Raw genomic sequence first — 56,807 nt, forward strand, 5'->3', positions numbered from 1 at the left:
CAGCGACACCTCGACAAAGGTGTCAACTTAAACCAACCGGCCTCCTCGATACCCGGGGCGGTTAAACACGGTGATTGCAAAGGAACTTGCGTCCTAGCCACGAGCCGACCCGCTGGCCTACATATCAGTTATCTAAATGAGCCGATTCAATCCGCACTTCCCCAACGCCGCTCAGGTCTTTGACGCTGCCGACAAGTTCAAGCAGCGCTGTTTGCTGAATCAGGAGTCCTTGTTTCTGGACGGCCAGACCCTGTGGACGCCTGAGCACTTCAAGTCGCTGATCGAGAACTATGTGGACCGCCCGGACACAGGCGACCGCGGGTTCTATGAGAAGCTGGCCGACCAATTGGCGACCTGTGCACCCCTGGATGTGGCCTTGATGGCAGAGGTGTTCTGGATCGTGCAGCTTGGCCCGACCAATCTTCGAGCACCCACGAAGATCAAGACGGTGGAGCGCATCTGGAACATGAAGCCGGCGGCCCCCTTCCCAACATCGTCGCCCTTCCTGCAGACACCCGTTTTGTCGGGACTTGGCAGCGCTGGCCCCGGCTACAACAACTATCTGCCCATGGAGATCATCTTTGCGGTGGAAGCATTCGCTGCGTTCGTGGCAAAGCCACTTCCTGAGCGAGAAGCGCTGTTGAATGAAGCACAAGGTTTCGCGAAATGGCTGGAAACCATTCCCAGCGGCAAGGGGCGACAGCTGTACCACACGCTATGCCACGTCCTGTTCCCCGACTCGTTTGAACGAATCTTCAGTCAGGGCAACAAGTTCCAGGTGGCGCGTGCGCACAAGATCTGGACACCAGCCCTGGGCGAGAGCCGCCCCGCCATGGATGCGGCGTTGCTGGAACTGCGCAAGCGGCTTGAACTGCAGCACCCGGGTGCAGTTGACTATTACGAGCTGCCGGTTGGTACGCTCCTCAAAAAAGCAGCGACTCAGCCCGCTACGGATTCTGGCGGCAACCCCGTCAAAGACGACGCGGCCAAGGGCTCTGAGGGACTGTCTGCACATGAGCCCGACCCTGAGTACGACGTTGATGCCGCAACCAACGCCAAGCCGACGCTTCGCCTGACTGACAACCTGATCCTCTTCGGCCCACCAGGAACTGGCAAGACCTTTGAGATGCAGGCACGCATGAAGGATGCGTTCGACAACGGCGAAGAGTTCGCCTTCGTGGCTTTTCACCCCAGCTATGCATACGAAGACTTCATTGGCGGGCTGCGTCCGGTGGCTGCCCAAGACGGAGCGGGCGTAGTCGTGGTGTTCCAGAAAGGCCCGTTTCTGACCCTGTGCGAAAAGGCCCATGCCAACCCGACGCAACAGTTCACACTGTTCATCGACGAAATCAACCGAGCCAATGTGGCCAAGGTCTTTGGTGAGCTGATCACTTTGATCGAACCCAGCAAGCGCGTGATAGCCGGAAGCAAAGTGAGGGACGAAGGTGCCTGGGTGACTATGCCCGGTGTGCCAGAGCGCTTTGGGGTGCCTGACAACTTGAACATCGTCGCCACGATGAACACGGCCGATCGATCCATCGCGATGATGGACATCGCCCTGCGGCGGCGATTCCGCTTTCAGGAGTGCGCACCGGCCCCCAAGTTGATCGTACCGGCCAAGGTGGGCGCGGTTGACTTGCCCGAGCTGCTCCAGTGCTTGAACGACCGATTGGAGTATTTGCTCGACCGCGACCACGCCATCGGCCACGCAGTCTTCATGGGCATCACATCTTTGACCGAGCTGCAACAGGTGCTGGCACAGCGGGTGATTCCGCTGCTTCAAGAGTACTTCTTTGAAGACATGGAGAAGGTGCGCCTGGTCTTGACTGGAAACGGCAAAGACAGCGTTTTCTTCAAGTCGCGTTCGCTGTCGCCATCCGAACTTTTCCCCGGCGCAAAACAATCTGTGGGCACTGAAGCGAGGACGACCTTCGCTGTAGGCGACCCCAGCAGCTGGAGCGAAGCGCACATCATGGGGCTGTACGGGGCTGCACCACCCGCTATGGCGACGCCATCACAGCCCGAACAAGTCGCCACCCCCCAGAACCCGGTTTGATCCCATGGGCGGCCTGCGCACCGTCACTGTGCTGGAGCATGAGGTCATCCCCGTCTTCGAGGGAGGGCATTTGCCTGGCATCTCGGAAGAGGCTCCCCGATGGTTATCCGAGGCTGAAGCACAAGCCCTTCTCCGTTTGAACGATCTTCGTCGAGGCTTCTGTCAGCGACTCTCGGGCGGAATCAAGCTCGCGCAACACTGCGGAATCGTTCGGCTGCCAACCTGCGTGGTCGAAGTGCTGCCCAAAGTGGGGATGGCAGATGCGCGAACAACCGACGAACTGGAGCGCTCGCGCGGTGCCCTGCTGGCGATGCTGCACAGCGCCCGGCAAGTTGCAATCACGAAAGTTGGCACTGCACCGCAGCAGGCCGTGCGCGCGCCGCTGCTAGACATCTTCATCGAGGCCTTCCTGCATTGCGCGCTTGATCAAGCTCGGAGAGGCTTGATCAGCAGGTATGTGGCGCATGCAAACGACCTCCCGGTCATCAAGGGGCGCTTCCAGGCGCATGGTCATGCCCGTCGCAATCTCGCGCGGCCACACATGCTGCATTGCGAGTACGATGAATTCACCGCTGACAACGCCTACAACCGCTCTGTACGTGCGACGCTGGATGCCTGCAGAACGTGGATCATCAATGGCAATACGCAGCGCCTGTGGTTCGAGGCCCATGCACGGTACGCCAGTATTTCATCGGTAAGGATGTCGGCGAAGGATGTCGAGTCCCTTCCGCGAGACCGCACTACGCACCGCTACGACCCTCTGCTCACATGGTGTGAGTTGATACTGGCGATGGCCAGCCCCGGGATGAGCGCAGGAACTACTCTGGCGCCCGGGCTGCTGTTCGACATGAACAAGCTGTTCGAAGCACACGTCGCCAAATATGAGGAAGATTCGGCTGAACCTGATTGCATCATTCACACGCAAGGACCTCCTTTGCACCTCGCAGTTCGCGGTTCCACAAATGTCTTTTTGCTGAAGCCAGACATCACTGTCTGGAGGACCGACAAAGATGGAGCAAATTTAAATATTCAGCGAGTCGTCGATGCAAAGTGGAAACTGCTCAATCCGGCCACCCCTGATTTCGGAGTGAACGAGGCGGACGTGTATCAGATTCTGGCTTATGCCACACGTTACGGGTGCAAAACGCTTGAGCTGGCCTACCCCATGCTAGACAGCATAGCTGAGAAAAATCTCCCCACTTTCGAACTGTTGACCGAAGGACAATCCACCAACGAAAAGACTGTGGTTACGGTAAAAATGATCCCACTTTGGAATATAGATCTACATAATTCAAACAATTAACCATTGGCAAAAATGACATTGCCACATTTCACCTGCATTCACTGGCGGAGACGCAGAGGCTCGCAGCGAACTATGAGCGTAGCGAAAATCTTTAGATGTCTTCCAAGAACAGGGGCTAAAAATTTATCCCTCCACCTCACACGGTTCAATGTTGCGTTGCTGATGGGCGTATCCATGTCGTATCGACCGGGATGCAGATAGCGTGATGACGCAAAGCAGGTTTTGAATGTCACCAGCACGTCTTGCGCCTGTGTGCTGAGATACATCACATGAGGTTTGCCTGTCTTCATTCTCTCTTTGGGGATCGACCAAACGGCGTTGTCGAAATCGACTTCACCCCATGTTGCGTTCACAAACTCACCCTTGCGCACCATCGTCAGCATTACGAACCGCAACGCCAAGCGCAGGGTCGCAGCGGTTGCCGTTGTGTCCAGTGCGGCAAGGAAGCGACGAATTTCTGTGGGATTCAGCGCACGGTCGCGTGCCTTGAATGTGGCAATGTCGCTCGGTCTGATGGCTTCAGCAGGATTCGTCACAGTGAGTGACTTGTCCTTGGAAACAGCGAAGCGGTACACCAGCAAGACGATTTCCCGGACTTGAACGGCTGGGGCAGCGGCACCCTTCTCGCGGATGCTCTCGCAATGCTACATCAGTTGGGCAGGATTGATTTCGTCCAGCTTGAGCTTGCCGAACGGTCCTTCCAGATACCGCTTGTAGACCGAGCGCCGCATTGCCAGCGTGGAGTCGGCCAAACGAGCACCGTTGTTGGGATCGGCCTTGTCTGCGAAGTATTTTTCTGCCCAGCGCCCGAATGTCAGGGAGTCTGCTGCTTCTTGGCGCTTTTCGACCTTGGTTCTGGAGGGTGACTCACCGCGTTCCACACACCGTCTGGCAACCGTGAGCAATGAACGGGCTTCGGCCAACGAGACCGTCATGCCGAAGTCAAGTTCAGCCGAGTCACGGGGATGCTTGGCACCCGCAGTGTCGTCGTATCGGCCAATCGTCAGTGTTTCTCGTCGGCCATTGAGGCGGTAGTCATAGCGAAACGACTTCGTGCCTGCGGTCGAGACGGTCACGTACATGCCGTCTCTGTCAGCGACTTTGAAAGTTTTTTCTTTTGGGCGCAGTTTGCGCAGTTCTGTGTCTGTGAGCATGGTGGCTTTCCTAGTAAAACTTTACCGTCAAGGCCCTTGTCGGTAAAGGAAAGCAGCGCCTCAGAGATTCACAGATTTACCGTCACAGCTACCGTCTAAAACTTTGGCTTTGGCTGCATCCCGCTGGGTGTCTTTGGACGCATAAGCTGTTGATTTTCAATGTAATTTTGTAAAATTCAAGACGCTGCCGAACGTCTTGAAATCACTGTACATTATTCCCACTCGATCGTCGCTGGCGGCTTGCTGCTCACGTCATAGGTCACGCGGTTGATGCCGCGCACCTCATTGATGATGCGGCTGGACACCTTCTTGAGCAGCGCATAAGGCAGCTCGGCCCAGTCGGCGGTCATGAAGTCGCTGGTTTGCACGGCACGCAGGGCCACCACGTAGTCGTAGGTGCGGCCGTCACCCATGACACCCACGCTCTTGACCGGCAGGAACACGGTGAAGGCTTGGCTGGTGAGGTCGTACCAGGTCTTGCCCGTAGCTTCGTCCTTGAAGTTGCGCAGTTCCTCGATGAAGATCGCGTCGGCACGGCGCAGCAGGTCGGCGTATTCTTTTTTCACCTCACCCAGGATGCGCACGCCCAGGCCAGGGCCGGGGAAGGGATGACGATACACCATCTCGGGGGGCAGACCCAGGGCCACGCCCAGTTCGCGCACTTCGTCCTTGAACAGGTCGCGCAGGGGCTCCAAGAGCTTGAGGCCCAATTGCTCGGGCAGGCCGCCCACGTTGTGGTGGCTCTTGATGGTGACGGCTTTCTTGCTCTTGGCGCCGCCCGATTCGATCACGTCAGGGTAGATGGTGCCCTGTGCCAGGAAGGTCGCCCCCTTGTGGCCGGAGCCACCGGCCTTGAGCTTGGCGGCTTCCTGCTTGAACACATCGACGAACAGGCCGCCGATGATCTTGCGCTTTTGCTCGGGCTCGCTGACACCCGCGAGCTTGCCCAGGAACAAGTCACTGGCGTCCACGCGGATGACTTTGGCGTGCAGCTTGCCTTCAAACATGTCCATGACCATGTCGCCCTCGTTCAGGCGCAGCAGGCCATGGTCCACGAACACGCAAGTGAGCTGATCGCCAATGGCACGGTGGATCAGCGCAGCCGCCACGGACGAATCCACGCCACCGGACAGACCCAGAATGACCTCCTCATCACCTACCTGCTCACGGATCTTCTGCACCGCTTCCTCGATGTGGTCGCGCATGATCCAGTCGGCGCGCGTACCGCAGATGTCGAGCACAAAACGCTCCAGCAGCGCCCTGCCCTGCAACGTGTGTGTGACCTCGGGGTGGAATTGCACCGCGTAGAAGCGCCGGGCCTCGTCGGCCATGCCGGCAATGGGGCAGCTGTCGGTGCTGGCCATGAGCTTGAAGCCCGGTGGCAGCTCGGTGACCTTGTCGCCGTGGCTCATCCAGACCTTGAGCATGCCGTGGCCTTCGGCCGTGGTGAAGTCGGCGATGTCCTTCAGCAGGGCCGTATGGCCGCGTGCGCGGACTTCGGCGTAACCGAACTCGCGGGTATGGCCGGCCTCCACCTTGCCGCCAAGTTGCTGTGCCATGGTCTGCATGCCATAGCAAATGCCCAGCACAGGCACGCCCAGCGCAAACACGGCATCGGGAGCCTTGTCGTCCACCTCGTACACACTGGCGTGGCTGCCCGAGAGGATCACGCCCTTGAGCTGGCCGTCCTTGGCATAGTCACGCACCCATTCGTCCGTCACATCGCAGGGGTGCACCTCGCAGTACACGTGGGCCTCGCGCACACGGCGCGCGATGAGCTGGGTGACTTGCGAACCAAAGTCGAGGATGAGGATTTTCTGGTGTTGCATGACAGTTAAGAATGAAATTAGCCCCTGACGCTTGCTGGACAAGCACCAGGGGCTATCAAAATAATAGCATCCGGTGATCAGTCGGCGCGGTAGTTGGGGGCTTCCTTGGTGATCTGCACGTCATGCACGTGGCTCTCACGAATGCCCGCCGTGGTGATTTCGACGAACTCGGCCTTGGTGTTCATCTCGTCAATGGTGGCGCATCCGCAGTAGCCCATGGCAGCACGCACGCCACCTGCCATTTGGTACACGATGGAAACCATGGAGCCCTTGTAGGGCACGCGGCCTTCGATACCCTCGGGTACCAGCTTGTCGGCATTGGGGTTGCCGGTGCTCGATTCCTGGAAGTAGCGGTCGGCACTGCCCTGCTGCATGGCGCCGATGGAGCCCATGCCGCGGTAGCTCTTGTAGCTGCGGCCCTGGAACAGGATGACCTCACCGGGCGCTTCTTCGGTGCCGGCAAACATGCCGCCCATCATCACGGTGCCAGCACCAGCGGCCAGGGCCTTGGCAATGTCGCCCGAGTAGCGGACGCCGCCATCGGCAATCAGGGGCACACCCGTCCCCTTGAGCGCCGTGGCCACGCTGTCGATGGCCATGATCTGGGGCACCCCCACACCCGCCACGATGCGCGTGGTGCAGATGGAACCAGGGCCGATGCCGACCTTGACCGCATCGGCACCGGCCTCGACCAGCGCCAGCGCGGCTGCGCCGGTGGCGATGTTGCCGCCGATCACATCCACCTGCGGATAGTTCTGCTTGACCCAGCGCACGCGATCGATCACGCCCTTGCTGTGACCATGCGCGGTGTCCACCACGATGGCATCGACACCCGCCTTGACGAGCGCCTCGACACGTTCTTCCGTGCCCTCGCCCACACCCACCGCGGCACCCACGCGCAGGCGGCCAGAGGCATCGCGTGCGGCATTGGGGAAACTGGTCTGCTTGGTGATGTCCTTCACCGTGATCAGGCCCTTGAGTTCGAAGGCGTCGTTGACGACCAGGATGCGCTCCAGCTTGTGCTTGTTGAGCAGCGCCTTGGCCTGCGCGGGCGTGGTGTGTTCGTTTTCGTTGACGGTGATGAGCTTTTCGCGCGGCGTCATGATCTGGTGGACCTTGACGTCATAGCGGGTCTCAAAGCGCAGGTCGCGGCCGGTGACGATACCGACCACCTTGCCGCCGTCGCACACCGGAAAGCCCGAAATGCCCAGCTGCTCGGACAGTTGCAGCACCTGCAGCACCGTGTGCTCGGGGGTGATGACCACCGGGTCGCGCAGCACGCCCGACTCGTAGCGCTTGACCTTGGCCACGTGGGCGGCCTGTTCCTGCGCCGTGAGGTTCTTGTGGATGATGCCGATGCCGCCCTCCTGGGCGATGGCGATGGCCAGCCGTGCCTCGGTGACGGTGTCCATGGCGGCGGACACGAGCGGCAGGTTCAACTGGATGTTGCGGGAGAGTTTCGTCGCGAGGGACGTGTCCTTGGGCAGGACCTGGGAGTACGCCGGCACCAGCAACACATCGTCGAAGGTGAGCGCTTTTCCAAGTAGGCGCATGAGAAAGCTCCAAAAGAAGAATTGTACCCGTCTGAAACCGCCTCCCATCGGGGCCCAGTGGGCGATACACTCGGATGCATGAAACTGCACCCCCCTCTCCTGCTGGCAGCGCTCTGCCTTGCATCGGCCAGCGCCATGGCCCAGTGGCAATGGATTGACAAGGACGGACGCAAGATTTTCAGCGACCGGCCGCCGCCCACCGATGTGCCGGACAGCAAAGTCCTGAAGCAACCCCGCATGGGCGCAGCCGTTGCCGCACCGGTGGTTGCCGCCAGCGAACCGGCATCGGCTCCAGCAGCGGCAGCCAGCGCGGCCGCCGCGGGCAAGGACAAGGAACTGGAAAAGCGCAAAGCCCAGGCCGAAGCCGAGGAAGCCGCCAAGAAAAAGGCCGAAGACGACAAGCGCGCCAAGGTACGTGCCGAAAACTGCGAGCGCGCCAAGGCCGCCAAGGCCACCATCGACTCAGGCAAGCCCTTGCGTCAGGCCAATGCGCAGGGCGAACTCATTTTCATGGACGAGGCCGCGCGCAACGCCGAACTCAAGCGTGCCCAGGCCATCATCGACAGCGACTGCAAGCGCTGAGCATCAATAGCCCTGTTTGCCCCCGGGGCGGCGCCGCGCAAACAGGCCTGCGGCGCGTGCGCCCTGGCTGGCAAAGCGCTGGCGCCTGGCCCGCTTGGGGTCCACCGTCAGGGGCCGGTACAGCTCCAGCCGGTCGCCGTCCTGCAACACGGTGGCATGCGTCACCAATTGGCCCCAGATTCCCATCGCCACAGGCTCCGCGGCCAACGCACCATGGGCGCGGCAATGCGTCAGTGCATCGGCCACGGTGGCGCCCATTGGCAGCGCCAACTCCCACAGCTTCACCTGCCCTGGCTTGCTGGCATGGGCCACCGTGATATGCAGGCGTGGCAACGCCTGCGCTTCAGCCATACACCTGCTCGGCGCGCTTGACAAAGGCATCGACCATGCTGGCCGCAATGCGGTCGAACACCGGTCCCACCACCTTGGACAGGGTGCCGCTATCGAAGCCGTAGTTGAGCAGCAGTTCCACCCGCGCGGCCCGCTGGCTGCCGTCGCCCACGGTGTGGAAGTGCCAGTCGCCATCCAGGCGCGAAAACGGCCCCTTGACCAACTGCATCTGCACACGACGACCGGGCTCGTGGAGGTTGCGCGTGACAAAGCTGTGCCGAATACCGCTGAGCGCAATACCCACCTCGGCCAGCATGCCGCTGTCGTCCTGTTCCAGCACGCGGGTATGGTCGCACCAGGGCAGAAACTGGGGGTACTGCTGCACGGATGTAACCAGGTCGAACATCTCTTGCGGGCTGTACCAGATCAGGACGGATTTTTGAACGGTTTTCATGGGGCACTGCGGGCTGCGCCCCGGCGGGCGGGCCAGCGAAACTAGAATGCTGTCTGCGCGATGACCGCAATTGTAGGGAGGCGCTCGATCTCCCGGCGATCACCGCCATGAAAGCGCAATGGCCAAGAAACCCGAAACCCAGTCCCGCATTGCCGACAACAAGAAAGCGGCCTTCAATTATTTCTTCGAGGAACGCCACGAGGCAGGTGTGGTCCTGCAGGGTTGGGAAGTCAAGGCCCTGCGCGAAGGCAAGGTGCAGATCACTGATGGCTATGTGGTCATCAAGGATGGCGAGCTGTTCCTGATCGGCTGCCAGATCAACCCTCTGAGAACCGCGTCCACCCACGTGAACCCGGAAGCCGCACGCACACGCAAGCTGCTGCTCAAGAAGGACGAGATCCGGCGCCTGATCGGCAAGGTCGAACAAAAGGGCTACACCCTGGTGCCACTGAACCTGCACTGGAAAAACGGCTTCGTGAAGTGCGAAATCGCCCTGGCCAAGGGCAAGGCCGAGCACGACAAGCGCGACACCATCAAGGACCGCGAAGGCAAGCGCGAGGTCGAGCGGGCCATGAAGAGCCGCAACCGCTGACGGCCCAGTTTTTTGCCGGACCATGGAATAAACCGGGCCGGCCCGGTGTTCATCCGCATGCATGGCCGCCATCCCGCGCGGCCGGCACCCTACCGGAGATACACGATGAAAAAACTCGGTTTCATGATGGCTGCCCTGGTGCTGGCCGGATGCCAGTCCATGCCCCCGGCCCAGGTCAAGGTACAAAACGGCGTTCTGGTCGGCCCCAATGGCATGACGCTCTACACCTTCGATCGCGATATGGCGGGTAGCGGCAAGTCCGTCTGCAACGGCCCTTGCGCCACCAACTGGCCGCCGCTCACGGCAGAAGGTGCTGCACCGAGTGGCGATTACAGCGTGGTCACCCGCGATGACGGCGGCATGCAGCTTGCCTACAAGGGCAAGCCGCTGTACTACTGGATCAAGGACACCAAGCCGGGCGACAAAACCGGCGAAGGTGTGAACCAGGTCTGGCGCGCCGCCAAGCCCTGAAGGCCGTTGCGCGCGCCATGAATCGCCAGCGGATCATCGACCAGGTGCCCGCCCTGCGGCGCTACGCGCGCGTGCTCACGGGTGACGCCTGGGCCGCTGACGATCTGGTGCAGGACACCCTGGAGCGGGCATGCCGCAAGTGGGTGCTCTGGCGTTCTGGTAGCAACCTGCGCGCCTGGCTGTTCACGCTGATGCACCATCTCTACCTCAACCAGCTGCGGGGCAGCCCGCCCTTGCAGGTGGTGGATATCGACACGCTGCACGAGGGGCTCCAGGCCCCCACTCACGATGCGGACAGTGCGCTGGATCTGGAGCGATGCCTGCAGCGCCTGCCCGCCGATCAGCGCACCGTGTTGTTGCTGGTGGCGCTCGAGGACATGTCCTACGCCGATGCGGCGCGCGTATTGCAGATCCCGGTGGGCACGGTGATGTCGCGTCTGGCACGCGCCCGAGCCCGCCTGCGCGAGCTGATGGAGCAACCCCCCGCCGCGCCGACCCAGAAACCTGTCCTGCGCCGCCTCAAATGACACCCTGACCACCATGTTCGATAGTCCTCAGCGCCCCTTCGACGATAACGACCTGCACGCCCTGGCGGATGGGCAGCTTTCACCCGAGCGCGCACAGGCCATTCGAGCCCAACTCGGTGCGGACCAGGCCGAGCGTGTGGCGCACTGGGCAGCACAGCGCGCACAACTGCAGAGCTTGTATGCATCCATCGCCACCGAGCAGCTGCCCGACGTCTTGCTCACAGCGGCCAACCGGCTGCAAGCCCTGCAAGACCGGCAGACACAGCTCTGGCGCTGGGGCGGGATGGCGGCCTCAGTGCTGCTGGCCTTTGGCCTTGGATGGACGCTGCACGGCCAGTGGTCTGGCCAGGCAACTTCCGCACCCCTGCCCATGGCCAGCGAACAGCGCTTTGCGCAGCAGGCCGCCTTGGCGCACGCCGTCTACCAGCCCGAACAGCGCCATCCGGTGGAGGTGGATGCCGCGCAGCAGGAGCACCTGGTGCAATGGCTGTCCAAGCGCTTGGGCCGTCCTCTGAAACTGCCTGTGCTCACTCCGCAGGGCTTTGAACTCGTGGGTGGGCGGCTCCTGCCCGGCGAGAGCGGCGCACGCGCGCAGTTCATGTACCAGAATGCGGCGGGACTGCGCATCACGCTCTACCTGGGTGCGCTCAACGGTGCGGGCGCAGACGAAACGGCATTCCGCCTGTATGCCGATGGCCCGGTGCCTGCCTTTTACTGGCTGGATCAGGGCTTCGGCTACGCGCTCAGCGGGTCGCTGGGGCGCGACGCCCTGCTGGCGCTGGCCACCGCCGTGCACCAGCAGCTTTGAGCCGTCTCAGCGCAGCGCGGCCAGCGGATGGGCGTGCGCCGGCCAGGGGCTCACGAAGAACGAGGCCACCAATTCCGGCGACACGTCCTCGATACGCGCGGGGTTCCAGCGCGGGCTGTGGTCCTTGTCCACGGCCAGGGCACGGATGCCCTCCACGGTTTCGCTGGCGCCAGGGCGCAGGAAGAAGCAGTGGCGCACCATGTCGCGCTCCATGCGCAGGTCGGACGCCAGGTCCATGCCACGCGCACGGCGGATCTGCTCCAGCACCACGTGCAGCATCAGCGGTGAGCGCTTGCGCAGCGTGGCCGCCGTGGCACGTGCCCACTCGCTATCGGCAGCCTCCAGGGCAGCCACGATGGCGGGAACGCCACTCAGAGCAAAATATTGATCAATATCGCCTCTAACGCCCTTCAATTGGGCGTCGGCAGCTATCATTTTTGCAGCAACGAAGGCCTGTACGGCGGCGCCGTCGGCAAAGGTTTGCGCGCCCAGTGCTTCCCACACGGCGGCCTGCGCATCCAGGGGCAGGCAGCCGTCGGCCAGGCCGAAGGCAATGGCATCCCCCGCGCCGATGGTGTCGCCCGTGAGCGCCAGCCATTCACCCACGTGGCCGGGGCAGCGCGAGAGGAAGTAGCCGCCGCCCACGTCGGGGAACAGGCCGATGGCCGTCTCGGGCATGGCCATCTTGGTGCGTTCGGTCACCAGGCGCAGGCTGGCGCCCTGGCTGATGCCCATGCCGCCGCCCATGACGATGCCATCCATGAAGGCGATGTAGGGCTTGGTGTAGTTGTGGATCAGGTGGTTGAGCGCGTACTCCTCGGTGAAGAAGTCCTCGATCTCCGGGTTGCCCGTGCTGCCCGCCTGGTGCAGAAAGCGGATGTCGCCGCCCGCACAGAAAGCGCCAAACGGGCCCTCCTTGTTACTGCCCCGGATGGCCACGGCCAGCACGGCAGGGTCTTGTTGCCAGGCCAGCAGCACCGTCATCAGGTCGCGCACCATGCCCAGCGACAGCGCGTTCAGCGCCTTGGGGCGATTGAGCGTGATCAGCCCCACCTGCCCACGTACCTGGGCCAGCACTTCACCATGCATCTCCATCATTTTTCTTCCTTCCAAGCCAAGAGCTCATTGAACACCAGCGCGCCAATCACCAGCGCACCGCCCATCAGCACCGCCTGGGCCGGACGCTCCCCGGCGCCCACCCAGGCCAGCAGAATGCCAAAGATCACTTCCAGCAGGCCCAGCAAGGCCAGCTCCGGTGCCTTGAGCACCTGACCGCAGCGCACAGCCAACACGCAGGGAATGGCCAGTTGCACCACCCCCAACAGGGCCAGCAAGGCCAGGTCATGCCCGGTGGCCTGCAGCGGCCAGGCCAGTGGCAAGGTGGCCAGCGACGACAGCACCGCACCAATCAGCACGGCAGGCATGAGGTTGACCGCATGGCCGTGCTGCTGCGCATGCTGCACCACCGTCCAGTTCACGGCCGCGGCCACCGGCACGCACAAGGCCACCAGCGTGCCCACCACAGGCAGCCCCGCCATCTGCGAGCCATACATCCAGCCTATACCCAGCCCCGCCATCACGATGGCGCCCCAGGTGCGCGGCGCAATGTGGTGGCCGATGAAGACCCAGGCAAACAGCGCGGTGAACAAGGGGCCGACAGCCATGGTCACCAGTACGTTGGCCACCGGCATCAGCGTGATGGCCACCATGAAGGCAGTGAACATCACGCTCCAGCACAGTCCCGACAGCCACAGCGCCCGGCCCCCGCCCCGCAACGTGGTCAGTGCCGCACGGCCTTGCACCGCAGGCAGGATGACCAGCAACGACAGCACCGTGAACAGGCTGCGCCAGAACGTCACCTCGAAACTGCGCGCATGCTCCAGGTGCCGCGTGACCACCCCGGCAATCGACCACATCAGCGTGACCGCCACCATGAGCCATACGGCGCGGGTATGGGTCAGCCCTTGGTTTGGAAAAGAAGGGGTATTCATCGCGGATTGCTTGCAACGCTCGACGCTTTAACCAACGACAGCCCCCCGCACAACCCGCCCAGCATGCAACGGGCGTGACCCAGACCAGTGGCCGCCGTGCAAGGGCCGCCCCGCCGCACTGGCGGCGTCCCCCTTCCCGCAAAGCGCAGCTTTGCGAGAGAAGGGGGAAGGCGCGCAGCGCCTCAGGGGGTTGTCCACTTCACTCTCGGCTGGCACGCTTGCGCTCATGCTCCTTGAGGTAGCGCTTGCGCAGGCGCACGCTCTTGGGCGTGATTTCGACCAGTTCGTCGTCCTCGATGAATTCCACACCGTATTCCAGCGTGAGATCGATCGGAGGCGTGATCTTGATCGCGTCTTCCTTGCCGCTCACGCGGAAGTTGGTGAGCTGCTTGGTCCGCGTGGCGTTCACCACCAGGTCGTTGTCGCGGCTGTGGATGCCGACGATCATGCCCTCGTACACCGGATCATTGGCGCGCACGAACATGCGGCCACGGTCGTCCAGCTTGCCCAGGGCGTAGGTGAAGATTTCACCATCGTCCATGGAGATCAGCACGCCGTTCTTGCGGCCGCCGATCTCGCCCTTGTGCGGCTCGTAACCGTCGAAGATGTTGGAGATCAGGCCCGAACCCCGCGTCAGGTTCAGGAACTCGTTGGAGAAACCGATCAGGCCACGCGCCGGAATGCGGTATTCCAGGCGCACGCGGCCACGGCCGTCCGGCTCCATGTTCACCAGCTCGCCCTTGCGCTCGCCCAGGGCCTGCATCACGCCGCCCTGGTGCTGCTCTTCGATGTCGGCGGTCACGAGTTCGATGGGTTCATGCTTGACGCCATCGATGTCCCTGAAGACCACGCGGGGCTTGGACACCGCCAGCTCATAACCTTCACGGCGCATGTTCTCCAGCAGGATGGTCAGGTGCAGTTCACCCCGGCCGGCCACTTCGAAAATGCCGTCTTCATCGGTTTCCTTCACCCGCAGCGCCACGTTGTGCTGCAGTTCCTTCTGCAGGCGGTCCCAGATCTGGCGGCTGGTCACGTACTTGCCTTCACGGCCGGCCAGCGGCGAGGTGTTGACGCAGAAATTCATGATCAGGGTGGGTTCGTCCACCTTGAGCATGGGCAGAGGCGCCGGGTTGGCGGGATCGGTCACGGTCACGCCGATACCAATGTCTTCAATGCCGTTGATCAGCACGATGTCGCCAGGGCCCGCCTGCGGGGTTTGCATGCGGTCAAGGCCCTGGAAGGTCAGCACCTGGTTCACACGGCCCTTGACGGACCTGCCATTCGGGCCTTCCATGACCAGCACGTCCTGGCCGGGCTTGAGGGTGCCCTGGCTGATACGGCCCACACCGATGCGGCCCACGAAGCTGGAGTAGTCCAGCGCCGAAATCTGCAGCTGAAGGGGAGCGGCCGGGTCGCCGGAATTCGGCGGCACATGCTTGAGGATGGTGTTGAACAGGGCCGACATGTCAGGGCCCCACTGCTCGCCCGGCGCGCCTTCTTCCAGCGAAGTCCAGCCGTTGATACCCGAGGCATACACCACGGGGAAGTCGAGCTGCTCATCGGTGGCACCGAGCTTGTCGAACAGGTCGAACGCGGCATTCACCACCTTGTCGGGGTTGGCGCCGGGCTTGTCCACCTTGTTCACCACCAGGATGGGGCGCAGGCCCAGGGCCAGCGCCTTCTTGGTGACGAAACGCGTCTGGGGCATGGGGCCTTCCTGGGCATCAATCAGCAGGACCACGCTGTCCACCATGGACAGGGCTCGCTCCACCTCGCCGCCAAAGTCCGCGTGGCCAGGGGTGTCCACGATGTTGATGTGCGTGCCTTCCCAGCTCACGGCGCAGTTCTTGGCCAGGATGGTGATGCCGCGCTCACGCTCGATGGCGTTGTTGTCCATCACGGTATCGACCACCTTTTCGTGCTCGGCGAAGGTGCCGGACTGGCGCAGCAGCTGGTCCACCATGGTGGTCTTGCCATGGTCCACGTGGGCGATGATGGCGATGTTGCGGATTTGTTTGCTCATAGTTTTTCCAATATGCCGCTGGCTTGTGGGCGCGGCGTGCCTTCCAAAATTTGTTGAATTTCCAGCGGACTCAGCAGCCGGTCGGGCACCAGCTCACCGCCTGCGACATGGCCGACACCGAGCAGGGCCCTGGGACGGTCACCGAACACGGCCACCGCCGGTGCATCAGGCCAAGGCCCCCGGCGGCGCATGCCGGAGAGAAACCGGCCCGCATTGTCGTTGTCGAGCGTGACCTGCACATGTCCGGCCAGCAGCGCTTCGGGCGGCTCCAGGCAGGCCAGGCGCGCGCTGTCGTCCAGCGCCTCCAGTTGCTCCAGCGTGGTGCAACGCTCCACGCCAATGCCACCGGTCTCGATGCGGCGCAGGAAAGTAAGGTGCGCACCGCAACCCAGCGCGGCACCAATGTCCTCGCCGAGGGTGCGGATGTAGGTACCTTTGCTGCATTTCACTATTATTTTGATAGCTGCTTGCGCTTTACTGTCTTGCGTCAAAGCCAGATTCAATGCATGAATGGTCACATCACGCGGCGCGCGCTCTACGGCAATGCCCGCACGCGCATACTCGTACAAGGCCTTGCCGTCCTTCTTGAGCGCGCTGTGCATAGGCGGCACCTGGCGGATGGGCCCGGTGAACTGCAGGCGCACCTGCTCCAGCCGCTCGGGGGTGAGCTGTGCCGGATCGACCGTGCGCCGCTCCAGCAACTCGCCCTCGGCATCGCCGGTGGTGGTGGTCACGCCCAGCAAGGCCACGGCCTCGTAGGTCTTGTCGGCCTCGAGCTGGAGTTGGCTGAACTTGGTGGCCGCACCAAAGCACAGCGGCAGCACACCACTGGCCAATGGGTCGAGCGTGCCGGTATGGCCCGCCTTCTCGGCACGCAGCAACCATTTGGCCTTTTGCAAGGCCTGGTTGCTGGTCATGCCCAGTGGCTTGTCGATCAGCAGCACCCCGTGCACGGGGCGCCGGACGACCCTCGTGCGCGGCGCGTCCATGGTTATTCTTCCGCGTCTTTGGCCCGCGAGGAGACCGCCTTGGCGATCAGTGCGTTCATGTCGGCCGCTCGCTCCTGCGTGCGGTCGTACACGAAGTGCAACGTCGGCACCGTATGGATGTGCAGGCGCTTGAACAGGCCATTGCGCAAATGCCCAGCCGCATGGTTCAGCGCCTCCTGCGTCACCGCAGGGTCACCCACCAGCACGCTGAAAAACACCTTGGCATGCGCATAGTCGGGCGTGACTTCCACGCCCTGCAGCGTGACCATGCCGACGCGCGGGTCCTTCAACTCGCGCGCGATCAGCTCCGTCAGATCGCGCTGGATCTGGTCGGCGACCTTGAAGGTGCGGTTCGGCGTAGCAGTTTTCTTCGCAGCCATATCAGTAGTCCATTGCAGGCTGCAGCTGTGCCAGCAGTGCGTAATTCTCACGCGGCGCAGGCCAGCGCCCCCGCGCAAGGGCCGCCCCGCAGCGCTGGGGGCGTCCCCCACCCGCCACGCGCAGCGTGGCGAGAGAGGGGGAAGGCGCAAAGCGACTCAGGGGGTGTCTCATAGAGTCCGCGCGATTTCCTTGATCTCGAAGAACTCCAGCTGATCACCTTCCTTGATGTCGTTGTAGTTCTTGAGCTTGATACCGCACTCGAAGCCTTCCTTGACTTCCTTGACGTCGTCCTTGAGGCGGCGCACCGACTCCACATCGCCCGTGTACACCACCACGTTGTCGCGCAGCAGACGGAACTTGCAGTTGCGCGTGACCTGGCCGGAGGTGATGTAGGAACCCGCCACCGTGCCGATCTTGGAGGCCACGAACACGGTGCGGATTTCCGCAGTACCCAGGGCTTCTTCGCGTTGCTCAGGCGCCAGCATGCCAGACATGGCCGCCTTCAACTCATCCACTGCGTCATAGATGATGTTGTAGTAGTGGATGTCCACACCATTGGTCTCGGCCGTCTTGCGCGCGCCAGCGTCGGCACGCACGTTGAAGCCGATGACGATGGCCTTGGATGCGATGGCAAGGTTGATGTCGCTTTCGCTGATGCCGCCGACGCCCGCATACACGAGCTGGACCTTGATTTCCTCGTTGGAGAGCTTCAGCAGCGAGGCGGCCAGCGCTTCCTGCGAACCCTGCACGTCGGCCTTGATGATGATGGGCAAGGTTTGCACTTCGCCCGCCGTCATTTCGGAGAACACGTTCTCCAGCTTCGCGGCCTGCTGCTTGGCCAGCTTGGTGTTGCGGAACTTGCCAGCACGGTAGGTGGCAATTTCACGCGCACGGCGCTCGTCCAGCATGACCATGAACTCGTCACCCGCCTGGGGCACATCGGACAGGCCCTGGATTTCCACCGGAATGGAAGGCCCGGCTGTCTTGGAGGTACGGCCGTTTTCATCCAGCATGGCGCGCACACGGCCGTAGGTCTGGCCTGCCAGCACCACGTCGCCCACCTTCAGCGTACCGGACTGAACCAACACCGTGGCCACAGGGCCGCGGCCCTTGTCGAGCTGGGCTTCGATGACGAGACCCTTGGCGGTGGCTTCCACCGGCGCCTTGAGTTCCAGCACTTCGGCCTGCAACAGCACCTGCTCCAGCAGTTCATCGATGCCCATGCCGGTCTTGGAGGACACGGGAACAAAAGGCGAATCGCCACCGTATTCTTCGGGCACCACCTCCACTGCCACCAGTTCCTGCTTCACGCGGTCCGGGTTGGCATCGGGCTTGTCGGCCTTGGTGATGGCAACAACCATGGGCACCTTGGCAGCCTTGGCGTGCTTGATGGCTTCCTTGGTCTGGGGCATGACACCGTCGTCGGCTGCCACCACCAGGATCACAATGTCGGTGGCCTGTGCACCGCGCGCACGCATGGCCGTAAAGGCTTCGTGGCCGGGGGTATCCAGGAAGGTCACCATGCCGCGCGGCGTATCCACGTGGTACGCGCCAATGTGCTGCGTGATGCCACCTGCCTCGCCCGAAGCGACCTTGGTGCGACGGATGTAGTCCAGCAGTGAGGTCTTGCCGTGGTCCACGTGGCCCATGACGGTGACCACGGGCGCACGAGGCAGAACCTCGGCGTCCTGCATTGCCGATTCCTCGTCGGTAAAGGCTTCCGGATCGTCCAGCGCCGCCACCACAGCCTTGTGGCCCAGTTCTTCGACCACGATCATGGCCGTGTCCTGGTCCAGGGGCTGGTTGATGGTGGCCATCTGGCCCAGCTTCATGAGCTGCTTGATGACCTCGGACGCCTTGATGGACATCTTGTGTGCCAGCTCGGCCACAGTGATGGTCTCGGGCACGTGCACTTCCAGGGTGCGCACTTCGGCCACAGCGGCCTGGCCCATGTCGTGCGAACGATCCCGATCGCCGCGCCGACCGCCGCCCTTGGGGCCACCTGCGCGCCAGGCGCTGCCACGGGCAGAACCACCAGTGGTGTCACCACGGGTTTTGATCTCTTTCTTCTTGCCAGGCTCGCCGGCCCAGCTGGAAGACAGCTTGGCGGATTTGACTTCTTTGCCACCTGCGCCAGCGCCAGCACCAGCCGTCGCTGCACCACCTGCGGTGCGACCTGCGCCCGCTGCCGGGGTGTTGGCAGGCTTGTGCAGGGTGCCCTTCTTGGGCTCGGCTGCAGCCGCACGGGCAGCGGGCTTGGGTTCCTCGGGCTTCTTGGCCACCAGCACCTTGGCGGGCGTGGACATCATGGAACGGATGGCCGCAGCCTCCTCCAGCGCCTTGCGACGGCGCTCCTCCAGATCCTTGGCACGTGCCGACTCATCCGCGGCACGGGCCTTGGCTTCAGCGTCTGCCTTGGCACGCGCCTCAGCCTGTGCGGCAGCGCGCGCAGCAGCTTCCTGCTCTTGTTCTCGCGTGGCTTCCTGCTTGGCGGCAGATGCCTGTGCCTTCTTGGCCGCTTCTTCGGCAGCATAGGCGGCAGCGCGCTCGGCGGCCTCGCGTTCACGGCGCTCGCGGTCCTCACGCTCCAGGCGCTGGGCTGCAAGCTCTTCTTCCTGGCGGCGGATCAGCTCAGCCTGGTGGCGGGCCTCTTCTTCACGCCGTGCCAGTTCGGCCTGTTCGGGATCGGGCTGCTCGGGCTTGGCCTCTGGCACCGGGGCCTGGGCGGCCTCGGCGGCCTCATCGCGCTTGACGAAAGTGCGCTTCTTGCGCACTTCCACCTGGATGGTGCGCGCCTTGCCGGTGGCATCGGCCTGCTTGATCTCGGTGGTGGACTTGGTGACCAGCGTGATCTTCTTGCGGTCACCCTGGGCCACGCCATGGCTGGCCTGCAGGTGGGCGAGCAGCTTTTGCTTGTCTGCCTCGGTCAACGCATCTGCGGGCGACGACTTGACCACGCCTGCCGACTTGAGCTGTTCGAGCAGGACTTCAGGGGTTTTCTTGAGTTCGCTGGCGAACTCTGCGACGGTGTTACTCGACATATTGGCTCTGTTCCTCCCTGACCCTTACTCTTGCCCCGTGAACCAGTGTTCACGCGCCTTCATGATCAAGGCCTTGGCTTCTTCCTCGGACTGTCCGGTCAGTTCGGTCAGTTCATCGATGGCCAAATCGGCCAGTTCGTCACGGGTGTGCACTCCACCATCAGCCAGCTTGGCAATGAGTTCGGGGGTCATGCCTTCGAGGTCGCGCAGGTCTTGCGACACACTCTCGACGCTGTCCTCGCGGGCGATTTCCATGGTGAGCAGCACGTCCTTGGCACGGGCACGCAGCTCGTTGACGGTTTCCTCGTCGAAACTCTCGATCTCCAGCATTTCCTGCAGCGGCACATAGGCCACTTCTTCGAGGCTTGTGAAACCTTCCTCGATCAGGATGTCGGCAATCTCCTGGTCCACATCGAGCTTTTCCATGAACAGACGACGTGCCGCTTCGGTTTCGTTGGCGTGCTTCTGCGCAGACTCGGCGGCGTCCATGATGTTGATCTTCCAACCGGTCAGGTCGGACGCCAGACGCACGTTCTGGCCGCCCCGGCCAATGGCGATGGCCAGGTTTTCCTCGTCCACCACCACGTCCATGGCGTGCTTTTCCTCGTCCACCACGATGGACTGCACATTGGCCGGTGCCAGAGCGCCGATGACGAACTGCGCCGGGTCCTCAGACCACAGCACGATGTCCACGCGCTCACCGGCCAGCTCGTTGGTCACGGCGTTGACGCGCGTGCCACGCACCCCCACGCAAGTGCCGATGGGGTCCACACGGCGGTCGTGCGAGAGCACGGCAATCTTGGCACGGCTACCGGGGTCGCGGGCGCAGCTCTTGATCTCCAGCAGGCCCTGCTCGATCTCGGGCACTTCATGGCGGAACAGCTCGATCATGAACTCGGGCGCCGAACGCGAGAGGATGATGGGCGCGCCCCGCAGCGTCAGATCCACCTCCATGATCATGGCGCGCACGCGGTCGCCGGTGCGCAGGTTTTCCTTGGGGATCATTTCAGAGCGGCGCAGACGACCCTCGACACGACCGGATTCGACAATGAGGTCGCCCTTGTCCATGCGCTTGACGGTGCCGGTGAAGATCTTTTCGCCACGCGACATGAAGTCGTTGAGCAGCATTTCGCGCTCGGCGTCGCGGATTTTCTGCAGGATGACCTGCTTGGCCGCCATGGCGCCAATGCGGCCAATCGGCACGGATTCGACCGGCTCTTCGATGTACTCCCCCACCTGGATGCCGGGAACGCGGTCTTGCGCGTCCATGAGCATTTCTTCGGCGTCGGGGTTTTGCAGGCCAGCATCGTCGGGCACCACCAGCCAGCGGCGGAAGGTTTCGTAGTTGCCACTGTCGCGATCCACAGACACGCGGATGTCAACCTCGCCCTCGTACAGCTTCTTTGTCGCCTGGGCCAGGGCGGCCTCGACCGCACCCAGAACCACATCGCGCTCGACGTTCTTCTCGCGCGAAATGGCTTCCACCAACATCAACAATTCGCGATTCATGCCACGACTCTCCTGTTCTTAATCACCCGCAGAGCCCGCGCCAGGCGGCAGACCCCTCATCCATATCCGGCAAGCCGGCCCGGTCAGAGCCCGGACGCAGCGCCCCTTCCCTTGAAATCCACAATCGGCGCCAAACGCGCCTCACGCAACTCGTCCAGCGTGAACCCCAACACCTGCAGCGGTGCGGGTGCACGCTTCTTGCTGATCTTCTGGCCCGGCTTGACGGCGGGCTCATCGCTCCAAACGATCTGCCAGCCACCCGCCTCGGCCCGCGACAGTCGGCCACGAAACTTCTTGCGCAAGGGGCTCACCTGGCCCGCCGCAGCCGCCCCCATGGGCGCCTTGAGGGTGATGTCGATCACCTCGCCCTCGAAACGCTGGTAATCCTGCTCATGGCGCAAAGGCCGGTCGATGCCGGGGGAGGAGACCTCCAGGCGCTTGTAGTCCACGCCATCGACCTCCAGCGCAAACTGGAGCTGGCGCGTCACTTTTTCGCAGTCTTCGACGGTAATGAACTGTGGAGGCACAGCAGCCTCGCCCTCCGTCGGCGGCTGCCACGGCCAGTCGATGGTGATACGCAGGGTGCCACCCTGGGCGCGTTCGATCTCGACCAGGTCGTAACCCAGGCCGCTGACGGTTTGCTCGACGATCTGCTGTAGTGCCACTGGTATTCAATTACCGCAAAAACAAAAAACCCGATAACCCCTCAGAGGCTTCGAGCTCCAAAAGCAAACGACCAAAAAAAACGGGCGGTTGGTACCCGCCCGTTTGGTCGTGAGGCCCGCATTGTAACCTGCAAAGCCTTGATTCGCAAGCCAGAGCGGCCCTTTTTTGTCAAGCAAACACCCTACTCAACCCGCCCACGGCATACGCTTGGCGAATCCGCTCCATCAAGGCCATGGCCGAAGCATCCCGCAGCAACGGCGGCGGGTCGTCCTGCCAGCGCTGCAACATGCGCTCCAGCACAGCCGCCTGTGGCAGCAAGGCCCCCAGGAAGCGCACCCCTGCCGCGTCGGCCAGCAGCAGGGTTGGGAAGGTCTCCACGTCATAGTCACCAGCGACGTCGGCCTCATCTTCGATGTCCAGCCAGACAAAACGCGCCCAGGGAAACTGCCGCGCCAGGGTATCAATGACGGCGCGGTAGTCCCGGCAGGTGCCGCACCACTGGGCACACAGGCAGACCACCCAAGCGTCGGAATCGGCATCTGGGGTAGCAGGGACAGGCGAACAGGCCTGAGGGGACATAGAGAAGATACCTTGCAAATCAACGGTACGCCGCAACGGCGTTCAAGGCTGTGATGGTAACGGCACCATCACCCCTCAAACCAGTGCCGCGTGCGGTTGACCAGCGCCACCAGCGACAGCATCACCGGCACCTCCACCAGCACGCCCACCACGGTGGCCAGCGCAGCGCCCGAGTTCAGGCCGAACAACGAGATTGCCACCGCCACGGCGAGCTCGAAGAAGTTCGAGGTGCCGATCAGACAGGCCGGCCCGGCCACGTTGTGCGGCAGCCTGAGCCAGCGCGCCGCCACCAGGCTGATGGCGAAGATGCCATAGCTCTGCACAATCAGCGGAACGGCGATCAGACCGATCACCAGCGGCTGGGCCACGATGGTGCCCGCCTGGAAGCCGAACAGCAGCACCACGGTGGCGATCAGCCCGACGATGGACCAGGGCTTGAGCCACGCCACGAAGTCGGCTACCGATTGGCCCGAGCGGCGCTGCAGCATGTGGCGCGTAGCCATGCCCGCCGCCAGCGGCAACACGACGTAGAGCACGGTGGAGAGCACCAGCGTCTCCCAGGGCACGGTCACGTTGGTCACGCCCAGCAGAAAGGCGGCGATGGGCGCGAAGGCCACCACCATGATGAGGTCGTTGACGGACACCTGCACCAGCGTGTAGTTGGCGTCGCCCTTCACCAGTTGGCTCCAGACGAACACCATGGCCGTGCACGGTGCCACGCCCAGCAGGATCATGCCGGCGATGTATTCGCTGGCCGACCGCGCATCGACCCAGGGCGCGAACAGGTATTGAAAGAACAACACGCCCAGCGCCGCCATGGTGAATGGCTTGATGAGCCAGTTGACCACCAGTGTGAGCAGCAGCCCGCGCGGCTTCTGGCCCACGTCCTTGACGGCGCTCCAGTCGATCTGGATCATCATCGGGTAGATCATCACCCAGATGAACACGGCCACCACCAGGTTGACATGCGCCACCTCCAGCCCGGCGATGGCCTGGAAGGCTCCGGGCGCCAACAACCCCAGGCCCACGCCCGCCAGGATGCCCAGGCCCACCCAAACGGTCAGATATCGCTCGAACAGCCCCATGTCATGCCCCCGTGGTTGGCAGCGCAGCGCCCGCCAGTTGCAGCAGGCGCGGCACGCCCACGGGCTCCTCGCTGAGCAGCGGCACCACGGCGTGGCGCGCGGCGTGGCGCGTGGCCACGGCCTCGATCTCGCGCAGCTCGTTGCGGGCGCGCTGGCGCAGCAGCGGTGAGGTGACGCGGGCCGCTGCCACGCTGTTGTTCACCACCCAGGCCCAGGGTTCGATGCCCGCGCGGCGAAGGTCGGCCTGCAGATTGGCGGCTTCGAGCACTGGCGTGGTCTCGGCCAGCGTGGCGATGAGCACCTTGGTCTGCTTCGGGTCCTGCAACTGCATCATGGGCGTGGTGAAGTGCAGGCCCTTGTCGCCCATCTGGCGCACGATGTCGCGGTGGTAGGCGCCGGTGGCGTCGAGCAGCAGCAGCGTGTGGCCGGTGGGCGCGGTGTCCATCACCACGAATTTGCGGCCCGCCTCGCGGATCACGCGCGAGAAAGCCTGGAACACCGCGATCTCTTCCGTGCAGGGCGAGCGAAGGTCTTCTTCGAGCAGCGCACGGCCCGCCGCATCGAGCCCGGCGCCCTTGCTGGCCAGCACCTGCTGGCGGTAGCGCTCGGTGACTTCGTGCGGGTCGATGCGGCTCACGCTCAAATGCTCCAGCGATCCCGCCAGCGTTTCCTGGAGGTGCGCCGCCGGGTCGGAGGTGGTCAGATGCACCTCGTGCCCCCGGTGCGCCAACTCCACGGCCACGGCGGCGGCCAGCGTGGTCTTGCCCACGCCGCCCTTGCCCATGACCATCACCAGCCCATGGCCATCCTGGGCGATCTCGTCCACCAGCCGGGACAGGCTGGGCGCCTGCAGCAGGGGCAGGCTCTCACCGGGGGCCTCGCCTGCGGTGGCCGGGGCCGCATCGAGCAACTGGCGCAGGGCATCAATGCCCACCAGATTGAAGGGCTTGAGCGGCACCTGGTCCAGCGGCAGCGCGCGCAGGCCTTCGGGCAGGGCGGCCAGCGCCGCCCGCTCGCGCCGGCACACGGCAGCGGCCAGCGGATCGTGCTCGGCTTCCGCCAAGGGCAGCACGCCGTTGACGACCAGGCACTGCTGGCGCAGGCCGATGGCGGCCAGCTCGGCATGGGTGCGCGCGGCCTCGCGCAGCGTGGCGGGCTGGGCGCGCGCCACCAGCACCAGCCGGGTGTGGGCGGGGTCGGCCAGCGCCTCCACGGCGGCCTGGTAGCGCTCGCGCTGCTTCTCCAGCCCGGCCAGCGGCCCCAGGCACGAGGCATCGCCCTTGCCCGCCTCAAGAAAACCGCTCCAGGCACCGGGCAACTGCAGCAGCCGGATGGTGTGGCCGGTGGGCGCGGTGTCGAACAGGATGTGCTCGTACTGCGCGTGGAGCGCCGTGTCGGTCAGCAGCGCGGTGAATTCGTCAAAGGCGGCGATCTCGGTGGTGCAGGCGCCCGAGAGTTGCTCCTCGATGCCCTTGACCACCGCATCCGGCAGCACGCCACGCACCGGGCCGACGATGCGGTCGCGGTAGCCCTGTGCGGCGGCCTGCGGGTCGATCTCCAGCGCCGCCAGGCCCGGCACCTCCGGCACGGGCGTGATGTGGTTGCCAATCGCGATGCCGAACACCTGCCCGACGTTGGAGGCCGGATCGGTGCTCACCAGCAGCACGCGCCGCCCTTGCGCCACCAGGTGCAGCGCGGTGGCGCAGGCGAGCGAGGTCTTGCCCACGCCTCCCTTGCCGGTAAAGAAAAGAAAGCGCGGAGCGTGGTCGAGAAAATGCATGGCAGCGTGGGGTGAAGTGACGAGAGCGGAGACAAGCACGCGGCGCTCAGCCGCAGCAACCACCCGAACAGCAGTTGCCGGCACTCTCGGCCTTGGCGGCGGCAGGCGCGGCCAGGCCAGCCCAGCGCGCCAGGTCGGCGCGCGAGGGGTAGCGGCCCGCCAGCACGATCTGGCCGTCCACCAGCGTGAGCGGCAGCGCCTCCTGCCCTGCGCGCTCCAGGAAAGCCTTGACCGGTGCGCTCTCCGCGAAGGCCATGGGCTGCTGCGCGAGGTTGAAGCGCTCCAGCTGGGCGCCGTTCTGGCGCGCCCAGTCGGCATCGGCCGAGAAGTTGACGAGGTTCTGGTCCACATCGGTGCCGCACACGCCGCTGCTGCAGCACAGGGCCGGGTCGAAAATCTGGATGGTGCTCATGGGTACTCCTGGTTTCAATGGGACGAGAGACTGCGTGCCGCATCCTGCAGCAGGCTTTTGTGCAATTTTTCCGGCGGCAGGCTCAGCAACAGCTCCAGCCGCTGGCCGATCTCATGCAGCGTGTGGCGGAACGCCTGGCGCTTGACATCGTCTGGAGCATCGCCTGCGGAAGGATCGGCATAGCCCCAGTGCGCCGTGGCCGGATGGCCAGGCCAGATGGGGCACACCTCGCCCGCCGCGTTGTCGCACACGGTGATGATCAGGTCCATGTGCGGTGCGCCGGGCGCGGCGAATTCATCCCAGTTCTTGCTGCGCAGCCCCTCGATGGAAATGCCCGCGCTTTGCAGGACTTCGAGCGCCAGCGGGTGGGGTTGCTGCCCTGGACGCGGACTGCTGCCGGCCGACCAGGCCTGGAAGCGCCGTGCGGGGGATCGGCGGTCCAGGTGGTTGAGCAAGGCCTCGGACAGGATGCTGCGGGCAGAGTTGTGGGTACAGAGAAACAGAACATTCAGCATCACGGGTGGCCTCGGGCGGGTTCTGGGGTGGACAGGGTAGGATCGAAAAGCTGGCTGGCGGCAATCAGGCCCGCGCGCACCAGCAGCGCCTCGGGGACCACTTCATGGCTGGTGCCATCGATTTCCAGCGTGCGGCACTCCGCATCGCCGCACACATCGCAGCACTGGCTGCTGCCACTGCGTGCGCCCAGCCAGTCTTCCAGCGGACGGCCACCCACCCAGATGCGGTTGGACTGGTCGGGCTGTTGCAGGAACGTGGCCAGATCGATCTCGCGCGTTTCCAGCACCGGTCGCACGCCGAGCGGCTCCAGGGCCGCGCGCAAGCGGTCCACGGCCTGCTGCACTTGCTGCTGCGTTCCGGCACAGCGCGGGCAGGTGGAGCCCGTGGAATCAATCAATCGCTGCCAGGTAATGGTGAGTTCTTTCATGGGCAATCCGTACAGGCAGCAACCGCATGCGGGCCCAGGCAAGCCTCGGGGTGACCGCCACAGCATTCGGCAGTGAGATAGGCCACCAGCTCCCCCATGAGCGCCATGTGGGCGCGGTAGCGCTGGAAGCGCCCTTCCTGCGTCACCGACAGCAGGCCCGCTTGCGTGAGCGCCTTGAGATGAAACGACAGGTTGGTCGCGGGCAATCCGAGTGCTGCCGCGATCTCACCCGCCACCAGCCCATCGGGGGCATGCCGGACCAGCAAGCGGAACACATCCAGACGCACGCTGGAAGCGAGCGACTCGAAGACGATGATGGCTGTCTCTTTTTCCATGCTTTGATTATTCAATACTTATTGAAACATTGCAATAATAAAAGGCAATCCATCGTTCACGCCAATGCTCCCGCCGAAAAGGGTCTGAGGCACCGAGTTCCCAGCCCAGAGAAACGCCCTGTCCCGCACCCGATCGGCCTACACTTCCCAGGCACACAGCCCTGTTCCACACCGTGCCCGATTCCACAGCCCCCGTTTCCGAGCGCTTTCACGGACTGAGCTCTGCCCAAGCACAGCAACGCCTGGCCACCGAAGGGAGCAATCTGCTGCCGTCCAGCACACCCAAGTCCACGCTGGCCATCGTGCGGGACGTGGTCACCGAGCCCATGTTCCTGATGCTGCTGGCCGCAGGCGGCATCTACCTGGCCCTGGGCGACCGGGGCGAGGCCCTGTTCCTGCTGGGCTTCGTGTTCGTGGTCATCGGCATCACGCTGGCACAGGAGCGCAAGACCCAGCGCGCGCTCGAATCCTTGCGCGACCTGTCGGCACCGCGCGCCCTGGTCATCCGCGATGGCCAGGAACAGCGCATCGCCGGACGCGACGTAGTGTGCGGCGACCTGCTGGTGCTGCACGAGGGCGACCGCATCGCCGCCGATGCCCTGCTGATCGACGGCCAGCTCGAAGTGGATGAATCCCTGCTCACCGGCGAGGCCGCGCCCGTGGCCAAGCTGCCCATGGCGCCCAACGGCCAGCCAGAGGCGGCCCTGGCACCCGGCGGTGACGGCACGCCAGGCCTGTTCGCCAGCACCGTGGTCACGCGGGGCGTGGGCGTGGCACGGGTGTGCGCCACGGGCGCCCGGACGGCCGTGGGGCGCATCGGCGCCGACCTGGCGGCCACCACCGAGCCGCCCTCGGCGCTGCAGGAAGGCTCGCGCCGGCTGGTGCGCAACTTGGGCATCGGTGCCGTGGTGCTGGCGCTGGCCCAGGTGCTGCTGGGCTGGTGGTGGAACGGCCGACCCCTGCTGGAGAGCCTGCTCTCAGGCATCGCCCTGGCCATGGCCATCCTGCCCGAAGAGATTCCCGTCATCCTGACCGTATTTCTGGCGCTGGGCGCCTGGCGCATCGCGCACCAGAAGGTGCTGACGCGGCGCGTCACCGCCGTCGAGGCGCTGGGCGCCATCACCGTGCTGGCCGTGGACAAGACGGGCACGCTCACCCTCAACCGCATGGCCGTGGCCGAGCTGGCCACGCCCGAGCAGCATTTCCGCCCCGAAGGTGCCAGCCATCTGCCGGAGGAATTCCACCGGCTGGCCGAGTTCGCCATGCTGGCCACGCCGGGCGACCCGTTCGACCCGATGGAGAAGGCCATCCAGCATTTCGGCCACCAGTGGCTGGAAGACACCGAGCATGTGCACGACGGACGCGAGCCCGAATTCGAGTACGCCCTCTCGGGCGAGATCCTGGCCATGACGCGCGTGTTCGCCAGCGACGAGCCCGATATGCACCTGCTGGCCACCAAAGGCGCGCCCGAAGCCGTGGCCGACCTGTGCCATCTCGATGCCGCGCGGCTGGACGCGATTCGTCGCCAGGTCGAGGCCATGGCCGAACGCGGCCTGCGCGTGCTCGGCGTGGCGCGGGGACGCTGGCGGGGCCCGGCGCTGGCGCCCGATCAGAGCCCGCCCTGGCCGACCAGCCAGCACGACTTCGACTTTGATTTCCTCGGCCTCCTGGCGCTGGCCGACCCGCCCCGCCCCGAGGTGCCCGCCGCGCTGGCCGAATGCCGGCGTGCCGGCGTGCGCGTAGTCATGATGACCGGCGACCACCCGGCCACGGCCCGCGCCATCGCCCAGCAGGTGGGCCTGTCAAACCGCCCCGAGGTCATCACCGGCGCGGTGCTGGAGGCGCTGGACGATGCGGCCCTTGCCAAGCGGCTGCGCCATGTGGACCTGTGCGCGCGTCTCAAGCCCCAGCACAAGCTGCGCCTGGTGCAACTTCTGCGCGCCAGCGGCGAAGTGGTGGCCATGACCGGCGACGGCGTGAACGACGCCCCCGCGCTCAAGGCGGCCGACGTGGGCATCGCCATGGGCGAGCGCGGCACCGACGTGGCGCGCGAGGCCGCCGCGCTGGTGCTGCTGGACGACAGCTTTGCGCGCATCGTGGCCGCCATCCGCCAGGGCCGGCGCATCGACGACAACGTGCGCAAAGCCACACGCTTTGTGTTCGCCGTGCATGTGCCCATCATCGCGCTGGCGCTCGTGCCCACGCTGCTGCACTGGCCGGTGCTGCTGCTGCCGGTGCATATCGTGCTGATGGAACTGCTGATCGACCCAGCCTGCTCCATCGTGTTCGAGGCCGAACCCGAGGACAGCGACACCATGGAACGCCCGCCACGCCCGGTGTCGGATTCGCCCTTCGCCGCTGGCCCCCTGCTCTCCTCCGTGCTGCAGGGCCTGGGCATGGCCGCCGTGCTGCTGGGCGGGCAGGCCTGGCTGGTGGCCCAGGGCTGGAGCGGCGCACAAGGCCGCGCCGTGGTGTTCAGCACCCTGGTACTGGGCGTGATGCTGCTGATCCTGGCCAACCGCGACCTGTCGCGCCCAGCACTGATGGGTGTGACCGACCCCAACCCCTGGCTATGGCGCATGGCCGCCGCCATGGCGCTGCTGCTGGCTGCGGTCCTGGGCCTCCCCGTGCTGCGTGACCTGATGGGCCTGGCCCTGCCAGGCATGCCAGGGCTGGCGACAGGCGTCGGCCTGGTGGCGCTGTGCCTGGTGTGGCTGGAAGCTGTACGCCAGGTGCAGCAGCGCTGGCGCAGCGCCCCCACGCTGCGGCAAAACGGGGGATGAACTACGCGGCGGCCGCGACCAGCCGCTGCGTGTAGGGGTGCTGTGGCGCGTCGAGCACCTGGCCCACACTGCCCTGCTCCACCACTGTGCCATCCTTCATCACCAGCACCTCGTGCGCCATGGCGCGGATCACATCCACGTCGTGCGTGATGAGCAGGTAGCTCAGGCCCTTGTCCTTCTGCAAGCGCTGCAACAGGCCCAGCACCTGCTGCTGGATGGTGACGTCGAGCGCGCTGGTGGGTTCGTCCAGCACCAGCACGCGCGGCTGCACGATGAGCGCGCGCGCCACCGCCAGGCGCTGGCGCTGCCCCCCCGAGAATTCATGCGGGTAGCGCGCCAGCAGGCCGGGGAACTGTTCCTCGGTCAGTCCCACCTCGGCCAGGGCCGCCTCCACCCTGGAGCGGCGTGCCGCCCCATCCAGCGCGGGCTCGTGCACCTTCAGGCCCTCGCCCACGATCTCCTCCACCGTCAGACGCGGCGAGAGCGAGGAGAACGGATCCTGGAACACCACCTGCACCTGGCGGCGCAGTTGCTGGTTGGCCAGGGTATTGCGCGTGGCGGGCTGCTGCCAGCCCTGCCCCGCCACCGCCAGTTCGCCGCCGTGCGGCAGCAGGCCCAGGATGGCCTGCGCCAGCGTGGACTTGCCCGAGCCCGATTCCCCCACCACGCCCAGCGTGCGGCCCGGTGGCAGTTGCAGCGTGGCACCCTGCACGGCGACGAATTCACCCTTGCGGAACCAGCCCCGGATGCCGGGCAGCGGCGTGGGGTAGACCACGCGCAGGTGCTGCGCCTGGACCACGGGGGCGGTGCCCTCGGGCAGCGCGCCTTCCACCACATCGCGCCGGGGCTGGCTGGCGATGAGGCGCTGGGTGTAGGGGTGCTGCGGCGCGCGGAACACGTCGGCGACGCTGCCCTGCTCCACCAGCACGCCCTGCTCCATCACGGCCACGCGGTCGGCAAAGCGGCGCACCAGGTTCAGGTCGTGGGTGATGAGCAGCACGGCCATGCCGCTGCTGCGTTGCAGCTCGGACAGAAGATCGAGAATCTGGCCGCGCAGCGTGACGTCGAGCGCCGTCGTGGGCTCGTCGGCCAGCAGCAGCGCGGGTTCGCTCGCCAGGGCCATGGCGATCATGGCGCGCTGGCGCTGGCCGCCGCTGAGCTGGTGCGGAAAGCTGCCCGCACGCCGTTCGGGCTCGGGAATGCCGGTTTTTGCTAGCAATTCAATAGCTTCTTGCGCAGATTCTGCGGGCGTCAGAGCCTTTTTCAGCTCCAAAACCTCGGCGATCTGCTGGCCGATGGTCATGAGCGGGTTCAGCGCCGTCATGGGCTCCTGGAACACCATGGCGATCTCGCCACCGCGCACGCCGCGCATTTCGCGCTCCGATAACGAGAGCAGGTCGCGCCCGCGCAGCATGGCCTGGCCACTGATTTTTGCCTCGCCCGCCAGGCGCAGCAGGCTCAAAGCGGTGATGGTCTTGCCCGAGCCGGATTCGCCCACCAGCGCGAGCTTTTCGCCCGGCGCAATGTCGAAGCCCACGCCGCGCACCACCTCCTTGGCGCCGAAGCGCACCGACAGGTCGCGCACCTGCAGCAGCGGATTCACGGCTTCGCTGCTCATCGGTCGGCCTTTCGGGGGTCGAGCGCATCGCGCAGTGCGTCGCCCATGAAGGTCAGCAGCAGCAGCGTAACCACCAACACGGCAAACGTGCTGAGCGAAATCCACCACGCATCGATGCTGTTCTTGCCCTGCGATAACAGTTCGCCCAGGCTCGGCGTGCCCGGCGGCACGCCCAGGCCCAGGAAGTCGAGCGATGTCAGCGCCAAAATGGCCGCGCTCATGCGGAACGGCAGGAAGGTGACCACTGGCGTCAGGCTGTTGGGCAGGATGTGGCGCCAGATGATCTGCGCATTGCCCACGCCCAGCGCGCGCGCGGCCTTCACGTAGTCGAGCTGGCGGTTGCGCAGGAATTCGGCGCGCACGTAGTCCGACAGGCCCATCCAGCCGAACAGGCTCAGCAAAATCAGCAGCAGCGAAATGCTGGGCGCAAACACCGCGCTGAAGATGATGAGCAGGTACAGCTCGGGCATGGAGCCCCAGATCTCGATGAAGCGCTGGAAGGCCAGGTCCGTCTTGCCGCCAAAAAAACCCTGGACGGCCCCAGTGAGCACGCCCAGCGCCACACCCGTCACCGTGTGCGCCAGCGCAAACAGCACGCTCACGCGAAAGCCGTAGATGAGCTGCGCCAGCAGATCACGCCCCCGATCGTCGGTGCCCAGCCAGTTGTCCGCCGTGGGCGCCGAGGGGTTGGGCGCCTTGGCGAAGTAGTTGAGCGTGTTCGGGCCGTAGGGGTTGAGGGTATAGAGCGCCCAATTGCCACCTGTGGTGATGCGCTCGCGGATGAAGGGGTCGAGGTAGTCGGCGGGCGTCTCGAAGTCGCCGCCAAAGGTCTTCTCGGGGTAGTCCTTGAGCATGGGAAAGTAGGTCTGCCCCTCGTAGCGCACGATGAGCGGCCGGTCGTTGCTGACCAGCTCGGCGCACAGGCTGACCAGCACCAGCGTGCAAAAGACGAGCAGGCTCCAGTAGCCCAGGCGGTTGCGCTTGAAACGCAGCCAGGCGCGGCGGGAGGGAGAGAGCGAGGGCGAAGGCGAAGAAACGGTGCGCATGCCGTGGAACGGATCAATCAAACTTCACGCGCGGGTCCACCCACACGTAGCACAGGTCGGAGATCAGCTTGGTCACCAGCCCGATCAGCGTGAACAGGTAGAGCGTGCCCAGCACCACGGGGTAGTCGCGCCGGATCACGCTCTCGTAGCTCAGCAGGCCCAGGCCGTCGAGCGAGAACAGTGTTTCGATGAGCAGCGAGCCCGCAAAGAAAGCGCCAATGAAGGCCGCCGGAAAGCCCGTGATGATGGGAATCAGCGCGTTGCGGAACACATGCTTCCACAGCACCTGGCGCTCCGACAGGCCCTTGGCGCGCGCCGTCAGCACGTACTGCTTGCGGATTTCCTCCAAAAAGGCGTTCTTGGTCAGCATGGCCGTCACGGCAAAGCTGCCCAGCACCATGGCCGTGATGGGCAGGGTGATGTGCCACAGGTAGTCCACAATGCGCGCCCCCCAGCCCAACTCCTCCCAGTTCGCCGAGGTCAACCCGCGCAGCGGGAACCACTGCAACTGCCCGCCAAAGATGACCAGCAGCGCCACGCCCAGCACAAAGCCGGGGATGGCGTAGCCCACCAGGATGAGCAGCGTGGTCACCAGGTCGAAGCGCGAGCCCGCGCGTACCGCCTTGGCCACGCCCAGCGGCACGGCCACAAGGTAGCTGATGAAAAAGGTCCACAGCCCCAGGCTGATGGAGACGGGGAGCTTCTCCACCACGAGCTGCCATACGTCCTTGTTCTGGAAGAAGCTCTTGCCCAGGTCGAAGCGCGCGAACTGGCCCAGCATCTGCAGGAAGCGCTCGTGCGCGGGCTTGTCGAAGCCGTAGAGCGCCTTGATCTGCTCCAGGCGCTTGGGGTCCACGCCCTGCGCGCCCCGGTAGCTCAGGCCCCCACCCTCGGCGCCGCCGCCCACGCCCGCACCGGCCTTGGCCTCGGCCATGTACTGCTCCACCGGGCCGCCGGGCACGAACTGGATCACCACGAAGGTCAGCAGCAACACACCCAGCAAGGTGGGCAGCATGAGCAGGATGCGCTTGAGGATGTAGGCCAGCATGGGAGGGCTTATTTCTTGTCCGGTGCGGTCTGAACAGGGTCACGGGCCCACCACGTATCAATCGCCCAGCCCTCGCCATTGGAATACGGCGGCAGGGCCTCGGGCCGCGCCAGGCGCCAGGCGTTGTAGGCCATGCGGTGGGTGCCGGCGGTCCACTGCGGAATGAGGTAGTGGCCGTGCGCGATGACGCGCTCCAGCGCGTGGCAGGCGGGCAGCAGTTGCGCCTCGGTCTTGGCCGCAGTCATGGCCGCGATCAGCGCGTCCACGGCGGGGTTCTTCACGCCGGCAAAGTTGCCCGAATCCTCGGTGTCTGCCGCCTGGCTGCCGAACAGGTCGGCAAACTCCTGGCCCGGGTTGTGCGTGCCCTGGAAGGCCATGGAGGTGATGTCGAAGTCGAACTTCTGCAGGCGCTGCTGGTACAGGGCGAAGTCCACCGCGCGGAAGCGCAAGCTGATGCCCAGCTTTTCCAGGCTGCGCATCCACGGCGTGACCACGCGCACGCCGCCCTCGTTGCTGTCCATGTATTCGAGCACCATGGCTTCGCCCTGGGCGTTGCGCAAGGCGCCATCACGCACTTCCCAGCCCGCCTCTTTCAACAGCTGCTGCGCGCGGCGCAGGTTGGCGCGCAGGGAGAAATCGCCATCGGTGCGCGGCGGCACCGTCATGGGGCCGAAAGCCGCCGCCGGGATGTGTTGGCGAAGCGGCTCCATCAGCGCCAGCTCCTCGGGGGATGGCGTGCCGCGCGTCTCGCAGGCGGTGTTGCCGAACAGGCCGTTGACGCGCTGGTAGGCGCCGTAGAACATCTGCCGGTTCATCCACTCGTAGTCCAGCGCCAGGCCCAGGGCCTCGCGCACGCGCACGTCCTGCAAGAAGGGGCGGCGCGTGTTGAGCACGTAGCTCTGGAAGCCCGAAGGCAGCTTGTGCGCGAACTCGCCCTTGACCAGCTCGCCCGTGTCGAACTTGCGACCATTGACGCGGCGCGCCCAGTCGCCCGCGCTAAAAAATCGCATGAGGTCGAACTCGCCCGCCTTGAGCGCTTCGAGCCGCGCCGTGGCGTCCTTGTAGATCTTGACGGTGATGCGGTCAAAGTTGGCCGTGCCCTTGCGCACGTTCAGATCCCTGGCCCAGTAGTCCGGGTCGCGCACGTAAGTGATGTCCTTGCCGAAGCGCACCGGGCCTACACGATAAGGACCGCTGCCGATGGGAAGGTCCATCACCACCTGGTCGAAGGGCTTGGCCTGGCCGTTCTCCACGCCCCAGTCGCGGCTGAACACCGGCAGGCCGCCCACGGTCAGCGGCAGCTCGCGGTTGGGCTTGTGGAAGCGGTAGCGCACGGTGCGTTCGCCCAGCACGTCCACGCCGGCCACGTCGATCAACAGGGTCTTGTAGGCGGGCGAAGTGTGCGGGCCCACCAGGGTGTCGTAACTGTGTTTCACGTCAGCGGCCAGTACCGGCTTGCCATTGTGGAAGCGCGCCTCGGGCCGCAGGCGGAAGGTGGCCGAGAGGCCATCCTGCGCCACCTGCACGTCCTCGGCCAGCAGGCCGTAGCCCGTGGCCGTCTCGTCGAGCGAGCCCACCAGCAGCGAGTCGAACATCAGCGAGGACAGATAGGCCGGCGCGTTGCCCTTGATGGTGAACGGGTTGTACTTGTCGAAGGTCGAGGTGCGCAGGTTGCTCACCAGCCGCAGCTCGCCACCCTTGGGCGCTTGCGGGTTCACATACGCAAAATGCGCAAACCCCGCCGGATAACGGGGCTCGCCCCACAACGCATAGGCATGCGCGGCCCATGCCGGAACCGCGCACACCATCAGCAGAAAAGTCAGCCAAAACCGCATGCGACAATTCTGCACTACGCTGGCGGCGCGCCAGGGCAGGCTGCGGGTATTTCCCCCCGCTACGGCGCCGCCATTTCCCCGCATTCCCCAGGAGAACAACAATGGGTTTTCTGACCGGCAAGAAGCTGCTCATCACGGGCGTTTTGTCCAACCGCTCCATCGCCTACGGCATCGCCAAGGCCTGCCACGCGCAGGGCGCCGAGCTGGCCTTCAGCTACGTCGGTGAGCGCTTCAAGGACCGCATCACCGAGTTCGCCGCCGAGTTCAATTCCACGCTGGTGTTCGACTGCGACGTGGCCGACGACGCGCAGATCGAGGCCATGTTCAAGGGCCTGGGCGATGCCTGGGGCAAGTTTGACGGCTTCGTGCACAGCATCGGCTTCGCGCCACGCGAGGCGATCGCCGGCAACTTCCTCGACGGCCTGTCCCGCGAGGGCTTCCGCATCGCCCACGACATCAGCGCCTACAGCTTCCCCGCCATGGCCAAGGCCGCCCTGCCCTACCTGAACGACAAGTCCTCGCTGCTGACGCTGTCGTACCTGGGCGCGCTGCGGTCCATTCCCAACTACAACACCATGGGCCTGGCCAAGGCCAGCCTGGAGGCCAGCGTGCGCTACCTGGCCGAGGCCGTGGGCCGCACCGAGGACGGCCGCGCCATCCGCGCCAACGGCATCAGCGCCGGCCCCATCAAGACGCTGGCCGCCAGCGGCATCAAGGACTTCGGCAAGCTGCTCTCGCGCGTGGCCGACGCCTCGCCCCTGCGCCGCAACGTGACGATTGAAGACGTGGGCAACGTGGCGGCTTTCCTGCTGTCCGACCTGGCCTCGGGCGTGACCGCCGAAATCACCTATGTGGATGGCGGCTTCAGCCAGACGGCGGGCCTGTCCGCCGACCAGGTCTGATCCACGAAAATTTAAGCAAAAATGGCCTCCAGCGCTTATCCAGCAAGCGCTAGAAGCTATTTTTTTTATAGCATGATGGATCGCAGGGCCTGCTTGGCCCTGTTTGCGCTGACTGCCCTGCCCGGCCACGCCCTGGCAGCGGACGCCCCGGCGCTGCTGCTAGCGCTGGTGTACCGCGCCGGCCTGCCGCTGCAGGACTACTGGGTGAGCGAGAAATATGATGGCGTGCGCGGCTTCTGGGACGGCCGATCCCTGCGCACGCGCGGGGGCGCCACCGTGGCAGCCCCCGCATGGTTCACTGCCGGCTGGCCCGAGACGCCGATGGACGGCGAGCTCTGGGCCGGGCGCGGGCGCTTCGGCCACGCCCAGTCCACCACCCGGCAGCAGCAGCCCGACGAGGCCGCGTGGAGGCAGATGCGCTTCATGGTGTTCGACCTGCCCACGCACGGAGGCCCCTTTGACGAGCGCCTGCCAGCCCTGCGGGCGCTGGTGGAACGCCTGGGCCAGCCATGGGTGCAGGCCGTGCCGCAGCAGCGCGTGGCCACGGAGGCTGCATTGCAGGCCCTGCTGCGGCGCACCGTGCGCGCAGGCGGTGAGGGGCTCATGCTGCACCGGGGCGCCTCGCTCTACCGCGCGGGACGCAGCGACGACCTGCTCAAGCTCAAGGAACACGAGGACGCCGAGGCGCGCGTGCTCGCCCACCTGCCTGGCAAGGGCCGCCACGCGGGCCGCATGGGCGCGCTGTGGGTGGAAATGCCCACGGGCCAGCGCTTCCGGCTGGGCGCGGGTTTCAGCGATGCCGACCGCAACCACCCGCCGCCCGTGGGCGCCTGGGTCACCTACCGCTTCCGGGGCACGCACGACGGCGGGCTGCCGCGCTTCGCCAGCTACCTGCGGGTGCGTGAAGACTGGCCACCACTGGACCGATAGCTACTGATTTCATAGCTTCTTGCGCTTGCAGGACGGGCGTTTCAGCCCATTTTTGCGTAAAAAAGGCAGACATCCCGCCGGAATGCCTGCCTTGGTGCAAACGCCCGCCGCGTGCGTCAGACGTTGCGCCCGTAGGGCCCGTCGTCGCCCACCTGGACCGAGTTCTCCGCCGTGGTCAGCGGCTTGGGGTTCTTGCGGGTGGACTTGCCTTCGGCCACGCAGTCCGCGTAGTAGCGCACCTGGCCGTTCTCGTCTTCCACCTCGACCAGACCGTGGATGTCGGTCTCGAAGCCGGGGCACAGCTTGGCGAACTCGCGCGCGAACTTGAGGTAGTCCACGATCTTCTTGTTGAACACTTCGCCGGGAATCAAGAGCGGAATGCCGGGCGGGTACGGCGTGACCAGGCCCACGGTGATGCGGCCTTCGAGATGGTCGATCTCCACGCGCTCGGTCTGGCGGTGGGCGATGTGCGCGTAGGCGTCCGACGGCTTCATGGCGGGCGTGAGGTCCGAGAGGTACATCTCGGTCGTCAGGCGGGCGATGTCGTATTTGGCGTACATCTCGTGCACATGCTGGCACAGGTCGCGCAGGCCCATGCGCTCGTAGCGCTTGTGCTGCTGGCAGAACTCGGGAAGGATGCGCCACATGGGCTGGTTCTTCTCGTAGTCGTCCTTGAACTGCTGCAAGGCGGTCAGCAGCGTGTTCCAGCGGCCCTTGGTGATGCCGATGGTGAACATGATGAAGAAGCTGTAGAGGCCCGTCTTCTCGACCACCACGCCATGCTCGGCGAGGTACTTGGTGACGATGGACGCGGGGATGCCGGTCTTGTCGAACTTGCCGTCGAGGTTCAGGCCCGGCGTGACGATGGTGGACTTGATCGGGTCCAGCATGTTGAAGCCATCGGCCAGCTGGCCGAAGCCGTGCCACTTGCTGCCGTTCTTGCGGCCCTTGCCGTCGCTGCGGATGATCCAGTCCTCGGCCCGGCCCACGCCTTCGTCGGCCAGCTTTTCGGGGCCCCAGACCTTGAACCACCAGTCGTTCTTGCCGAAGTCGGCCTCCACCTGGCGCATGGCGCGGCGGAAGTCCAGCGCTTCGAGCAGGCTCTCCTCCACCAGCGCTGTGCCGCCGGGCGGCTCCATCATCGCGGCAGCCACGTCGCAGCTGGCGATGATGCTGTACTGCGGGCTGGTGCTGGTGTGCATCAGGTACGCCTCGTTGAAGAGGTGGTGGTCCAGCTTGGTGGTCTGCGAGTCCTGCACCAGCACATGGCTGGCTTGGCTGATGCCCGCCAGCAGCTTGTGGATGGACTGCGTGGCGTACGTCACCGAATACTTCGGGCGCGTGCGCTTCTTGCCCATGGCATGGTAGGTGCCGTAGAACGGGTGGAAGGCTGCGTGCGGCAGCCAGGCCTCGTCGAAATGCAGGTTGTCCACGTAGCCGTCGAGCATGCCCTTGATGGTCTCGGTGTTGTAGAGCACGCCGTCGTAGGTGGACTGCGTGAGCGTGAGCACGCGGGGCTTGACCTTCTTGGCGTCCACGCCCTTGAGCAGCGGATTGGCCTTGATCTTGGCCTGGATGGTGGCGGGTTCGAACTCGCTCTGCGGAATCGGGCCGATGATGCCGAAGTGGTTGCGCGTGGGCTTCATGAACACGGGGATGGCCCCGGTCATGATGATGCTGTGCAGGATGGACTTGTGGCAGTTGCGGTCCACCACCACCACATCGCCCGGCGCCACGGTGTGGTGCCACACCATCTTGTTGCTGGTGGATGTGCCGTTGGTCACGAAGAAGCAGTGGTCGGCATTGAAGATGCGCGCCGCGTTGCGCTCGCTCTCGCCGATGGCGCCGTTGTGGTCGAGCAGCTGGCCCAGTTCCTCCACGGCATTGCAGACGTCGGCACGCAGCATGTTCTCGCCGTAGAACTGGTGGTACATCTGGCCCACGGGGCTTTTCAGAAACGCCACGCCGCCCGAGTGGCCGGGGCAGTGCCAGGAATACGAACCGTCTTCCGCGTAGTCGAGCAGCGCCTTGAAGAACGGCGGCTGCACGCCTTCGAGGTAGCTCTTGGCCTCGCGGATGATGTGGCGCGCCACGAATTCGGGCGTGTCCTCGAACATGTGGATGAAGCCATGCAGCTCGCGCAGGATGTCGTTGGGCAGGTGGCGGCTGGTTTTCGTTTCGCCATGCACGTAGATGGGCACGTCGGCATTCTTGCGGCGCACTTCCTGGATGAAGGTGCGCAGGCTCAGCACGGCGGGGTCGAGATCCGGACCCAGGGAGAACTCCTCGTCGTCGATCGACAGGATGAACGCGCTGGCACGGCTTTGCTGCTGGGCGAATTGGCTCAGGTCGCCGTAGCTGGTGACCCCGAGCACCTCAAAGCCCTCGGCCTCGATGGCCTGCGCCAGCGCACGGATACCCAGCCCCGAAGTGTTCTCGGAACGGTAATCCTCGTCGATGATGATGATGGGAAAACGAAACTTCATGCGCAGCCTCCGTGCAATCTGCCCGGCCAAAAAAGAAAAACAGGCGCGAAGTGTAAGGAATAAGCCTGTCACGCCTTTGAATCGCCATTTTTTTGTCCCAGAATGTGGCGCACTACAAACAAATCATGCTGAGGAGCGCGTCATGGAGGAATCCACTCTCTGGTGGGTACTGGCCGGTGTGGCCGTGGCGGTGGAACTGGTGACTGGCACCTTCTATCTGCTGCTGCTGGCCCTGGGAATGGCCGCCGGGGCCGTGGCGGCCCATTTGGGCGCTGGTGTGGCCGTGCAACTGGTCTGCGCGGCCTTGGTCGGCGGCGGCGCCGTCGTGGCCTGGAACCATGCCAAGAAGCGCCGCCCCGGCGACCCGTCGGCCCGCGCAGAGCGCAGCGTGAACCTGGACGTGGGTGAAACCATCGTCATCGACCAGTGGAACAGCGATGGCACTGCCACCGTCAAGTACCGCGGCGCCACCTGGACGGCCATCCACCGCCCTGGCGTGACCCCCAGTACCGGCAGGCACCGCGTGGCCGAACTGGTGGGCAACCGCCTGCTGGTGGACCCGGATTGAGTTTTCTCTTCTTCAGCTACCGCACCAACGAAAGGCCCTCCCCATGGAAGTCGCTGCCGTCTTTTTCGTGATTGTCGTCATCTTCATCATCCAGTCCGTCAAGGTCGTGCCCCAGCAGAACGCCTGGGTCAAGGAGCGCCTGGGCAAGTACGCGGGCACGCTCACGCCCGGGCTGAACTTTCTGATTCCCTTCATCGAGCGCGTGGCCTACAAACACAGCCTGAAGGAAATTCCGCTGGACGTTCCCAGCCAGGTCTGCATCACGCGCGACAACACGCAATTGCAGGTGGACGGCATCCTGTACTTCCAGGTGACCGACCCCATGCGCGCCAGCTACGGCTCCAGCAACTACATCATGGCCGTCACGCAACTGGCGCAAACCTCGCTGCGCAGTGTGATCGGCAAGCTGGAGCTCGACAAGACCTTCGAGGAGCGCGACATGATCAACGCCCAGGTGGTGTCGGCCATCGACGAAGCCGCGCTCAACTGGGGCGTCAAGGTACTGCGCTACGAGATCAAGGACCTGACGCCACCCGCCGAAATCCTGCGTTCCATGCAGGCCCAGATCACGGCCGAGCGCGAAAAGCGCGCACTGATTGCTGCCTCGGAAGGCCGCCGACAAGAACAGATCAACATCGCCACCGGTGAGCGTGAGGCCTTCATCGCCCGCTCGGAAGGCGAAAAGCAGGCTGTCATCAACAACGCCCAAGGCGAGGCCGAGTCCATCAAGGCCGTGGCCGAGGCCACCGCCCAGGCCATCGAACGCGTGGCCGCAGCCATCCGCCAACCCGGTGGCGAACAAGCCGTGCAGCTCAAGGTCGCCGAAAAGGCCGTGGATGCCTACGGCAAAGTGGCCGCAGACGCCACCACCACCCTCATCGTGCCGAGCAATATGACCGAGGTGTCTGCGCTGATCGGGTCGGCCATGAAGATGGTGCAAACACAGAAAACCTCCTGAACCAGACCCGCGCGCCGAGTGGGCGATGACACCACCGTGCCCTGCTCCATGTAATGCTGGTGCAAGGCCGAACCGAATGATCGGAACCCATGCTCTTTTCCGATACGCTGCGGCGCTGGGCCGCTGAAGACCTGCTGGTGCAGAACGCCGCATACCGGCGCAACCTGCAGGTGCTCGGTGTGGCCTCCTGGGCCGTGGTGGCCCTGAACCTGCTGCATGTACTGGTCTTTGCGCTGCTGCGTTTTGATGATGCTCAACGCAGCACCTGGGCAAGCCAGATCACTGCAGCCCATGGAGCCATGGCCGTCGTCATGTCCGCAACAGGGCTGCTCACACGGTACGCACTGAAAAATGCGGCTCCACGGCTGGCACTCAAGTTCCTGCCGGAAGGCGTTTCCGTGCTGATCCTGGCCTGGGCGGTAGCACTGACCCTGATGGACCAGGCCATCAGTACGAACATCAATGCCTTCATCAATGCAGCGGTGGGCATCTCCATCGTGTTCCTGCTGCGCCCGCTTTCGACGCTGGTGATCCTGGCGCTCGGATGGTGCGCATTGGCCTTGGCACTGGGCTGGACCACAGACAACGCGGCGCTGCTCGCCACCAACCGCATGAATGCCGCCTCAGCCAGCGCCCTGTCCCTGCTTGTGAGCATCCTGCTGTGGCGACGCTATGTTCAGGCAGAACTGCTGCAGCGGGCGCTGGAGGAATCCAACCAGCAACTGGAACGCCAACGCGCTGAACTGGAGACCCTGGCGACACGGGACCCCCTGACCGGCCTGTTCAACCGCAGAGAGTTTGTTCGGCTGGCAGAGGAAGAACTGGCACGCGCCCGGCGCAACCACAGTGCGTTGTCGCTTCTGATGATCGATCTCGACCACTTCAAGACCATCAACGACAGATTTGGTCACCCCGCCGGGGACGATGTGCTACGGAACGTGGCGGAGTTGATGACACATGCCGTGCGCCAGACCGACCGAATCGCCCGCTTTGGCGGTGAAGAGTTCATGTTGCTCCTGCCAGACACCTCTGCCGCAGACGCCCTGCACCTGGCCAACAAGCTGCGGCACAAGCTGGCCGACACACCCATTGCCAGCATTGGAGCCCCTGTCACAGCAAGCATGGGCCTCGCCTGCATGCCCGCAGGCAAGACCCTTGCGCTGGACACCCTCTTGCGCCAGACCGACCGCGCTCTGTACCAGGCCAAGCACATGGGGCGCAACAGAACCGTGGTAGCCCCCTTGGAACTGGAGACACTGGCGTCAGCGCACCATCCATCGACGACCCACAAGACCAACACGCCCGCACCTTGAGCGATCTGCCTCGACGGCGCAGGCGCCCGATCCAAAAGATTTTTCCCCTTGCCCTCACTTTCCAAGGAATCGCCTCCATCATCGGCTACAATGGAGGGCTTAGGAGAGGTGGATGAGCGGTTTAAGTCGCACGCCTGGAAAGCGTGTGTGGGCTAATCCCCACCGCGGGTTCGAATCCCGCCCTCTCCGCCAATAAGCAAGCAAAAAAGCGCCTCTCGGGGCGCTTTTTTGCTTTGTATGCCATGCCTTTGGCGCATCACACCCCTCTTTGGGCCACCACATCAGACATGCGCCTGGACCCACATCCCAACTGACCAAGCGCTCGAAGCCCGCCCCCCCCCGCCAAATGCAGTTGCACTGAAGTGCCAATCCTTTGATAGCTGAAATGACAAAGGGCCTGAGATTTCTCTCAGGCCCTTGCATGCAAACGCAAATTGGTGGGTGATACATGGATCGAACATGTGACCCCTGCCGTGTGAAGGCAGTGCTCTACCGCTGAGCTAATCACCCATTGGCACTGCTCGAAGTGAGCAATGCCACGAAACGCTGGTGGGTGATACATGGATCGAACATGTGACCCCTGCCGTGTGAAGGCAGTGCTCTACCGCTGAGCTAATCACCCATTGGCACTGCTCGAAGTGAGCAATGCCACGAAACGCTGGTGGGTGATACATGGATCGAACATGTGACCCCTGCCGTGTGAAGGCAGTGCTCTACCGCTGAGCTAATCACCCGTTGTCGTTGCGACAGCCCGCTATTATGGCACAGCTTTCAGGCGGTTTGCAGCTTGCGCCACACTGTTTTGCCTTTGCTCTCCTTGTCGAGCTGCGCCAGCAGGGCTTCGTGCGCTGCCAGCTCCTGATCGTTGGCCTGCAGCACGGGCAGATGCAGACCACTCAGGTCGATGCTGGCCGCCCTGGGGCCGCCGCCTGTGTCGCCGGCATCGTCGGCGATGAGCAGCGCGTCCTGCCCACGCGTGAGGCAGATGTACACATCGGCGAGCAGCTCGGCATCAAGCAGTGCGCCATGCAAGGTGCGGGCCGAGTTGTCCACGCCCAGGCGGTCGCACAGTGCATCGAGCGAGTTGCGCTTGCCGGGGAACATTTCCTTGGCCAGCGCCAGCGTATCGACAATGCCCGCCACATGGCTGGCCAGTGGGGGCAGATTCAGCCGCTCCAGCTCCTTGTTGATGAAGCCGACGTCGAACGCAGCGTTGTGGATGATGATTTCCGCATCGCGCATGAAGTCCAGAATCTGGTCGGCCACTTCCGCGAACTTGGGCTTGTCGCTGAGGAACTCGGTGGTCAGGCCGTGCACGCGCAGGGCGCCCTCTTCGCTCTCGCGCTCCGGGTTGATGTACAGGTGCAGCCTTCGCCCGGTGAGCTTGCGGTGCAGCAACTCCACGCACCCTATCTCCAGGATGCGGTCGCCGTTCTCGGCCGACAGGCCCGTGGTTTCCGTATCGAAGACAACCTGCCGCGCCATCAGTGGTTTTCCTTGGCGTGGTTGATGGTGTACTTGGGGATCTCGATGGTCACGTTCTGCTGCGCCAGGATGGCCTGGCACGACAGGCGCGATTGCGGCTCCAGGCCCCAGGCGCGATCGAGCAAGTCTTCTTCCTCTTCTTCCGCCTCGTTGAGCGAGGCATAGCCCTCACGCACGATCACGTGGCAGGTGGTGCAGGCGCAGCTCATGTCGCATGCGTGCTCGATGGCGATGTGGTTGTCGAGCAAAGCCTCGCAGATGGAGGTTCCGGCCGGAGCGGTGATTTCAGCGCCCTGGGGGCAGTACTCGGCGTGGGGCAGGATTCTGATGACGGGCATGGCGCGTGGAACGATCAAGTTTTTTTTACAGGGTCCGCACATTCTGGCCCGCCAGGGCCTTGCGGATGCCGCGGTTCATGCGCTGCGCGGCAAAGGCCTCGGTGCCCTTGGCCAGGGCCTGGGTTGCGGCCTCCAGGGCCGGGGCGTCGGCCACTGCAGCTTGCAGGCGCAAGGCTTGCATGAGCGCATCGATATGGGTGCGTTCGTCGTCGCTGAGCAGGTCGCCATCGGCGTCCAGCGCGCTTTGCGTGGCCAGCAGCATGCGGTCGGCCTCCACGCGCGCCTCGGCCAGCGCTCGGGCCTGGATGTCTTGCTGGGCGGTGGCAAAGCTCTCTTGCAGCATGCGGGCGATCTGCTCGTCGCTCAGGCCGTAGCTGGGCTTGACGTCCACACGCGCTTCCACACCACTGGTCTGCTCCTTTGCGCTCACGTTGAGCAAGCCGTCGGCATCGATGGTGAAGGTGACTCGGATGCGCGCTGCACCGGCTGCCATGGGAGGAATGCCGCGCAGCTCAAAGCGGGCCAGACTGCGGCAGTCCTGCACCAGGTCGCGCTCGCCCTGCAGCACATGGATGGCCATGGCGGTCTGCCCGTCCTTGTAGGTGGTGAAGTCCTGTGCCTTGGCCGTGGGAATGGTTTCGTTGCGCGAGACGATGCGCTCCACCAGCCCGCCCATGGTTTCTATGCCCAGCGACAGCGGGATCACGTCCAGCAGCAGCAAGTCGCCATTGGCATTGTTGCCCGCCAACTGGTTGGCCTGGATGGCAGCGCCCAAGGCCACTACCTCGTCGGGATTGAGGTTGATCAGCGGCTCGCGGCCAAAGAACTGCGCCACCGCCTGGCGCACCTGCGGCATGCGTGTGGAGCCGCCCACCATGACCACACCTTGCACTTCGTCGGGCTGCAGGCCGGCGTCGCGCAAGGTGCGGCGTATCGCGGCCATGGAGCGCGCGGTCAACGGTGCCGTCACTGCTTCAAAATCTGATTTTTTAACATTAAATTGAACGCTAGCGCCCACCAATTCTGCGCTGAACGCTACTATTTCAGCAGCACTCAAGGCTTCCTTGCAGGCGCGTGCGGCCGCACGCACAGCGGCCTTGTCGGCCGCAGACTGCACCTGCACGCCCTGCTGGGCCAGCACCCATTGCGCGAGCGCGGCATCGTAGTCGTCACCGCCCAGGGCGGAGTCACCCCCGGTGGCGAGCACCTCGAACACGCCCTGCGCGAGCCGCAGGATGGAAATGTCGAACGTGCCTCCACCCAGGTCGTACACGGCGTAAATGCCTTCGCTGGCGTTGTCCAGCCCGTAGGCTATGGCCGCTGCCGTGGGCTCATTGATGAGACGCAGCAGGTTCAGGCCCGCAAGTTGTGCGGCGTCCTTGGTGGCCTGGCGCTGGGCATCGTCAAAGTAGGCCGGCACGGTGATGACCGCGCCGTACAGGTCTTCGTTGAAGGTATCTTCGGCGCGCTGGCGCAGCTTGGCCAGGATTTCTGCGCTGACTTCCACAGGCGACTTGATGCCGTCCGCCGTGGCGATGCCCACCATGCCGCCGTGCTCGGAATCCACCAAGGCGTAGGGCAATTGCTGCGCACCGGAGATGTCGCCTCGCCCCCGCCCCATCAGGCGTTTGGCCGATGCAATGGTGTTGGCTGCGTCCTGCTCCTGCAATTGCACAGCACTGTGACCGATCTGCCGCCCGCCTCCGGCAAGGTACCGCACCACCGAGGGCAACAGCACCCGGCCCTCTTCGTCGGGCAGGCATTCGGCCATGCCATGGCGCACGGCAGCGACCAGCGAGTGCGTGGTGCCCAGGTCTATGCCCACGGCAATGCGACGCTGGTGGGGATCGGCCGATTGGCCGGGTTCGGAAATCTGCAGCAGCGCCATGAGTGCTTGGTAATTCTGTGAAAAGCCGCTGCACTGGTCAGATGGCAGTCGGCGGATGGATGCGGGCGCTATTGTCCCAGTTGTTCCAGGCGGCGATCGATGTCGCGCGCAAAACGCTCGATGAACATCAGCGCCCGCACCTGGGCTGCGGCCGCAGCGTAGTCCTGCGCACCGTCCAGCAGTTCGCCGCAGCGTGCCAGGGCCTGCTGGCGGGCCGCACGCACCTGGGCATCCAGGGCGTCGATGTCGCTCGCGCCTTGCGCCTCGTCCAGCGCTTCGCGCCACTCCATCTGCTGCATCAGAAAGGCGGCAGGCATGGCAGTGTTGTCCTCGGCACCAATGGGGGCACCGCCCAGTTCGCACAGATAGGCAGCGCGCTTGAGCGGGTCCTTGAGGCGCTGGTAGGCTTCGTTGATGCGCACTGACCACTGCATGGCCACGCGCTGCGCCGCCGTGCCATGCTGGGCGTGGCGATCGGGGTGCGCCTGGCGCTGCAGATCCTTCCAGCGCGCATCAATGTCGGCCCGCTCCTGCGCAAAGCGCCGGGGCAGGCCAAACAGCGTGAAATCGTCCGACTGCAGGTTCACATCAAAGCCCGCAGCCGCTCAGACCCGGAAGCTCTCGCCGCAGCCGCAGCGGTCGCGCTCGTTGGGGTTGCTGAAGCGAAAGCCCTCGTTCAAGCCTTCGCGGACGAAGTCGAGTTCCGTGCCGTCGATGTAGGCCAGGCTCTTGGGGTCGATCAGCAGTTTGACGCCATGCTGCTCAAAAACGATGTCTCCGGGCTCGGCTTCGTCCACATACTCGAGCTTGTAGGCCAGGCCCGAGCAGCCGCTGGTCTTGACACCCAAGCGCACGCCCAGTCCCTTGCCCCTGCGCGACAGGTAACGGCTGACATGCCGGGCTGCCGCTTCAGTCATTGTGATGGCCATGGTGTCTCATGCCGCCGTGGTGCTGGCGTGTTTGGTGCGGTAGTCGTTGACAGCTGCCTTGATGGCGTCTTCGGCCAGGATGGAGCAGTGGATCTTGACCGGCGGAAGCGCCAGCTCTTCAGCGATCTGGCTGTTCTTGAGCGCCGCGGCCTCGTCCAGCGTCTTGCCCTTGACCCATTCGGTCACCAGCGACGACGAGGCGATGGCCGAGCCACATCCGTAGGTCTTGAAGCGCGCGTCCTCGATCACGCCCGTCTCGGGGTTGACCTTGATCTGCAGCTTCATCACGTCGCCGCAGGCAGGCGCACCGACCATGCCGGTGCCCACGCTGTCGTCGCCCTTGTCGAACGAGCCCACATTGCGCGGGTGCTCGTAATGGTCAATCACTTTTTCGGAGTAAGCCATGGTGTTTACCTCATCGATGGGTTGCGGTGGGGTGCGGCCTCAATGGGCAGCCCACTGGATGGAATTGAGATCCACGCCGTCCTGGTACATCTCCCACAGGGGGCTCAACTCGCGCAGCTTGGCCACGTTCTCGCGGATGGTGGCAATCGCGTAGTCGATCTCTTCCTCGGTGGTGAAACGGCCAATGGTCATGCGCAGGCTGCTGTGGGCAAGCTCGTCGCTGCGGCCCAGGGCGCGCAGCACATAGCTGGGCTCCAGACTGGCCGAGGTGCAGGCAGAACCCGAGGACACCGCCAGGCCCTTGATGCCCATGATCAGCGACTCGCCCTCAACGTAGTTGAAGCTCATGTTCAGGTTGTGCGGCACGCGACGCGTCAGGTCGCCATTGACGAACACCTGCTCGAGGTCGCTCAGCCCGTCCAGCAGGCGCTTTTGCAGCGCACGGGCCTTGGCCAGGTCTTGCGCCATTTCCTCGCGCGCCAGGCGGAAGGCCTCGCCCATGCCCACGATCTGGTGGGTGGGCAGCGTGCCCGAACGCATGCCGCGCTCATGGCCACCACCGTGCATTTGTGCCTCCAGGCGCACGCGCGGCTTGCGGCGCACGTACAAGGCACCAATGCCCTTGGGCCCGTAGGTCTTGTGCGAGGCCAGGCTCATCAAATCGACAGGCAGGGTCTTGAGGTCAATCTCCACCTTGCCGGTGGCCTGGGCTGCGTCCACGTGGAGGAGGACGCCCTTCTCACGGCACATCGCGCCGATGGCGGGAATGTCCTGGATCACGCCGATCTCGTTGTTCACGAACATGACGCTGACCAGAATCGTGTCCGGACGCAGGGCCGCCTTGAAGGCATCCAGGTCAAGCAGACCGTTTTCCTGCACTTCGAGGTAGGTGACCTCAAAACCTTGGCGCTCCATCTCGCGCATGGTGTCGAGCACAGCCTTGTGCTCGGTCTTGACGGTGACGAGGTGCTTGCCCTTGCCTTGGTAGAAATGGCCCGCGCCCTTGATGGCGAGGTTGTTGGATTCGGTGGCGCCGCTGGTCCAGACGATCTCGCGCGGGTCGGCGCCGATCAGGTCGGCCACCTGGGTGCGAGCCTTCTCGACGGCCTCCTCCGCCTCCCAGCCCCAGGCGTGGCTGCGCGATGCGGGGTTGCCGAAATGCTCGCGCAACCAGGGGATCATGGCGTCCGCTACGCGCGGATCGACCGGCGTGGTAGCGCCATAGTCAAGATAGATGGGAAAGTGCGGTGTCATGTCCATGGCTGGCTCAGTGTGGGGTTCTGGCTGGCAATTCTCGACGCTAGTGCAGTCTGCCGCAGGCAAAGGCACGCACGACCCTGATGGCCGTGGGGGCCTTCACCCGGCCTGCACGTCAATCAGGATTTGGCGAAAACGTTGCCCAGGGCAAACACGGAATTGGGCGCGTTGACGCGGATGGGTTTGACCACCGGCGTGGTGGAGATGGCACGGCGCGCTGCCGGCTTGTCTTCCACCTGCAGGCCGCGGGCCAGTTGGTCGTCCACCAGCTTTTGCAACGTGACAGAGTCCAAAAACTCGACCACACGCTGGTTGAGGGTGGCCCACAGGTCGTGGGTCATGCAGCGGCTGCCATCGCCACCGCAGTTTTCCTTGCCGCCGCACTGGGTGGCGTCAATGGGCTCATCGACCGAGACGATGATGTCGGCAATGGTGATTTCAGCCGCCTTGCGCGCCAAGGTGTAGCCGCCCCCCGGGCCCCGGGTGGACTCGACCAGTTCATGGCGGCGCAGCTTGCCAAAGAGCTGTTCCAGGTACGACAGCGAAATGCGCTGGCGTTGGCTGATGGCGGCCAGGGTGACAGGCCCATTGTTCTGGCGCAGGGCCAGGTCGATCATGGCGGTGACCGCAAAACGGCCTTTGGTGGTGAGACGCATCGCAAGCTCCTTGTTGTGTGGCTTGTTGGTTCATGAATTGCCCGCAAGGTTCATGGCCTGCAGGTCCCGTCTCCGCCCTTTTTTCTGCCCCGCCCCGCGGATTGGCAGACCCTTCATTTGCGTGGGTTTTGTTCTGTTTGTGTGGCAAATTGTACCAGATTCCAGATTATTTTTGTCGGGTAAGTAAACTCTTTGGTCGCAATTCGCCGCAAAAGTTGCAATGACCTGTTATTCCTCAGCAAGCCTGGGGACATTGTCCTGCCCATGGGCACCAAAAGCCTGGTCCTTGAGGCGCGCCAACTGGTCGCGCACGCGCGCCGCCTGCTCGAATTCGAGATTGCGCGCATGCTCCAGCATCTGTTTTTCCAGGCGCTTGATCTCGCGGGCAATGTCTTTCTCGGACATGTCCTCCACGCGCGCGCGCTGCAACGCCTCCTGCTCCAGGCGCTCGGCGTCCTTGCCGGCCTTCTCGCTGTACACCCCATCGATCAGGTCGCGCACCTGCTTGACGATGCTGCGCGGTGTGATGCCATGCTCGGCGTTGAAGGCAATCTGCCTGGCGCGCCGGCGCTCGGTTTCGCCGATGGCACGCGCCATGGAGTCGGTCACCCGGTCGGCGTACAGAATCGCCTTGCCTGAGAGGTTGCGCGCCGCGCGGCCGATGGTCTGGATCAGGCTGCGTTCGGAGCGCAAAAAGCCTTCCTTGTCCGCATCCAGAATGGCCACCAGCGACACCTCGGGGATGTCCAGGCCCTCGCGCAGCAGGTTGATGCCCACCAGCACGTCGAAGGCTCCCAGGCGCAGGTCGCGGATGATTTCCACGCGCTCCACCGTGTCCACATCGGAATGCAGGTAGCGCACCTTCACACCGTTGTCGGTGAGGTAGTCGGTGAGCTGCTCGGCCATGCGCTTGGTCAGCGTGGTCACAAGCACGCGCTCGCGCCGCTCGCTGCGAATGCGGATCTCCTGCAGCACATCGTCCACCTGATGGGCGGCAGGGCGCACCTCCACCTCGGGGTCCACCAGGCCCGTGGGCCGCACCACTTGCTCCACCACCTGGCCTGCGTGCTGCTTCTCGTAGTCGGCCGGCGTGGCCGAGACGAACACCACCTGGCGCATGCGCTGCTCGAACTCCTCGAACTTGAGCGGCCGGTTGTCCAGCGCGCTGGGCAGCCGAAAGCCGTATTCCACCAGCGTGGTCTTGCGCTGGCGGTCGCCGTTGTACATGGCGTTGAGCTGGCCAATCATCTGGTGGCTCTCGTCCAGGAACATGATCGCATCGCGTGGCAAATAGTCGGTCAGCGTGCTGGGTGCTTCGCCCGGCTGGCTGCCCGACAGGTGGCGCGAGTAGTTCTCGATGCCCTTGCAGTGCCCCACTTCGCTGAGCATCTCCAGGTCGAAGCGCGTGCGCTGCTCCAGGCGCTGCGCCTCCACGAGCTTGCCGTCGGCCAGCAGTTGCTTCAGTCTCTCTGCCAGCTCGGCCTTGATGGATTCGACCGCCAGCAGCACCTGATCGCGCGGCGTGACGTAGTGGCTGCTGGGGTACACGGTGAAGCGCGGAATGCTCTGGCGCACGCGGCCCGTCAGCGGGTCAAACAGTTGCAGGCTCTCGATCTCGTCGTCGAACAATTCGATGCGCAGGGCCAGCTCGGAGTGTTCGGCAGGGAACACGTCGATGGTGTCGCCGCGCACGCGGAAATTGCCGCGCGCAAAGTCCATGTCGTTGCGCTGGTACTGCATGCGCACGAGCTGTGCAATGGCATCGCGCTGGCCCAGCTTGTCGCCCGCGCGCAGTGTCATCACCATGCGGTGGTAGCTCTCGGGCTTGCCAATGCCGTAGATGGCCGACACCGTGGCCACGATCACCACGTCGCGGCGCTCCAGCAGGCTTTTGGTGCACGACAGGCGCATCTGCTCGATGTGCTCGTTGACGGCGCTGTCCTTCTCGATGAACAGGTCGCGCTGCGGCACATAGGCCTCGGGCTGGTAATAGTCGTAATAGCTTACGAAGTATTCCACCGCGTTCTTCGGAAAGAATTCGCGGAACTCGCTGTAGAGCTGGGCCGCCAGCGTCTTGTTGGGCGCGAACACGATGGCCGGGCGCCCCAGGCGGGCGATCACATTGGCCATGGTGAAGGTCTTGCCCGAGCCGGTCACGCCCAGCAGGGTCTGGAACACCTCGCCCTCGATCACGCCCTCCACCAATTGATCGATGGCGCCGGGCTGGTCGCCCGCAGGCGGGTACGGCTGGTACAGCTCGAAAGGCGAGCCGGGAAACTGGACAAACTGCCCCTTGGCGGGCTCGGCGGGAGTCTCTTGCGTGGACATGGTGCGATACGACCTGCGCGGGCCGCTAAAATCTCGGGTTAACCCCAAAGCCTACCGCAGCCGGGGTTTGCCCGCCACCTCCACCCTCCAAGGACACTTTCCATGTCTCTGTTCTCCGCCGTCGAAATGGCCCCCCGCGACCCCATCCTGGGTCTCAACGAGCAATACAACGCCGACACCAACCCCAACAAGGTCAACCTGGGCGTGGGCGTGTACTTCGACGACAACGGCAAGCTGCCGCTGCTGGCCTGCGTGCAAGCCGCCGAAAAAGCCCTGATGGACAAGGCCGCGCCACGCGGCTACCTGCCCATCGACGGCATTGCGGCCTACGACAACGCCGTCAAGGCCCTGGTGTTCGGCGCCGACTCCGACGTGGTGAAGTCGGGCTGCGTGTCCACGGTACAGGCCATTGGCGGTACCGGCGGCCTCAAGATCGGCGCCGACTTCCTCAAGAAAATCAGCCCCCAGGCCAAGGTGCTGATCTCCGACCCGAGCTGGGAAAACCACCGCGCCATCTTCCAGAACGCAGGCTTTGAGGTGGGCAGCTACCGCTACTACGACGCCGCCACGCGCTCGGTCAACTTCGACGGCATGCTGGCCGACCTGAACGCCGCAGCGCCCGGCACCATCGTCGTGCTGCACGCCTGCTGCCACAACCCCACGGGCTACGACCTGACGGCTGCGCAGTGGGACCAGGTGATCGCCGCCGTCAAGGCCAAGGGCCTGACCGCATTCCTGGACATGGCCTACCAGGGCTTTGGCCATGGCATCCAGGAAGACGGCGCCGTGGTCGGCAAGTTCGTGGCCGCCGGTCTCAACATCTTTGTCTCGACCTCGTTCTCCAAGAGCTTCAGCCTGTACGGCGAGCGCGTGGGCGCCCTGTCGGTGGTGGCATCGAACAAGGAAGAAGCCGACCGCGTGCTGAGCCAGCTCAAGGTCGTGATCCGCACCAACTACTCCAACCCTCCCACGCACGGCGGCGCCGTGGTGGCCGCGGTGCTGGGCAACCCCGAACTGCGCGCCCTGTGGGAAAAGGAACTGGGCGAGATGCGCGTGCGCATCAAGGCCATGCGTCAGAAGCTAGTGGATGGCCTCAAGGCCGTCGGCGTGCAGCAGGACATGTCCTTCATCACCACCCAGATCGGCATGTTCAGCTACTCGGGCCTGTCCAAGGACCAGATGGTGCGCCTGCGCAGCGAGTTCGGCGTGTACGGCACCGACACCGGCCGCATGTGCGTGGCCGCGCTCAACAGCAAGAACATCGACTACGTCTGCCAGGCCATTGCCAAGGTGGTGTAACACGGCCACCCAGCGCTACCATGGCGCCAACCCCGAGCCGCCTGCGGGCGGCTTTTTTTTGAGCAAAATTCGGCTCCAGCGCCCGTCCATCAAGCGCTAGTAGCTATTATATTTATAGCGATCATGCCCCACACTGCTGCCCACCCCACGCCCCTGCAAGGCTCCCGCGTCCTGAGCCTGGCGCTCAACCTGCCCGGCCCTGCCGCCCTGCTGCGCTGCGCGCGCATGGGCGCCGAGTGCACCAAGCTGGAGCCGCCCCCTGCGCCGGGCCATGCCAGCGCCGACCCCATGGGCATCTACAGCCCCACCGCCTATGCCGACTTGCACCAAGGCGTGCGCGTGCTGCACGCCCACCTCAAGACCGACGAAGGCCAGGCGGCACTGCACGCGGAACTGGCGCGCACCGATGTGCTGATCACGTCCTTCCGCCCCTCGGCCCTGGCCAAGCTGGGGCTGGGCTGGGAAGCGCTGCAGGCGCGCTACCCGCGGCTGTCGCTGGTACGCATCGTCGGTGCGCTGGGCGAGCGTGCCGAAGAACCCGGCCACGACCTCACCTACCAGGCCGAAGCCGGGTTGCTGGCGACAGGACTGCAGGTGCCGCCCACCCTGTTTGCCGACATGGCGGGCGCACTGGTGGCCAGCGAGGCTGTGCTGCAGGCCCTGCTGGCGCGCAGCCAGCAAGGTGCTGGGGTGTGCATCGAAGTGGGCCTGGCCGAGGCCGCACAGTGGCTGGCCCTGCCGCTGCACTGGGGCCTGACCACCCCGCAGGGCGACGTGGGCGGCGCCCACGCGGGCTACCGCATCTACCCCTGCCAGGATGGCCGCGTGGCTGTGGCCGCGCTGGAGCCGCACTTCGCCGCCCGCATGTGCGCCGCTGCGGGCCTGGCGGCGCAGGGGGACGCTGAGCATTTGCGCCATCCAGCGACCCACGAAGCCATCGCCCGCTTCCTGCAAGGCCAGACCCGCGCCCAGCTCGATGCCCTGGCCCGCGCCCAGGACATCCCGCTGCATGTGCTGGACTGAACGCCCTTCCATGCAAGGCACCGTTCGGCGCTGGGATGTCGGCAAAGGCTTCGGGTTCATCCAGGCCGCACACAGCAGCAACGTGTTCTTCCACGTCCGCGACTACCGTGGCAACACCCCACCCGTGGTGGGCATGGAAGTGGAGTACGAGGAAATCCAGGTCGGCGGCAAGGGGCCGCGTGCCATGCAGGTACGCCCCCGGTCCGCCCCAGGCGTGGCGGCGCCCCGCCGTCCCCACCCACCACCCAGCTCAAAGAGCACGCCTGTGCGTCGCCCACAGCACAGTGCACCTGCAGGCACCAGCTGGGCCATGGCGTTGATGCTGGCATGGGTCGCTTTGCTGGCTTGGGGTGGCTGGACTCAGCGTCTGCCGCTGGGCTTGCTGGGCATCCTCGCCGTGCTGAATGGGGTGACCTTTGTCGCCTACGCCGTTGACAAAAGCGCAGCACAGCGGGGGGCCTGGCGCACCTCAGAGCAGACCCTGCACCTGCTGGCCCTGCTGGGTGGTTGGCCCGCAGCATGGTGGGCACAACAATGGATGCGCCACAAATCCAGCAAGGCGTCGTTCCGCATGGTGTATTGGTGCACCGTGCTGCTGCACAGCGCAGCACTGGGCGCTATCGTGTGGCAGCCCGGATGGCTCCCTTTTTCAGGCCTCCACTGAGCAGCAGACACACGTACCGCCATTCAGGCATCACGCCCCGCGGCAACAGCTACACCCTGTGCAGCATCACGGGGTGGTTGCCATAGGCATCCACACTCTCGATCTGCACGCCAAAGCCCCACAGGCGTGCTACATGCTTGAGCACCTCCAGTGTGTCATCGGCCAGGGGGCGGCCCTGGTATTGGGTGTGGCGCAGGGTCAGGCTGCGGTCACCGCGCAGGTTCACGTTCCAGACCTGGATGTTGGGCTCGCGCGTGCCCAGGTCGTACTGCTGTGACAGGGTCTGGCGCAAGGCCCGGTAGCCGTCTTCGTCGTGGATGGCGCTGACCTCCAGCTCGGGCCGGGCGGCGTCGTCGTGGATGGCAAACAGGCGCATCTCGCGCATGAGGTGGGGGCTGAGGAACTGGCCCACAAAGCTCTCGTCCTTGAAGTTGCGCATGGCGTGGTCGAGCGCAGGCAGCCAGGGCGTGCCCGCCAGGTCGGGGAACCAGCGCCGGTCTTCCTCGGTGGGGTGCTGGCAGATGCGCTGCAGGTCGCGGTACAACGAAAAGCCCAGCGCATAGGGGTTGATGCCGCTGTACCCGCGGTGCCCGGCCGGGGGCTGGAACACCACGTTGGTGTGCGAGCCCAGCCATTCGAGCATGACGCCATCGGTCAGGTAGCCCTCGTCGTACAAGGTGTTGAGCAGGGTGTAATGCCAGAAGGTGGCCCAGCCCTCGTTCATGACCTGCGTCTGGCGCTGCGGGTAGAAGTACTGCGCGATCTTGCGCACGATGCGCACCACCTCGCGCTGCCAGGGCTCCAGCAGGGGGGCGTTCTTTTCGATGAAGTACAGGATGTTTTCCTGCGGCTCGGCCGGGAAGCGCTCGGCCTGCAGGGCCAGTGGCTCCTTGCCGGGGCGCACAGGCAGGGTGCGCCACAGCTCGTTGACCTGCTGCTGCGCGTAGGCTTCGCGCTGTGCGCGCTCCTGGCGCTCCCGTGCCAGGCTCTTCTTGGAAGGACGGCGGTAGCGGTCCACCCCGAAGTTGGACAGCGCGTGGCAAGAGTCCAGGAACTGCTCCACCGTCTCCAGCCCATGGCGCTCCTCGCACTGGGCGATGAAGTCCTTGGCATAGACCAGGTAGTCGATGATGCTGGACGCGTCTGTCCACATGCGGAACAGGTAATTGCCCTTGAAGAAGCTGTTGTGCCCATAGGCCGCATGGGCGATCACCAGCGCCTGCATGGCAGTGGTGTTTTCTTCCATGAGGTAACTGATGCAGGGGTTGGAGTTGATGACGATTTCATACGCCAGCCCCATGTGCCCGCGCCGGTAGCGCCGCTCGGTGGCCAGAAACTCCTTGCCGTAGCTCCAGTGCCGGTAGTTCACGGGCATGCCCACGCTGGAATACGCGTCCATCATCTGCTCGGCAGTGATGATCTCCAGTTGGTTGGGGTAGGTGTCCAGCCCGAAGCGCTCGGCCGTGGCGGCAATGGCGCTGTGGTAGCGCTCGATCAGCTCAAACGTCCAGTCACTGGGGTCGGGCAGCGGCTGCATGGGGCGTTGCCCTGGGGGCAACGGCGCCTCAGGCACCCCGCGGTGGCGGCGCTCGCCCACGGTGGCAGCCTTCCAGGGGTTGTCGCCCAGGCGGCGCTCCAGCACGGGGTATTGGGTC

Annotated in this window: 50 protein-coding genes, 4 tRNA genes and 1 pseudogene (1 of these 55 running past the window's edge); 17 read left to right on the forward strand and 38 right to left on the reverse strand. The window is 64.6% G+C overall.

Annotated elements, in window-relative coordinates:
- Positions 1-136 precede the first annotated feature (136 nt).
- Together MJ602_RS10015 and MJ602_RS10020 are read left to right on the forward strand one after the other, a co-directional pair.
- A complete protein-coding gene (locus MJ602_RS10015; protein ID WP_243020719.1) occupies positions 137-2,056 on the forward strand; it encodes an McrB family protein in 1,920 nt (639 codons plus the stop codon).
- A gap of 4 nt (positions 2,057-2,060) precedes the next feature.
- Complete coding sequence (locus MJ602_RS10020) at positions 2,061-3,359, forward strand: McrC family protein (protein ID WP_243020720.1); 1,299 nt, start codon at positions 2,061-2,063, stop codon at positions 3,357-3,359.
- A gap of 137 nt (positions 3,360-3,496) precedes the next feature.
- Here the strand turns inward: MJ602_RS10020 and MJ602_RS10025 are convergent.
- From MJ602_RS10025 to guaB, 3 genes and pseudogenes are all read right to left on the reverse strand, one after another.
- Positions 3,497-4,513: pseudogene (locus tag MJ602_RS10025) on the reverse strand (tyrosine-type recombinase/integrase); the annotation flags it as partial.
- Between the two features lie 212 nt (positions 4,514-4,725).
- Positions 4,726-6,342: a glutamine-hydrolyzing GMP synthase gene (gene guaA / locus MJ602_RS10030; RefSeq protein WP_243020721.1), complete on the reverse strand. Its 1,617-nt coding sequence runs from the start codon at positions 6,340-6,342 to the stop codon at positions 4,726-4,728.
- Positions 6,343-6,419: 77 nt separating this feature from the next.
- Complete coding sequence (guaB, locus tag MJ602_RS10035; protein WP_243020722.1) at positions 6,420-7,895, reverse strand: IMP dehydrogenase; 1,476 nt, start codon at positions 7,893-7,895, stop codon at positions 6,420-6,422.
- A 78-nt stretch (positions 7,896-7,973) separates the two neighbouring features.
- Here guaB and MJ602_RS10040 point away from each other — a divergent pair, with 78 nt between their 5' ends.
- Positions 7,974-8,477 carry a DUF4124 domain-containing protein gene (locus MJ602_RS10040; protein ID WP_162016100.1) on the forward strand — a complete coding sequence of 168 codons (504 nt, stop codon included), beginning with the start codon at positions 7,974-7,976 and terminating at the stop codon, positions 8,475-8,477.
- A 3-nt stretch (positions 8,478-8,480) separates the two neighbouring features.
- Here the strand turns inward: MJ602_RS10040 and MJ602_RS10045 are convergent, their stop codons facing one another.
- Positions 8,481-8,828, reverse strand: coding sequence for an RnfH family protein (locus tag MJ602_RS10045; protein WP_243020723.1), 348 nt, complete (start codon positions 8,826-8,828; stop codon positions 8,481-8,483).
- A complete protein-coding gene (locus MJ602_RS10050) occupies positions 8,821-9,261 on the reverse strand; it encodes a type II toxin-antitoxin system RatA family toxin (RefSeq protein WP_243020724.1) in 441 nt (146 codons plus the stop codon). The genes MJ602_RS10045 and MJ602_RS10050 overlap by 8 nt, the downstream gene beginning before the upstream one ends.
- A gap of 118 nt (positions 9,262-9,379) precedes the next feature.
- Here MJ602_RS10050 and smpB point away from each other — a divergent pair, with 118 nt between their 5' ends.
- The 4 genes from smpB (at position 9,380) to MJ602_RS10070 (ending at position 11,659) form a co-directional block, all read left to right on the forward strand.
- Positions 9,380-9,853 (forward strand): SsrA-binding protein SmpB, encoded by a 474-nt coding sequence (smpB, locus tag MJ602_RS10055; protein WP_162016097.1) that lies wholly within the window; start codon positions 9,380-9,382, stop codon positions 9,851-9,853.
- A gap of 105 nt (positions 9,854-9,958) precedes the next feature.
- A complete protein-coding gene (locus MJ602_RS10060; protein WP_243020725.1) occupies positions 9,959-10,324 on the forward strand; it encodes a COG4315 family predicted lipoprotein in 366 nt (121 codons plus the stop codon).
- Positions 10,325-10,341: 17 nt separating this feature from the next.
- On the forward strand, positions 10,342-10,851 hold the full coding sequence (locus MJ602_RS10065) for an RNA polymerase sigma factor (RefSeq protein WP_243020726.1): 510 nt from the start codon (positions 10,342-10,344) through the stop codon (positions 10,849-10,851).
- 13 nt (positions 10,852-10,864) lie between these two features.
- Positions 10,865-11,659 carry an anti-sigma factor family protein gene (locus MJ602_RS10070; RefSeq protein WP_243020727.1) on the forward strand — a complete coding sequence of 265 codons (795 nt, stop codon included), beginning with the start codon at positions 10,865-10,867 and terminating at the stop codon, positions 11,657-11,659.
- Between the two features lie 6 nt (positions 11,660-11,665).
- On the opposite strand, the gene MJ602_RS10075 is transcribed toward MJ602_RS10070, so the two are convergent.
- The 15 genes from MJ602_RS10075 to MJ602_RS10145 form a co-directional block, all read right to left on the reverse strand.
- Entirely contained in the window at positions 11,666-12,757 is a 1,092-nt protein-coding gene (locus MJ602_RS10075; protein ID WP_243020728.1) for an enoyl-CoA hydratase/isomerase family protein, read from the reverse strand.
- Entirely contained in the window at positions 12,754-13,650 is an 897-nt protein-coding gene (locus MJ602_RS10080; protein ID WP_243020729.1) for a DMT family transporter, read from the reverse strand. The genes MJ602_RS10075 and MJ602_RS10080 overlap by 4 nt, the downstream gene beginning before the upstream one ends.
- Positions 13,651-13,849: 199 nt before the next feature.
- Complete coding sequence (typA, locus tag MJ602_RS10085; RefSeq protein ID WP_243020730.1) at positions 13,850-15,673, reverse strand: translational GTPase TypA; 1,824 nt, start codon at positions 15,671-15,673, stop codon at positions 13,850-13,852.
- Entirely contained in the window at positions 15,670-16,662 is a 993-nt protein-coding gene (gene truB / locus MJ602_RS10090; RefSeq protein WP_243020731.1) for a tRNA pseudouridine(55) synthase TruB, read from the reverse strand. Before truB ends, typA begins: the two co-directional genes overlap by 4 nt.
- Positions 16,663-16,664: 2 nt before the next feature.
- Positions 16,665-17,042: a 30S ribosome-binding factor RbfA gene (gene rbfA, locus MJ602_RS10095; protein WP_243020732.1), complete on the reverse strand. Its 378-nt coding sequence runs from the start codon at positions 17,040-17,042 to the stop codon at positions 16,665-16,667.
- A 168-nt stretch (positions 17,043-17,210) separates the two neighbouring features.
- Complete coding sequence (infB, locus tag MJ602_RS10100; RefSeq protein ID WP_162016087.1) at positions 17,211-20,084, reverse strand: translation initiation factor IF-2; 2,874 nt, start codon at positions 20,082-20,084, stop codon at positions 17,211-17,213.
- 24 nt (positions 20,085-20,108) lie between these two features.
- Entirely contained in the window at positions 20,109-21,593 is a 1,485-nt protein-coding gene (gene nusA, locus MJ602_RS10105; protein WP_162016086.1) for a transcription termination factor NusA, read from the reverse strand.
- 83 nt (positions 21,594-21,676) lie between these two features.
- Positions 21,677-22,258, reverse strand: a complete 582-nt coding sequence (rimP, locus tag MJ602_RS10110; RefSeq protein WP_243020733.1) for a ribosome maturation factor RimP — start codon at positions 22,256-22,258, stop codon at positions 21,677-21,679.
- Between the two features lie 169 nt (positions 22,259-22,427).
- Positions 22,428-22,838: a thioredoxin family protein gene (locus tag MJ602_RS10115; RefSeq protein ID WP_243020734.1), complete on the reverse strand. Its 411-nt coding sequence runs from the start codon at positions 22,836-22,838 to the stop codon at positions 22,428-22,430.
- Positions 22,839-22,906: 68 nt separating this feature from the next.
- On the reverse strand, positions 22,907-23,923 hold the full coding sequence (arsB, locus tag MJ602_RS10120) for an ACR3 family arsenite efflux transporter (protein ID WP_243020735.1): 1,017 nt from the start codon (positions 23,921-23,923) through the stop codon (positions 22,907-22,909).
- Between the two features lies 1 nt (position 23,924).
- Positions 23,925-25,703: an arsenical pump-driving ATPase gene (gene arsA, locus MJ602_RS10125; protein ID WP_243020736.1), complete on the reverse strand. Its 1,779-nt coding sequence runs from the start codon at positions 25,701-25,703 to the stop codon at positions 23,925-23,927.
- A 46-nt stretch (positions 25,704-25,749) separates the two neighbouring features.
- Entirely contained in the window at positions 25,750-26,115 is a 366-nt protein-coding gene (gene arsD, locus MJ602_RS10130; protein WP_162016081.1) for an arsenite efflux transporter metallochaperone ArsD, read from the reverse strand.
- Positions 26,116-26,129: 14 nt separating this feature from the next.
- Entirely contained in the window at positions 26,130-26,630 is a 501-nt protein-coding gene (locus MJ602_RS10135; RefSeq protein WP_243020834.1) for an arsenate reductase ArsC, read from the reverse strand.
- Entirely contained in the window at positions 26,630-27,058 is a 429-nt protein-coding gene (locus tag MJ602_RS10140) for a DUF2703 domain-containing protein (protein ID WP_243020737.1), read from the reverse strand. The genes MJ602_RS10135 and MJ602_RS10140 overlap by 1 nt, the downstream gene beginning before the upstream one ends.
- Positions 27,055-27,393, reverse strand: a complete 339-nt coding sequence (locus MJ602_RS10145) for an ArsR/SmtB family transcription factor (RefSeq protein WP_162016079.1) — start codon at positions 27,391-27,393, stop codon at positions 27,055-27,057. Before MJ602_RS10145 ends, MJ602_RS10140 begins: the two co-directional genes overlap by 4 nt.
- Positions 27,394-27,566: 173 nt before the next feature.
- Here MJ602_RS10145 and MJ602_RS10150 point away from each other — a divergent pair, with 173 nt between their 5' ends.
- Positions 27,567-30,176 carry a cation-translocating P-type ATPase gene (locus tag MJ602_RS10150; RefSeq protein ID WP_243020738.1) on the forward strand — a complete coding sequence of 870 codons (2,610 nt, stop codon included), beginning with the start codon at positions 27,567-27,569 and terminating at the stop codon, positions 30,174-30,176.
- Position 30,177: 1 nt separating this feature from the next.
- Here the strand turns inward: MJ602_RS10150 and MJ602_RS10155 are convergent, their stop codons facing one another.
- Genes MJ602_RS10155 through MJ602_RS10170 form a run of 4 tightly spaced genes read right to left on the reverse strand, consistent with a single transcriptional unit; the run spans position 30,178 to position 35,723 of the window.
- Entirely contained in the window at positions 30,178-31,794 is a 1,617-nt protein-coding gene (locus tag MJ602_RS10155) for an ABC transporter ATP-binding protein (protein ID WP_243020739.1), read from the reverse strand.
- Positions 31,791-32,840 carry an ABC transporter permease gene (locus MJ602_RS10160; RefSeq protein WP_243020740.1) on the reverse strand — a complete coding sequence of 350 codons (1,050 nt, stop codon included), beginning with the start codon at positions 32,838-32,840 and terminating at the stop codon, positions 31,791-31,793. Before MJ602_RS10160 ends, MJ602_RS10155 begins: the two co-directional genes overlap by 4 nt.
- Positions 32,841-32,853: 13 nt before the next feature.
- The gene (locus tag MJ602_RS10165; RefSeq protein ID WP_243020741.1) at positions 32,854-33,888 is read right to left on the reverse strand and encodes a microcin C ABC transporter permease YejB; all 1,035 of its coding nucleotides are present in this window, start codon (positions 33,886-33,888) and stop codon (positions 32,854-32,856) included.
- Between the two features lie 8 nt (positions 33,889-33,896).
- Positions 33,897-35,723: an extracellular solute-binding protein gene (locus MJ602_RS10170; protein ID WP_243020742.1), complete on the reverse strand. Its 1,827-nt coding sequence runs from the start codon at positions 35,721-35,723 to the stop codon at positions 33,897-33,899.
- A 101-nt stretch (positions 35,724-35,824) separates the two neighbouring features.
- Here MJ602_RS10170 and fabI point away from each other — a divergent pair, with 101 nt between their 5' ends.
- Positions 35,825-36,625 carry an enoyl-ACP reductase FabI gene (gene fabI / locus MJ602_RS10175; RefSeq protein ID WP_243020743.1) on the forward strand — a complete coding sequence of 267 codons (801 nt, stop codon included), beginning with the start codon at positions 35,825-35,827 and terminating at the stop codon, positions 36,623-36,625.
- Positions 36,626-36,700: 75 nt separating this feature from the next.
- On the forward strand, positions 36,701-37,555 hold the full coding sequence (locus MJ602_RS10180; RefSeq protein WP_243020835.1) for a DNA ligase: 855 nt from the start codon (positions 36,701-36,703) through the stop codon (positions 37,553-37,555).
- Between the two features lie 116 nt (positions 37,556-37,671).
- Here the strand turns inward: MJ602_RS10180 and MJ602_RS10185 are convergent, their stop codons facing one another.
- Entirely contained in the window at positions 37,672-40,041 is a 2,370-nt protein-coding gene (locus MJ602_RS10185; protein ID WP_243020744.1) for an arginine/lysine/ornithine decarboxylase, read from the reverse strand.
- 142 nt (positions 40,042-40,183) lie between these two features.
- Between MJ602_RS10185 and MJ602_RS10190 the strand changes: the two genes are divergently transcribed.
- The 4 genes from MJ602_RS10190 to MJ602_RS10205 all read left to right on the forward strand — a co-directional run bounded on the left by MJ602_RS10190 (position 40,184) and on the right by MJ602_RS10205 (position 43,072).
- Positions 40,184-40,609 carry an NfeD family protein gene (locus MJ602_RS10190; RefSeq protein WP_243020745.1) on the forward strand — a complete coding sequence of 142 codons (426 nt, stop codon included), beginning with the start codon at positions 40,184-40,186 and terminating at the stop codon, positions 40,607-40,609.
- A gap of 43 nt (positions 40,610-40,652) precedes the next feature.
- Positions 40,653-41,567: an SPFH domain-containing protein gene (locus MJ602_RS10195; protein WP_243020746.1), complete on the forward strand. Its 915-nt coding sequence runs from the start codon at positions 40,653-40,655 to the stop codon at positions 41,565-41,567.
- 89 nt (positions 41,568-41,656) lie between these two features.
- Complete coding sequence (locus tag MJ602_RS10200) at positions 41,657-42,880, forward strand: GGDEF domain-containing protein (RefSeq protein WP_243020747.1); 1,224 nt, start codon at positions 41,657-41,659, stop codon at positions 42,878-42,880.
- A gap of 102 nt (positions 42,881-42,982) precedes the next feature.
- Positions 42,983-43,072 (forward strand) — tRNA-Ser (locus MJ602_RS10205).
- A 243-nt stretch (positions 43,073-43,315) separates the two neighbouring features.
- On the opposite strand, the gene MJ602_RS10210 is transcribed toward MJ602_RS10205, so the two are convergent.
- From MJ602_RS10210 to uvrB, 12 genes are all read right to left on the reverse strand, one after another.
- Positions 43,316-43,390: transfer RNA gene (locus MJ602_RS10210), tRNA-Val, on the reverse strand.
- 37 nt (positions 43,391-43,427) lie between these two features.
- Positions 43,428-43,502: transfer RNA gene (locus tag MJ602_RS10215), tRNA-Val, on the reverse strand.
- 37 nt (positions 43,503-43,539) lie between these two features.
- A tRNA-Val gene (locus tag MJ602_RS10220) sits at positions 43,540-43,614 on the reverse strand.
- Between the two features lie 37 nt (positions 43,615-43,651).
- On the reverse strand, positions 43,652-44,365 hold the full coding sequence (gene dnaQ, locus MJ602_RS10225; protein WP_162016067.1) for a DNA polymerase III subunit epsilon: 714 nt from the start codon (positions 44,363-44,365) through the stop codon (positions 43,652-43,654).
- The gene (gene fdx, locus MJ602_RS10230; RefSeq protein WP_243020748.1) at positions 44,365-44,703 is read right to left on the reverse strand and encodes an ISC system 2Fe-2S type ferredoxin; all 339 of its coding nucleotides are present in this window, start codon (positions 44,701-44,703) and stop codon (positions 44,365-44,367) included. The genes dnaQ and fdx overlap by 1 nt, the downstream gene beginning before the upstream one ends.
- Positions 44,704-44,728: 25 nt before the next feature.
- Positions 44,729-46,591: a Fe-S protein assembly chaperone HscA gene (gene hscA / locus MJ602_RS10235; protein WP_243020749.1), complete on the reverse strand. Its 1,863-nt coding sequence runs from the start codon at positions 46,589-46,591 to the stop codon at positions 44,729-44,731.
- A gap of 68 nt (positions 46,592-46,659) precedes the next feature.
- The gene (hscB, locus tag MJ602_RS10240) at positions 46,660-47,178 is read right to left on the reverse strand and encodes a Fe-S protein assembly co-chaperone HscB (protein ID WP_162016064.1); all 519 of its coding nucleotides are present in this window, start codon (positions 47,176-47,178) and stop codon (positions 46,660-46,662) included.
- A gap of 18 nt (positions 47,179-47,196) precedes the next feature.
- On the reverse strand, positions 47,197-47,520 hold the full coding sequence (gene iscA, locus MJ602_RS10245; RefSeq protein ID WP_162016063.1) for an iron-sulfur cluster assembly protein IscA: 324 nt from the start codon (positions 47,518-47,520) through the stop codon (positions 47,197-47,199).
- A 6-nt stretch (positions 47,521-47,526) separates the two neighbouring features.
- On the reverse strand, positions 47,527-47,925 hold the full coding sequence (gene iscU / locus MJ602_RS10250; RefSeq protein ID WP_162016062.1) for a Fe-S cluster assembly scaffold IscU: 399 nt from the start codon (positions 47,923-47,925) through the stop codon (positions 47,527-47,529).
- A 39-nt stretch (positions 47,926-47,964) separates the two neighbouring features.
- Positions 47,965-49,185, reverse strand: coding sequence for an IscS subfamily cysteine desulfurase (locus MJ602_RS10255; RefSeq protein ID WP_243020750.1), 1,221 nt, complete (start codon positions 49,183-49,185; stop codon positions 47,965-47,967).
- A 116-nt stretch (positions 49,186-49,301) separates the two neighbouring features.
- Complete coding sequence (gene iscR, locus MJ602_RS10260; protein ID WP_162016060.1) at positions 49,302-49,838, reverse strand: Fe-S cluster assembly transcriptional regulator IscR; 537 nt, start codon at positions 49,836-49,838, stop codon at positions 49,302-49,304.
- Positions 49,839-50,066: 228 nt separating this feature from the next.
- Positions 50,067-52,166, reverse strand: a complete 2,100-nt coding sequence (gene uvrB, locus MJ602_RS10265; protein ID WP_243020751.1) for an excinuclease ABC subunit UvrB — start codon at positions 52,164-52,166, stop codon at positions 50,067-50,069.
- Between the two features lie 102 nt (positions 52,167-52,268).
- On the opposite strand from uvrB, the gene MJ602_RS10270 reads away from it, so the two are divergent.
- From MJ602_RS10270 to MJ602_RS10280, 3 genes are all read left to right on the forward strand, one after another.
- Entirely contained in the window at positions 52,269-53,465 is a 1,197-nt protein-coding gene (locus MJ602_RS10270) for an amino acid aminotransferase (RefSeq protein ID WP_243020752.1), read from the forward strand.
- Between the two features lie 123 nt (positions 53,466-53,588).
- Positions 53,589-54,488 carry a CoA transferase gene (locus tag MJ602_RS10275; RefSeq protein WP_243020753.1) on the forward strand — a complete coding sequence of 300 codons (900 nt, stop codon included), beginning with the start codon at positions 53,589-53,591 and terminating at the stop codon, positions 54,486-54,488.
- A gap of 10 nt (positions 54,489-54,498) precedes the next feature.
- A complete protein-coding gene (locus MJ602_RS10280) occupies positions 54,499-55,152 on the forward strand; it encodes a DUF1294 domain-containing protein (RefSeq protein ID WP_243020754.1) in 654 nt (217 codons plus the stop codon).
- Positions 55,153-55,201: 49 nt separating this feature from the next.
- Here the strand turns inward: MJ602_RS10280 and MJ602_RS10285 are convergent, their stop codons facing one another.
- Positions 55,202-56,807: the 3' portion of a SpoVR family protein gene (locus MJ602_RS10285; RefSeq protein ID WP_243020755.1), read on the reverse strand. The gene runs 8 nt beyond the window's last position; the window shows 1,606 of its 1,614 coding nt (coding positions 9-1,614); its start codon lies beyond the right edge, outside the window; the stop codon is at positions 55,202-55,204.

The organism is Simplicispira sedimenti (genome assembly GCF_022760965.1).
Taxonomy (GTDB): Bacteria; Pseudomonadota; Gammaproteobacteria; order Burkholderiales; family Burkholderiaceae_C; genus Simplicispira; species Simplicispira sedimenti.

Excerpts from the sequence above, each read along its gene's own strand:
- MJ602_RS10015 (WP_243020719.1), top strand. The coding sequence starts at position 137 with ATGAGCCGATTCAATCCGCACTTCCCCAACGCCGCTCAGGTCTTTGAC.
- MJ602_RS10020 (WP_243020720.1), top strand. The coding sequence starts at position 2,061 with ATGGGCGGCCTGCGCACCGTCACTGTGCTGGAGCATGAGGTCATCCCC.
- guaA (WP_243020721.1), bottom strand. The coding sequence starts at position 6,342 with ATGCAACACCAGAAAATCCTCATCCTCGACTTTGGTTCGCAAGTCACC.
- guaB (WP_243020722.1), bottom strand. The coding sequence starts at position 7,895 with ATGCGCCTACTTGGAAAAGCGCTCACCTTCGACGATGTGTTGCTGGTG.
- MJ602_RS10040 (WP_162016100.1), top strand. The coding sequence starts at position 7,974 with ATGAAACTGCACCCCCCTCTCCTGCTGGCAGCGCTCTGCCTTGCATCG.
- MJ602_RS10045 (WP_243020723.1), bottom strand. The coding sequence starts at position 8,828 with ATGGCTGAAGCGCAGGCGTTGCCACGCCTGCATATCACGGTGGCCCAT.
- MJ602_RS10050 (WP_243020724.1), bottom strand. The coding sequence starts at position 9,261 with ATGAAAACCGTTCAAAAATCCGTCCTGATCTGGTACAGCCCGCAAGAG.
- smpB (WP_162016097.1), top strand. The coding sequence starts at position 9,380 with ATGGCCAAGAAACCCGAAACCCAGTCCCGCATTGCCGACAACAAGAAA.
- MJ602_RS10060 (WP_243020725.1), top strand. The coding sequence starts at position 9,959 with ATGAAAAAACTCGGTTTCATGATGGCTGCCCTGGTGCTGGCCGGATGC.
- MJ602_RS10065 (WP_243020726.1), top strand. The coding sequence starts at position 10,342 with ATGAATCGCCAGCGGATCATCGACCAGGTGCCCGCCCTGCGGCGCTAC.
- MJ602_RS10070 (WP_243020727.1), top strand. The coding sequence starts at position 10,865 with ATGTTCGATAGTCCTCAGCGCCCCTTCGACGATAACGACCTGCACGCC.
- MJ602_RS10075 (WP_243020728.1), bottom strand. The coding sequence starts at position 12,757 with ATGATGGAGATGCATGGTGAAGTGCTGGCCCAGGTACGTGGGCAGGTG.
- MJ602_RS10080 (WP_243020729.1), bottom strand. The coding sequence starts at position 13,650 with ATGAATACCCCTTCTTTTCCAAACCAAGGGCTGACCCATACCCGCGCC.
- typA (WP_243020730.1), bottom strand. The coding sequence starts at position 15,673 with ATGAGCAAACAAATCCGCAACATCGCCATCATCGCCCACGTGGACCAT.
- truB (WP_243020731.1), bottom strand. The coding sequence starts at position 16,662 with ATGGACGCGCCGCGCACGAGGGTCGTCCGGCGCCCCGTGCACGGGGTG.
- rbfA (WP_243020732.1), bottom strand. The coding sequence starts at position 17,042 with ATGGCTGCGAAGAAAACTGCTACGCCGAACCGCACCTTCAAGGTCGCC.
- infB (WP_162016087.1), bottom strand. The coding sequence starts at position 20,084 with ATGTCGAGTAACACCGTCGCAGAGTTCGCCAGCGAACTCAAGAAAACC.
- nusA (WP_162016086.1), bottom strand. The coding sequence starts at position 21,593 with ATGAATCGCGAATTGTTGATGTTGGTGGAAGCCATTTCGCGCGAGAAG.
- MJ602_RS10115 (WP_243020734.1), bottom strand. The coding sequence starts at position 22,838 with ATGTCCCCTCAGGCCTGTTCGCCTGTCCCTGCTACCCCAGATGCCGAT.
- arsB (WP_243020735.1), bottom strand. The coding sequence starts at position 23,923 with ATGGGGCTGTTCGAGCGATATCTGACCGTTTGGGTGGGCCTGGGCATC.
- arsA (WP_243020736.1), bottom strand. The coding sequence starts at position 25,703 with ATGCATTTTCTCGACCACGCTCCGCGCTTTCTTTTCTTTACCGGCAAG.
- arsD (WP_162016081.1), bottom strand. The coding sequence starts at position 26,115 with ATGAGCACCATCCAGATTTTCGACCCGGCCCTGTGCTGCAGCAGCGGC.
- MJ602_RS10135 (WP_243020834.1), bottom strand. The coding sequence starts at position 26,630 with ATGCTGAATGTTCTGTTTCTCTGTACCCACAACTCTGCCCGCAGCATC.
- MJ602_RS10140 (WP_243020737.1), bottom strand. The coding sequence starts at position 27,058 with ATGAAAGAACTCACCATTACCTGGCAGCGATTGATTGATTCCACGGGC.
- MJ602_RS10145 (WP_162016079.1), bottom strand. The coding sequence starts at position 27,393 with ATGGAAAAAGAGACAGCCATCATCGTCTTCGAGTCGCTCGCTTCCAGC.
- MJ602_RS10155 (WP_243020739.1), bottom strand. The coding sequence starts at position 31,794 with ATGAGCAGCGAAGCCGTGAATCCGCTGCTGCAGGTGCGCGACCTGTCG.
- MJ602_RS10160 (WP_243020740.1), bottom strand. The coding sequence starts at position 32,840 with ATGCGCACCGTTTCTTCGCCTTCGCCCTCGCTCTCTCCCTCCCGCCGC.
- MJ602_RS10165 (WP_243020741.1), bottom strand. The coding sequence starts at position 33,888 with ATGCTGGCCTACATCCTCAAGCGCATCCTGCTCATGCTGCCCACCTTG.
- MJ602_RS10170 (WP_243020742.1), bottom strand. The coding sequence starts at position 35,723 with ATGCGGTTTTGGCTGACTTTTCTGCTGATGGTGTGCGCGGTTCCGGCA.
- fabI (WP_243020743.1), top strand. The coding sequence starts at position 35,825 with ATGGGTTTTCTGACCGGCAAGAAGCTGCTCATCACGGGCGTTTTGTCC.
- MJ602_RS10180 (WP_243020835.1), top strand. The coding sequence starts at position 36,701 with ATGGATCGCAGGGCCTGCTTGGCCCTGTTTGCGCTGACTGCCCTGCCC.
- MJ602_RS10185 (WP_243020744.1), bottom strand. The coding sequence starts at position 40,041 with ATGAAGTTTCGTTTTCCCATCATCATCATCGACGAGGATTACCGTTCC.
- MJ602_RS10190 (WP_243020745.1), top strand. The coding sequence starts at position 40,184 with ATGGAGGAATCCACTCTCTGGTGGGTACTGGCCGGTGTGGCCGTGGCG.
- MJ602_RS10195 (WP_243020746.1), top strand. The coding sequence starts at position 40,653 with ATGGAAGTCGCTGCCGTCTTTTTCGTGATTGTCGTCATCTTCATCATC.
- MJ602_RS10200 (WP_243020747.1), top strand. The coding sequence starts at position 41,657 with ATGCTCTTTTCCGATACGCTGCGGCGCTGGGCCGCTGAAGACCTGCTG.
- dnaQ (WP_162016067.1), bottom strand. The coding sequence starts at position 44,365 with ATGGCGCGGCAGGTTGTCTTCGATACGGAAACCACGGGCCTGTCGGCC.
- fdx (WP_243020748.1), bottom strand. The coding sequence starts at position 44,703 with ATGCCCGTCATCAGAATCCTGCCCCACGCCGAGTACTGCCCCCAGGGC.
- hscA (WP_243020749.1), bottom strand. The coding sequence starts at position 46,591 with ATGGCGCTGCTGCAGATTTCCGAACCCGGCCAATCGGCCGATCCCCAC.
- iscA (WP_162016063.1), bottom strand. The coding sequence starts at position 47,520 with ATGGCCATCACAATGACTGAAGCGGCAGCCCGGCATGTCAGCCGTTAC.
- iscU (WP_162016062.1), bottom strand. The coding sequence starts at position 47,925 with ATGGCTTACTCCGAAAAAGTGATTGACCATTACGAGCACCCGCGCAAT.
- MJ602_RS10255 (WP_243020750.1), bottom strand. The coding sequence starts at position 49,185 with ATGGACATGACACCGCACTTTCCCATCTATCTTGACTATGGCGCTACC.
- iscR (WP_162016060.1), bottom strand. The coding sequence starts at position 49,838 with ATGCGTCTCACCACCAAAGGCCGTTTTGCGGTCACCGCCATGATCGAC.
- uvrB (WP_243020751.1), bottom strand. The coding sequence starts at position 52,166 with ATGTCCACGCAAGAGACTCCCGCCGAGCCCGCCAAGGGGCAGTTTGTC.
- MJ602_RS10270 (WP_243020752.1), top strand. The coding sequence starts at position 52,269 with ATGTCTCTGTTCTCCGCCGTCGAAATGGCCCCCCGCGACCCCATCCTG.
- MJ602_RS10275 (WP_243020753.1), top strand. The coding sequence starts at position 53,589 with ATGCCCCACACTGCTGCCCACCCCACGCCCCTGCAAGGCTCCCGCGTC.
- MJ602_RS10280 (WP_243020754.1), top strand. The coding sequence starts at position 54,499 with ATGCAAGGCACCGTTCGGCGCTGGGATGTCGGCAAAGGCTTCGGGTTC.